Source organism: Rheinheimera sp., from assembly GCF_036782235.1.
Taxonomy (GTDB): domain Bacteria; phylum Pseudomonadota; class Gammaproteobacteria; order Enterobacterales; family Alteromonadaceae; genus Pararheinheimera.
Genome location: NZ_DAIPZL010000003.1, coordinates 173,015 through 230,685, shown reverse-complemented (window position 1 = coordinate 230,685; position 57,671 = coordinate 173,015). Strand labels below are relative to the sequence as shown.

General features: G+C 48.5%; 51 protein-coding genes (2 of these 51 running past the window's edge). 23 read left to right on the top strand and 28 right to left on the bottom strand.

The window, feature by feature from the left end; translation table 11 throughout:
* On the top strand, positions 1–666 hold the 3' portion of the coding sequence (locus V7P87_RS05110; protein WP_333796463.1) for a CvfB family protein. The gene continues 162 nt to the left of window position 1, outside the view; the window shows 666 of its 828 coding nt (coding positions 163–828); its start codon lies beyond the left edge, outside the window; the stop codon is at positions 664–666.
* A 92-nt stretch (positions 667–758) separates the two neighbouring features.
* Here the strand turns inward: V7P87_RS05110 and V7P87_RS05105 are convergent, their stop codons facing one another.
* The 15 genes from V7P87_RS05105 to dapA all read right to left on the bottom strand — a co-directional run bounded on the left by V7P87_RS05105 (position 759) and on the right by dapA (position 18,491).
* Positions 759–3,209 (bottom strand): bifunctional diguanylate cyclase/phosphodiesterase, encoded by a 2,451-nt coding sequence (locus tag V7P87_RS05105; RefSeq protein ID WP_333796462.1) that lies wholly within the window; start codon positions 3,207–3,209, stop codon positions 759–761.
* A 111-nt stretch (positions 3,210–3,320) separates the two neighbouring features.
* Entirely contained in the window at positions 3,321–4,565 is a 1,245-nt protein-coding gene (locus V7P87_RS05100; protein ID WP_333796461.1) for a cyclopropane-fatty-acyl-phospholipid synthase family protein, read from the bottom strand.
* Positions 4,562–5,311 (bottom strand): DUF1365 domain-containing protein, encoded by a 750-nt coding sequence (locus V7P87_RS05095; protein WP_333796460.1) that lies wholly within the window; start codon positions 5,309–5,311, stop codon positions 4,562–4,564. The genes V7P87_RS05100 and V7P87_RS05095 overlap by 4 nt, the downstream gene beginning before the upstream one ends.
* Entirely contained in the window at positions 5,311–6,564 is a 1,254-nt protein-coding gene (locus tag V7P87_RS05090; RefSeq protein ID WP_333796459.1) for an NAD(P)/FAD-dependent oxidoreductase, read from the bottom strand. Before V7P87_RS05090 ends, V7P87_RS05095 begins: the two co-directional genes overlap by 1 nt.
* Before the next feature lie 11 nt (positions 6,565–6,575).
* Positions 6,576–7,046 (bottom strand): nuclear transport factor 2 family protein, encoded by a 471-nt coding sequence (locus V7P87_RS05085; RefSeq protein WP_333796458.1) that lies wholly within the window; start codon positions 7,044–7,046, stop codon positions 6,576–6,578.
* On the bottom strand, positions 7,039–8,469 hold the full coding sequence (phrB, locus tag V7P87_RS05080) for a deoxyribodipyrimidine photo-lyase (RefSeq protein WP_333796457.1): 1,431 nt from the start codon (positions 8,467–8,469) through the stop codon (positions 7,039–7,041). The genes V7P87_RS05085 and phrB overlap by 8 nt, the downstream gene beginning before the upstream one ends.
* A 4-nt stretch (positions 8,470–8,473) precedes the next feature.
* Positions 8,474–9,415, bottom strand: coding sequence for a YbgA family protein (locus V7P87_RS05075; RefSeq protein ID WP_333796456.1), 942 nt, complete (start codon positions 9,413–9,415; stop codon positions 8,474–8,476).
* Positions 9,416–9,762: 347 nt separating this feature from the next.
* A complete protein-coding gene (ihfA, locus tag V7P87_RS05070; RefSeq protein WP_068063602.1) occupies positions 9,763–10,059 on the bottom strand; it encodes an integration host factor subunit alpha in 297 nt (98 codons plus the stop codon).
* A gap of 2 nt (positions 10,060–10,061) precedes the next feature.
* Positions 10,062–12,449 (bottom strand): phenylalanine--tRNA ligase subunit beta, encoded by a 2,388-nt coding sequence (pheT, locus tag V7P87_RS05065; RefSeq protein ID WP_333796455.1) that lies wholly within the window; start codon positions 12,447–12,449, stop codon positions 10,062–10,064.
* Between the two features lie 15 nt (positions 12,450–12,464).
* Positions 12,465–13,445, bottom strand: coding sequence for a phenylalanine--tRNA ligase subunit alpha (gene pheS / locus V7P87_RS05060; protein ID WP_260656720.1), 981 nt, complete (start codon positions 13,443–13,445; stop codon positions 12,465–12,467).
* Positions 13,446–13,653: 208 nt separating this feature from the next.
* Positions 13,654–14,361, bottom strand: coding sequence for a DnaA inactivator Hda (gene hda / locus V7P87_RS05055; RefSeq protein WP_333796454.1), 708 nt, complete (start codon positions 14,359–14,361; stop codon positions 13,654–13,656).
* Positions 14,361–15,614 carry a DUF2066 domain-containing protein gene (locus tag V7P87_RS05050; protein WP_333796453.1) on the bottom strand — a complete coding sequence of 418 codons (1,254 nt, stop codon included), beginning with the start codon at positions 15,612–15,614 and terminating at the stop codon, positions 14,361–14,363. The genes hda and V7P87_RS05050 overlap by 1 nt, the downstream gene beginning before the upstream one ends.
* A 10-nt stretch (positions 15,615–15,624) precedes the next feature.
* Complete coding sequence (locus tag V7P87_RS05045; protein WP_296299446.1) at positions 15,625–16,260, bottom strand: YchE family NAAT transporter; 636 nt, start codon at positions 16,258–16,260, stop codon at positions 15,625–15,627.
* Positions 16,261–16,537: 277 nt separating this feature from the next.
* Complete coding sequence (gene bamC, locus V7P87_RS05040) at positions 16,538–17,599, bottom strand: outer membrane protein assembly factor BamC (protein ID WP_333796452.1); 1,062 nt, start codon at positions 17,597–17,599, stop codon at positions 16,538–16,540.
* A 10-nt stretch (positions 17,600–17,609) separates the two neighbouring features.
* Positions 17,610–18,491 (bottom strand): 4-hydroxy-tetrahydrodipicolinate synthase, encoded by an 882-nt coding sequence (gene dapA / locus V7P87_RS05035; RefSeq protein WP_333796451.1) that lies wholly within the window; start codon positions 18,489–18,491, stop codon positions 17,610–17,612.
* A gap of 141 nt (positions 18,492–18,632) precedes the next feature.
* Here dapA and V7P87_RS05030 point away from each other — a divergent pair, with 141 nt between their 5' ends.
* From V7P87_RS05030 to V7P87_RS04985, 10 genes are all read left to right on the top strand, one after another.
* A complete protein-coding gene (locus V7P87_RS05030; RefSeq protein ID WP_333796450.1) occupies positions 18,633–19,154 on the top strand; it encodes a glycine cleavage system protein R in 522 nt (173 codons plus the stop codon).
* Positions 19,155–19,316: 162 nt separating this feature from the next.
* A complete protein-coding gene (gene bcp / locus V7P87_RS05025; protein ID WP_333796449.1) occupies positions 19,317–19,781 on the top strand; it encodes a thioredoxin-dependent thiol peroxidase in 465 nt (154 codons plus the stop codon).
* 36 nt (positions 19,782–19,817) lie between these two features.
* The gene (gene gstA / locus V7P87_RS05020) at positions 19,818–20,435 is read left to right on the top strand and encodes a glutathione transferase GstA (RefSeq protein WP_333796448.1); all 618 of its coding nucleotides are present in this window, start codon (positions 19,818–19,820) and stop codon (positions 20,433–20,435) included.
* A 3-nt stretch (positions 20,436–20,438) separates the two neighbouring features.
* Positions 20,439–21,551, top strand: coding sequence for a PQQ-dependent sugar dehydrogenase (locus tag V7P87_RS05015; RefSeq protein WP_333796447.1), 1,113 nt, complete (start codon positions 20,439–20,441; stop codon positions 21,549–21,551).
* A gap of 226 nt (positions 21,552–21,777) precedes the next feature.
* Positions 21,778–23,871 (top strand): TonB-dependent receptor family protein, encoded by a 2,094-nt coding sequence (locus V7P87_RS05010; RefSeq protein ID WP_333796446.1) that lies wholly within the window; start codon positions 21,778–21,780, stop codon positions 23,869–23,871.
* 143 nt (positions 23,872–24,014) lie between these two features.
* On the top strand, positions 24,015–24,830 hold the full coding sequence (locus V7P87_RS05005) for a transporter substrate-binding domain-containing protein (protein WP_333796445.1): 816 nt from the start codon (positions 24,015–24,017) through the stop codon (positions 24,828–24,830).
* 365 nt (positions 24,831–25,195) lie between these two features.
* Positions 25,196–26,650, top strand: coding sequence for a M48 family metalloprotease (locus V7P87_RS05000; protein ID WP_333796444.1), 1,455 nt, complete (start codon positions 25,196–25,198; stop codon positions 26,648–26,650).
* Between the two features lie 10 nt (positions 26,651–26,660).
* A complete protein-coding gene (gene arsC, locus V7P87_RS04995; RefSeq protein ID WP_333796443.1) occupies positions 26,661–27,005 on the top strand; it encodes an arsenate reductase (glutaredoxin) in 345 nt (114 codons plus the stop codon).
* Positions 27,005–27,598: an NAD(P)H:quinone oxidoreductase gene (gene wrbA / locus V7P87_RS04990; RefSeq protein WP_333796442.1), complete on the top strand. Its 594-nt coding sequence runs from the start codon at positions 27,005–27,007 to the stop codon at positions 27,596–27,598. Before arsC ends, wrbA begins: the two co-directional genes overlap by 1 nt.
* Positions 27,595–28,023 (top strand): DUF2069 domain-containing protein, encoded by a 429-nt coding sequence (locus tag V7P87_RS04985; RefSeq protein ID WP_333796441.1) that lies wholly within the window; start codon positions 27,595–27,597, stop codon positions 28,021–28,023. The genes wrbA and V7P87_RS04985 overlap by 4 nt, the downstream gene beginning before the upstream one ends.
* 166 nt (positions 28,024–28,189) lie before the next feature.
* On the opposite strand, the gene V7P87_RS04980 is transcribed toward V7P87_RS04985, so the two are convergent.
* Positions 28,190–28,963, bottom strand: a complete 774-nt coding sequence (locus tag V7P87_RS04980) for a substrate-binding periplasmic protein (protein WP_333796440.1) — start codon at positions 28,961–28,963, stop codon at positions 28,190–28,192.
* A 160-nt stretch (positions 28,964–29,123) separates the two neighbouring features.
* Here V7P87_RS04980 and V7P87_RS04975 point away from each other — a divergent pair, with 160 nt between their 5' ends.
* Positions 29,124–29,759 carry an LON peptidase substrate-binding domain-containing protein gene (locus V7P87_RS04975; RefSeq protein WP_333796439.1) on the top strand — a complete coding sequence of 212 codons (636 nt, stop codon included), beginning with the start codon at positions 29,124–29,126 and terminating at the stop codon, positions 29,757–29,759.
* Here V7P87_RS04975 and queE read toward each other — a convergent pair.
* Entirely contained in the window at positions 29,756–30,421 is a 666-nt protein-coding gene (gene queE / locus V7P87_RS04970) for a 7-carboxy-7-deazaguanine synthase QueE (RefSeq protein WP_333796438.1), read from the bottom strand. The genes V7P87_RS04975 and queE overlap by 4 nt on opposite strands.
* A gap of 86 nt (positions 30,422–30,507) precedes the next feature.
* On the opposite strand from queE, the gene queC reads away from it, so the two are divergent.
* The gene (gene queC, locus V7P87_RS04965; RefSeq protein ID WP_333796437.1) at positions 30,508–31,164 is read left to right on the top strand and encodes a 7-cyano-7-deazaguanine synthase QueC; all 657 of its coding nucleotides are present in this window, start codon (positions 30,508–30,510) and stop codon (positions 31,162–31,164) included.
* A gap of 90 nt (positions 31,165–31,254) precedes the next feature.
* On the opposite strand, the gene V7P87_RS04960 is transcribed toward queC, so the two are convergent.
* A complete protein-coding gene (locus V7P87_RS04960; RefSeq protein ID WP_333796436.1) occupies positions 31,255–32,157 on the bottom strand; it encodes a LysR substrate-binding domain-containing protein in 903 nt (300 codons plus the stop codon).
* Between the two features lie 107 nt (positions 32,158–32,264).
* On the opposite strand from V7P87_RS04960, the gene metE reads away from it, so the two are divergent.
* Positions 32,265–34,535, top strand: coding sequence for a 5-methyltetrahydropteroyltriglutamate--homocysteine S-methyltransferase (gene metE, locus V7P87_RS04955; protein WP_333796435.1), 2,271 nt, complete (start codon positions 32,265–32,267; stop codon positions 34,533–34,535).
* Between the two features lie 85 nt (positions 34,536–34,620).
* Here metE and cysB read toward each other — a convergent pair whose 3' ends face one another.
* On the bottom strand, positions 34,621–35,598 hold the full coding sequence (gene cysB, locus V7P87_RS04950) for an HTH-type transcriptional regulator CysB (RefSeq protein ID WP_260656698.1): 978 nt from the start codon (positions 35,596–35,598) through the stop codon (positions 34,621–34,623).
* A gap of 174 nt (positions 35,599–35,772) precedes the next feature.
* On the opposite strand from cysB, the gene V7P87_RS04945 reads away from it, so the two are divergent.
* On the top strand, positions 35,773–36,459 hold the full coding sequence (locus V7P87_RS04945; protein WP_333796434.1) for a sensor histidine kinase: 687 nt from the start codon (positions 35,773–35,775) through the stop codon (positions 36,457–36,459).
* 85 nt (positions 36,460–36,544) lie between these two features.
* Positions 36,545–37,297, top strand: coding sequence for a hypothetical protein (locus tag V7P87_RS04940; protein ID WP_296299426.1), 753 nt, complete (start codon positions 36,545–36,547; stop codon positions 37,295–37,297).
* A gap of 291 nt (positions 37,298–37,588) precedes the next feature.
* Here the strand turns inward: V7P87_RS04940 and topA are convergent, their stop codons facing one another.
* Positions 37,589–40,186 (bottom strand): type I DNA topoisomerase, encoded by a 2,598-nt coding sequence (topA, locus tag V7P87_RS04935; RefSeq protein ID WP_296299425.1) that lies wholly within the window; start codon positions 40,184–40,186, stop codon positions 37,589–37,591.
* A gap of 229 nt (positions 40,187–40,415) precedes the next feature.
* Here topA and astB point away from each other — a divergent pair, with 229 nt between their 5' ends.
* Positions 40,416–41,756, top strand: a complete 1,341-nt coding sequence (astB, locus tag V7P87_RS04930) for an N-succinylarginine dihydrolase (RefSeq protein ID WP_333796433.1) — start codon at positions 40,416–40,418, stop codon at positions 41,754–41,756.
* Positions 41,757–41,936: 180 nt separating this feature from the next.
* Here astB and V7P87_RS04925 read toward each other — a convergent pair whose 3' ends face one another.
* Positions 41,937–43,790: an Ig-like domain-containing protein gene (locus tag V7P87_RS04925; protein ID WP_333796432.1), complete on the bottom strand. Its 1,854-nt coding sequence runs from the start codon at positions 43,788–43,790 to the stop codon at positions 41,937–41,939.
* Positions 43,791–44,386: 596 nt separating this feature from the next.
* Here V7P87_RS04925 and V7P87_RS04920 point away from each other — a divergent pair.
* A complete protein-coding gene (locus V7P87_RS04920) occupies positions 44,387–45,700 on the top strand; it encodes a dicarboxylate/amino acid:cation symporter (RefSeq protein WP_333796431.1) in 1,314 nt (437 codons plus the stop codon).
* Between the two features lie 172 nt (positions 45,701–45,872).
* Here V7P87_RS04920 and V7P87_RS04915 read toward each other — a convergent pair whose 3' ends face one another.
* The 3 genes from V7P87_RS04915 to V7P87_RS04905 all read right to left on the bottom strand — a co-directional run bounded on the left by V7P87_RS04915 (position 45,873) and on the right by V7P87_RS04905 (position 50,091).
* Positions 45,873–46,511, bottom strand: a complete 639-nt coding sequence (locus V7P87_RS04915; RefSeq protein WP_333796430.1) for a thiopurine S-methyltransferase — start codon at positions 46,509–46,511, stop codon at positions 45,873–45,875.
* A complete protein-coding gene (gene sohB, locus V7P87_RS04910) occupies positions 46,512–47,504 on the bottom strand; it encodes a protease SohB (protein WP_333796429.1) in 993 nt (330 codons plus the stop codon).
* A gap of 178 nt (positions 47,505–47,682) precedes the next feature.
* Positions 47,683–50,091: a VolA/Pla-1 family phospholipase gene (locus V7P87_RS04905; RefSeq protein ID WP_333796428.1), complete on the bottom strand. Its 2,409-nt coding sequence runs from the start codon at positions 50,089–50,091 to the stop codon at positions 47,683–47,685.
* A 224-nt stretch (positions 50,092–50,315) separates the two neighbouring features.
* Here V7P87_RS04905 and V7P87_RS04900 point away from each other — a divergent pair, with 224 nt between their 5' ends.
* Entirely contained in the window at positions 50,316–51,059 is a 744-nt protein-coding gene (locus tag V7P87_RS04900) for a YciK family oxidoreductase (RefSeq protein ID WP_442967932.1), read from the top strand.
* A 62-nt stretch (positions 51,060–51,121) separates the two neighbouring features.
* On the opposite strand, the gene V7P87_RS04895 is transcribed toward V7P87_RS04900, so the two are convergent.
* Positions 51,122–51,658: an H-NS family histone-like protein gene (locus tag V7P87_RS04895; protein ID WP_333796427.1), complete on the bottom strand. Its 537-nt coding sequence runs from the start codon at positions 51,656–51,658 to the stop codon at positions 51,122–51,124.
* Positions 51,659–51,865: 207 nt separating this feature from the next.
* Between V7P87_RS04895 and can the strand changes: the two genes are divergently transcribed.
* Complete coding sequence (gene can / locus V7P87_RS04890) at positions 51,866–52,522, top strand: carbonate dehydratase (RefSeq protein ID WP_260656686.1); 657 nt, start codon at positions 51,866–51,868, stop codon at positions 52,520–52,522.
* Positions 52,523–52,599: 77 nt separating this feature from the next.
* Here the strand turns inward: can and V7P87_RS04885 are convergent, their stop codons facing one another.
* From V7P87_RS04885 to purU, 3 genes are read right to left on the bottom strand one after another with little or no spacing between them, the layout of a single operon-like run.
* A complete protein-coding gene (locus V7P87_RS04885) occupies positions 52,600–53,139 on the bottom strand; it encodes a hypothetical protein (RefSeq protein ID WP_333796426.1) in 540 nt (179 codons plus the stop codon).
* Positions 53,136–53,645: an acyl-CoA thioesterase gene (locus V7P87_RS04880; RefSeq protein ID WP_333796425.1), complete on the bottom strand. Its 510-nt coding sequence runs from the start codon at positions 53,643–53,645 to the stop codon at positions 53,136–53,138. The genes V7P87_RS04885 and V7P87_RS04880 overlap by 4 nt, the downstream gene beginning before the upstream one ends.
* A 17-nt stretch (positions 53,646–53,662) precedes the next feature.
* Complete coding sequence (gene purU, locus V7P87_RS04875) at positions 53,663–54,496, bottom strand: formyltetrahydrofolate deformylase (protein WP_333796424.1); 834 nt, start codon at positions 54,494–54,496, stop codon at positions 53,663–53,665.
* A 192-nt stretch (positions 54,497–54,688) separates the two neighbouring features.
* Between purU and tsaA the strand changes: the two genes are divergently transcribed.
* The 3 genes in view from tsaA to V7P87_RS04860 are tightly spaced (at most 48 nt apart) and all read left to right on the top strand, a layout consistent with a single transcriptional unit that may run on beyond the window.
* Positions 54,689–55,399 carry a tRNA (N6-threonylcarbamoyladenosine(37)-N6)-methyltransferase TrmO gene (gene tsaA / locus V7P87_RS04870; protein ID WP_333796423.1) on the top strand — a complete coding sequence of 237 codons (711 nt, stop codon included), beginning with the start codon at positions 54,689–54,691 and terminating at the stop codon, positions 55,397–55,399.
* A gap of 43 nt (positions 55,400–55,442) precedes the next feature.
* A complete protein-coding gene (locus V7P87_RS04865) occupies positions 55,443–56,480 on the top strand; it encodes a Kelch repeat-containing protein (protein ID WP_333796422.1) in 1,038 nt (345 codons plus the stop codon).
* Positions 56,481–56,528: 48 nt separating this feature from the next.
* Positions 56,529–57,671, top strand: partial view of a proline--tRNA ligase gene (locus V7P87_RS04860; RefSeq protein WP_333796421.1) — the 5' portion only. Its footprint extends 582 nt past the window's final position; only the first 1,143 of its 1,725 coding nucleotides appear in the window; its start codon is at positions 56,529–56,531; the stop codon falls past the right edge of the window.

The following is a 57,671-nucleotide window of genomic DNA, read 5'->3' as shown; positions in this document are numbered from 1 at the left end:
GAAGATCAGCTGATTGCCACCACCGAAAAGCCGCTGGTGATGGTTGGCCAGGTCGCCCAGCTGAAGGTTGTGGCCACCACCAAAGTGGGTGCTTTTTTAAACTGGGGTCTGAAAAAAGACTTACTGGTGCCTTTTTCCGAGCAGGCGGTGCCGATGCAACAGGATTACAGCTATCTGGTGTACTGTTATGTCGACCGCAGCAACCGTATTGTTGCCTCCAGCAAACTGGATAAATTTATCGGTAAAACCCAGCCGTCTTATCAGCGCGGCGATGAAGTTGAGATTGTGGTGACTGAACCCACAGATCTGGGCTACAAAGCTGTGGTAGATAACGCACACTGGGGGGTGTTGTATAAAGATCAGGTGTTTAAGCCACTGCGTCGTGGTTATCGTTGCAAAGCTTATATTGGCAAGGTGCGGGACGATGGCAAAATTGATTTGTTGCTCGACAAACCCGGTTATGCCAAAACCACAAGTTTTGCCGAACAAATCATCGAAAAACTGACCAGCGCCGGTGGTGAATTACCTTTGTCCGACAAAAGTGAACCCGAGGCCATTTATGCCGCTTTTGGCGTCAGTAAAAAAGTGTTTAAACAAGCCATTGGCGGCCTGATGAAAGAAGGCAAAATTGATATTGAGCCCAACCTGATCAGGTTAAAAAAATAAGTGTTTAACGCTGTTTTGCGCAGCATCTAAAAAAGGGCTGAGTTCAACTCAGCCCTTTTTTATGGATGGAAATACTTCACTGCAACAACTCATTAGCGCAGCCAGCTGCTGGCTTCTTTAGCCGTCAGTGCTTTGGCAAACCAATACCCCTGACCGGCATCACAACCGAGCTCTGATAACAATTTGCGTTGTAAGCTGGTTTCAATACCTTCAGCAATGACGGTCAGTGACAAAGTTTTTGCCAGGGTGATGATGGTATTAACCACCGGATTTTCCTGAATTCTCGGGCGAATGCCGGCGATAAAACTGCGGTCAATTTTTAATACATCCAGCTGAAATTCATGTAGATAACTTAAGCTGGAATAACCGGTGCCAAAATCATCCAGCAATACTTTTACACCGGCCGCTCTTAAACAATCAATGCTGATTTTGGCCTGCGCCATTTTATCAATCAGTGCACTTTCGGTAATTTCAATCGCCAGATAATGCGGCTGCACACCGGCCTGCGCCAGCAAATCCAGCACCTTATGCGAAAAATCAGCATCGGAAAAACTGCGGCCCGACACATTCACGCTGACATAAAAGGGGTTGGCAAAATCAAGCCGCCAAGCGTTCAGCTGCTTCACCGCAGCCTGCACTACACACAGATCAATCTGCGCTAACAGACCAAGCTCTTCGGCCAGCGGCACAAAGTCCGCAGGTGACAATAAACCACGTTCCGGATGTTGCCAGCGGATCAGCGCTTCAAAACCTAAAGTTTCTTCGCTGGATAAATCGATAATGGGCTGATAATAAAGTACAAACTGGTTTGATTGCAGCGCAGCTTTAAGTTCAGTTTCCAGCTGATAATGGGCTGTGGTGGCAAAATCCATTTCACTGCAAAATTGCCGCCAAATGCCCCGGCCATCCTGTTTGGCCTGATACATGGCAATATCAGCACGGCGGATAAGCTCGTCCGTGTCCATCTGCTCTGTACTGACATCCGCCAGCGCAATGCCAATACTGGTAGAGGTTTGCAACTGATGCTGTTTTAAGGCAAAAGGCTGCTGCAACTTTGCCGCTATGCGCTCTGCTACTTCAATCACATCAGGCAGAGCTTTTGCGTCTTCCAGCAAAATAGCAAACTCGTCACCGCCAAGGCGCGCCAGGGTGTCATTTTGCCGCAAACAACTTTTCAAAGCCCCACTGACCGCTTTTAAAAACTCGTCTCCCACCTGATGGCCAAGAGTGTCGTTGACCATTTTAAATCTGTCTAAATCCAGATAAAGCACTGCCACCAGTTTGTCCGGGTAACGAAAACGGCGTTTAAATGCGTGGTTTACTCTGTCGATAAATAACAGCCGGTTTGGCAGATTGGTCAGTGCGTCATGCAGCGCCTGATGGCGCAGCCTTTGTTGTACAAAAGCCCGCTCCAGCGCGCCGGAAATATGCTGGGACACAAAGGTCAGCAGTTCTAAATCTTTTTGATCATAACTGATGCTAGGATCATAACTTTGCACCACCACGACCCCACGCACAGCATCACCGGAGCGAAATGGCACACCAAGCCAGCTTTCAGGGGCTGAGCCATAAGCAGTCACCACCTTGGTGCGGTCAAACTCTTCCAGCAGCGCCCTGTCTGCCAACAGCGGCTCATCGGTGCGAAACACATAACCGGTCAGGCTATTGGCCAGAATTTCTTTGGGATAAATGGTGGTTGGGCTGATATGTTCAGTGGTATCAACAAAATAGGGAAAATGCAGTACTTCGTCTTTATCATCATACAAAGCGATATAAAAATTGGGGGCGTAAATTAACGAACTGACGTTCTGGTGGATATGCTGGTAAAAAGCGTTAAAGTCATCAGCGTCATAACTCAGTGACGCAATATTAAATAAGGCTTTTTGCACCAGCTCGGCATATTCAAGTTTTTTGATCGACAACTCAAGTGCAGCTAAATCCTGTAATTTGCGCAGTCGGCTGCTGAGAATAGAAGCGACATGCTCCAGGATCTGCTGATGCTGTTCATTAAAAAAATGTGCGTCCCACTGCTCACAGTCAATAACAGCGAATAATTCCCCCTGCTCCAGCACAGGTACGGCAAGCTCAGACAACCGCTCTGACACATCTTTCAGGTAATGCTGACATTGCCGGGTGTCGGCCACTAAAATACTCTGTTGCTGCTCCGCACATTGCCCCACTATGCCCTGACCATAAGACAACACGCCTAACCCCTGATGATGGGGTAAATCTCTGGAGCCCACAGCGGCTACCCTGGTCAGAGTGCGGCTTTTGGCATCGGCGGCAAAAATGGCACAATCTTCAAAACCAAGGGCTGCGGCCACCTGCTGTGCCACAAAAGGATAAATATCGGCGGGCGTCATCAGCTCGTTAAGCTGTAACGCCAGTTTGTTGATCAGATGCAGAATAGAGGTTTCACGTTGTAGCTGCAGGTTTTGCTGCAGCAATTCATGGCGTTGCTGCAACAAGGCTTTGTTTTGTTGTTGCAGCTGGGCTACATCGGCAGGCTGGGCTGCAGACCACTCATCCATAGCGCGGGTCATAGTACAGGATCCATAATACAGAACCACCTGTAACGGTCCCACCGGACCGAACTAATTGTTTAGCTTAAGAAAGTTATAACATAGTTCAGCGCCGGCGGTAAATCAGCGCTTTCAGACCGGCTGACGGTGCCCCGGCTTGGTCAATACCAGATGCACGGCACTGGTGGCACGCTCTAAAAAACCACCTTCACAATAACAAAGGTAAAAATGCCACAGCCTTACAAAACGATCGTCATAACCCAGCTGATGCACTGCATCTCTGGCGGCCATAAAGTTATTACACCAATCGGCTAAAGTACGGGCGTAATCCAGACCAATATCCTGCACATGACGGATCACCAGATCGGTATGTTGTGCCGCAGCCTGCGCCATACGCAGCATCGAGGGTAAACATCCGCCCGGAAACACAAACTTTTTAATAAAGTCGACTTCACGACGATAAAATTCATAACGTTGATCGGCAATGGTAATGGCCTGCAGCAGCATCAACCCGTCCGGTTTGAGTAAAGACGCACACTTGGCAAAATAGCCGTCCAGGTATTCGTGACCCACGGCTTCAATCATTTCCACCGACACCAGCTTGTCATATTGACCGCTGAGTTCACGGTAATCCTGAAACAACAAGGTGATTTGCCCAGCCAAACCGGCCGCTTCAATTTGGGCTTTGGCGTAGTCAAACTGCTCTCGCGAAATCGTGGTGGTGGTGACACGACAGCCATAATTGCGGGCAGCAAAAATGGCCAGGCTGCCCCAGCCGGTACCAATTTCCACCAGATGATCCGAGGCTTTGAGCTGCAGTTTGTCACAAATCAGCTTTAGTTTATGTTGCTGTGCTTCGGCCAGACTGGCTTGGGCTGATGGGTACACGGCGCTTGAGTACATCATGCTCTGGTCAAGAAACAGCTGATACATGCTGTTACCCAAATCATAATGGGCGGAAATATTCTTTTTTGACTGGGCAACGGAATTGCGGTTACGCCAGTTTAATAACTTCAGCGCAGGTTTACTCAACCGGGCCCAACCCGACTCCAGTTTATCCAGCAATGCCATATTACGGGCAAAAATCTGCACCAGCGCTGTCAGATTGTCGGTGCGCCAGTGGCCTTCAATATAGGATTCACCTGCGCCTACTGAGCCGCCCAACACCAGCTTTTGGTAAAAAGCAGGGTCAACCACAGTGAGCGTCACCCGCAAATCTGCCTGGGGATCTCCCAGCAGCTGTTTGTCGTGGCCTTCCACCAGTTCAATACAACCTTGTTGTAAACCGGCGAGATAACTCAACATCAGATTACGGCAGATTTTATCCAGCATACCCAGATTGGCCAGTACCGAGGATCCGGCAATTGATAATGTCATAACAAAGGTTCCTTAGGCTGCGGGTGGTCATACACTGGCAATCGTTTTGCAAACAGCTTCAGTGCATGCCAATAAATTCGAAACACCACTTGTACGTTCTGCCATGGTGTGCGGATCAGCTGTTGTTGCAGACTGCTGCGGCTGAGCTCGTGCCGAGTCAGATCCAGCCAGGCACTAAAAACGCGCTCGCCATTACGCCAGTTGCTGATACTGAGCTGACAGGCAGCATCAGGTGCGGCAATTTTCCACTGATATTGCATATCAAGCGGATTAAAGGGCGATACATGAAAATTTTTATCATGACAAAATTCGGTGTCCCCCATCGGATTTAACGGGATCAAATAATAATGCCGTTCGTTCCAGGGGGTGTTACTTACTTCTGCAAGTAAATACAATGGCTTAGAGTCAGCATAGCAGTAATACAAAGTCAGAGGGCTAAAAAAAACACCGAAGTTCGCCAGCGGACTTAACAAAAATACCTGCTGCACTTCCTTGTCGCCGCCCAGCGCTTTGACTTTATCTTTGACCGCCTGCGCCAAATCACTTGCACCTTGCAGGTAATCCCGGCGCCTGAAACTCCAGGCGGCAAACTTTTCCAAACCTAAATAACGCCCCAAAGTCGAAAGAGAATCCAGTTGCTGTAAATCAAGCCATAAATAACTGACGTTGTAGCCAAAACCATGTGATTTTGGCACATAACGCTGATGGCCTACCCGGCCCTGGTACCAGGCATGCCCGGATTGCATCAGAACTTCACTCCAAACATGGCCGCTACATCGACCGCACTTCGCACGCCATCTTCGTGAAAACCGTTATACCAATAAGCACCACAAAAATAACTGCGGTTCTGGCCGTTAATTTCATGGCGGCGCTGCTGTGACAGCATGGTAAAGTGGTTATACACCGGATGGGCGTAGTTAAAGGTTCTCAGTACTTTTTGTGGATCAATCTTATCGCCGGCATTGAGTGAAACAACAAAAGTGTGTTCGCTTTTAATGCCTTGCAATATGTTCATATTGTAACTGAGCGTCGCTTTTTGCTTTGAACTGTCATCAAGCAGATAATTCCATGAAGCCCAGGCGCCACGGCGTTTTGGCAAAATACTGCTGTCGGTATGCAGCACCACGGAGTTCTCCTGATAAGCGATGCCACCCAGCACCTGCTGTTCAGCCAGGCTGGCATCAGCCAGCAGCCTTAACGCCTGATCACTGTGGCAGGCAAAAATCACCTGATCAAAATACTCGGTTTCCCCTGTCATCAAAGTAATAGCCACTTTATCGTCAAAACGGCGAACTTCACGCACCGGGCTATTTAACCGGATGCCCTCAGAGCCTTGCTGCTGCAACATGGCCTGCACATAACTGCGGGAACCACCTTTGATCACCGCCCACTGTGGCCTGTCGGTGATATTCAGCAGTCCATGGTTTTTAAAAAACTGCAGGAAAAATCTCAGCGGAAATTCCGGCATTTCGGTCAGGCCAGAAGACCAGATGGCAGCGCCCATTGGTAGCAGGTAATGATCCCGCAGCTCTTTGCCAAAACCATACTTGTGCAAAAAGTCATCCATTTTTAAATCAAGATCCGGGCTATTTTCTGCCAACAACTGCTTGGAGGTATTATTAAAGCGCACTATGTGCCTGAGCATGCGCCAGAACGACGGGCGCAGCAAATTACGTTTTTGCGCAAATAAACTCCAGAAAGTATTGCCGTTGTATTCCAGATTTGCCGCTGTTTTTTTTACCGAGAAGCTCATTTCTGTTGGCTGAAACGGCACTTTCAGCTGAGCCAGAAAACGGTTAAATAGCGGGTAAGTCCAGTTATTAAATACGATAAAACCAGTGTCTACCGCGTAATTTTTACCGCCAACACTGACGTCCACTGTGGCAGTGTGACCGCCCAGATAATCATTGGCTTCAAACAAGGTCACCTGATGCTCAGGTTTTAATAAGTACCAACTCATCATGCCGGCAATACCGCCGCCTATTACTGCAATTTGCATCAATTCATTCCTTAGTCTTGCGCCATTTTTTGTTTCACTTTTGCTGTCAGCCAGCCAAGTAGCGGAATATGCCGGTACACCATATCGGTTAAATCGTAATAATCGCGATGGTAGATAATGCGGCCATCCTGATGCCAGCGCAGTTCAGAGCAGCCCTCCACCTCCACTTGCTCCCCTTTATTGATGGCCGGATGACTTAAACGCATACGCCAGCTGACAAAACCTTGCAGCTCTGTGGCAGCCTGTTGTACCGGCGTAAAGTGGCAGCTGTTGAGTCTCTGATACGCATGTTCAAAATAACGCCCCAGCGCCGGCAACCCTTTGAGCTGATGCACAGGATCAACAAAAACCACATCCTGATGATACAGACGGCTTAAATCGGTCAGATTATTGGCAGATAACCCATTATAAAAATCGACAAACTGCTGCAAACGTAACGAACTTTGCGCGTTTTGTTGGTTATGTTCGGCAAATTTAGTCACTGCTTAACACTCCTGCCGGCTTTTTTACCGCATTAAAGATCTCAAGGGTTTTAAGCCGGGCTTTGGCATGATCCACCAAAGGTTTGGCATAATTGACCGACATCGGCAAAGGATGGGGCCAGTGCACCTGCTTATTGTTGCACTTTGCCAGTTCAGGGACAAAAGCACGAATAAAATCCCCATTGGGATCAAACTTTTCGCTTTGTGTCACCGGATTAAAAATACGGAAATAAGGTGCAGCATCTGTGCCGGTAGAAGCGGCCCACTGCCAGCCACCGTTATTGGCGGCAAAATCGCCATCAATCAGCCTGGACATAAAATAAGCCTCCCCCCAGCGCCAGTCTATTTGCAAATCTTTCACCAGGAAACTGGCCACTATCATCCTGAGCCTGTTATGCATCCAGCCGGTTTGATTCAGCTGACGCATGGCTGCATCGACAATAGGGTACCCTGTTTGTCCTTCACACCAGGCCTGAAACCATTTTTCATTATTGCCCCAGGCAATAGCTGCGGTATCTTGCTGAAATGGCTGATGTTTAATCAGTTTTGGATAAGCAACGAGGATATGTTTGTAAAACTCACGCCAAATCAGCTCACTGAGCCACACTGCCGCACCTGAGCCTTCCTGATAACAGCTCTCTCCTTGCTCCAGCAACAATCTGGCGACCGCCTGACGGGGTGACAATACACCCAGTGCAAAATAAGGTGATAAACCTGAAGTTCCGGGTTTGGCCGGAAAATCGCGCAGCTTTTGATAATCCTGCACCCGCTCGGAGCAAAAACTGCGGAGCATGTCGAGCACCTGCCGCTCCTCTACCGGATAAGCTGCCGAGCTGTTATCACCTGGCAGCATAGGCGTCAGTGATGCTGGCAAAGTCAGCCCTGGCGTGGTCAACTGTTTTGGTTTTGGTAAACATATCAGAGCCGCAGTCTGCAGTTTTTGCAGCCAGGTTTTCTTAAAAGGGGTAAATACTTTATAAACTTCTGCGGTTTTACTGAGCACAGAGCCCGGGGCAAAACAACACTGGGTATCAACAAAATGACAAGGGATACCGAGCTCCGCCAGTTGAGTACTGACAGCGGCATCTCTTTGCTGTTCACGCAGTTCATAGTCAGTTTGCGCAAACAAAGCGACAGCCCCAAGCCTGGCAATAGTGGCCAGTTGTCCGGCGCACTGCTGATAGCCGGAGCCCTCCAGCGCCAGCAAAGTGATTCCACAAGCGGCCAGTTCCTGTTGCATCGCCTGCACCCGGCGGCGGATCAGATCCTGTTTTATCAGCGCCATCTGATGTTGCTGCCAGCTATCTGGTGTGGCAATAAAAACTGCAAGCACCGGCAAACCGAGCGCGACTGCATTGTGCAGCGCGGCATTATCATAACAACGTAAATCGTTACGTAACCATAAAATTGAAAAGCCAGCCATAACGTTACGCTCTTAAACCCAGCTCAGCCGGGAACGGCTGCAGATATCTTTGGGCAGCCAGATAAGGCTGTGGATGCTGACGCAAATGATGTTTTAACAATGTCAGTGGCGCCAGCAAAGGTGCATGCCCCAGCCGGTACTGATGGATAAGCTGCAATAATTCCTGCTTAGCGTCGGCTGACAACATCTGTTTAAAAAAGCCCTGCAGGTGCATCAACACATTGGCCTGCTGCTTTCGGGTGGCCTGCTGTTTCAGCGCCCGGCTAAAATCCAGTAAATAACGATTTGCCAGCTCATCCGGACTGAATAGTTTGGCATTGGCCACCAAACGGCCCAGCTCACGGTAAGCCCCAGGGTGATGCGCCATGATCAAAAATTTAAACTGGCTGTGAAAACTCACCAGCTTGCCAATGCTAAAACCATCCTGCATCTGCTGTTGCCAGGCATGAATGGCATAAACCCTGGTGATAAAGTTTTCTCTAAGCTCAGCGTCCAGCAACCGGCCATCTTCTTCGACCGGCAACCAGGGATAAGCCTGCATCAGGCGGCGGGTAAAAAGCCCTGTGGCAATTTTGCCCTGTAACTCGCCTTTTTCATTGACTAGCCGCACCCGCTCCATGCCACAGCTAGGAGATTTAGCGCAGACAATATAACCCGACAGCTGCTGCAACGACGGCAGTTTAGCGTCGCTGAAAGCGTGCATTTTTTCAGTAAAATCAATGCTGCTGTCTTTATTGTTCACCAGGCGGACTTCACCATCGGCTTTTTGCATCAGGCGGATGGCCGGCCTTGGTGTACCAAGACCAATCGCCAGCTCAGGGCACACTGGCACATAAGATACAAAGTTGGCCAGTACATCGGAGCAAAATGGCGAGTTTTTATGACCCCCGTCATAACGCACTTTTTCACCGAGCACACAGGCGCTGATGCCAATCTGAATTGTCATAATGATTCTTCAATTACTGTCGCGGATACAATGCTTTACAGTCTAACCAGCAATTTGGATCAATGAGCGGTTAAATTTATTGAAAAATACTGAATGTGAGATTTAAAGAAAAATACGGAAAATGGCAGCAGGCTGTTGCCTGATAAAATAACCGGATAAAGCCTGAGCTTAAACAGCCAATACCCGCTTTCAGCAGACGCGGCACAAAAACGAAGCCAATAAAAAAGGAGCAGTCCCTGAGGTTTGCTCCTTTGTTGTTTTTGCTGTGTTCAATAAGCCTAGTTTGACTATTGGTATCAGCACCAGCAAAACACTGCAACAGGTTGCTGCAGTGTCTCGGCTGCCATTTATTTTTTGGCAGTGCCTACTTCAACCCGGCTTTTGAGTTTCTGGCCGGGGCGGAAAGTCACCACACAACGGGCGGAAATTGGAATATCTTCACCGGTTTTCGGGTTACGGCCCGGGCGCTGATTTTTAACCCGCAGGTCAAAATTACCAAAGCCCGACAGCTTCACCTGGTCGCCCGCTTCCAAAGCCACTCGGATCTCTTCAAAAAAAGCTTCGACTATCATTTTGGCGTCGCGTTTGCTGATGCCAAATTTGGTAAATAAACGTTCTGCTAAATCGGCTTTGGTAAGCGCCATTCTCAATCCCTCAACGTTGCGTTGAACTCATCACCAAGCGCTTGCACCACTGAAGAAACTACCTGTTGGATGTCTTTCTCTTCCAGCGTCCGCGCCTTGTCCTGCATCGTCAGCGCTATTGCCAGAGACTTCATGCCCTCAGCAACGCCCTGCCCTGTGTACACATCAAACAACTTTAGGTCAACTAGTTGATTTCCGCCAACTTTTCTAATAGTAGCAAGGATATCTGAAAAACGCACATCAGATTTTACAACTATTGCCAAATCGCGGCGGTTTGCCGGATATTTTGACACTTCCTGAGCTAAAACAATGTGTTTCGGGCCAAAAGCTTCAAGTTCGAGTTCGAACAGGAAAGCTTTGCCTTTGATGCCGAGTTTACGCTCTGCTTCCGGGTGTAAGGCACCCACCAGACCGACCTGACGGCCGTTGCGGCTAATAGCGGCAGTCTGACCCGGATGTAAGGCGCTATGCTCACCTTTTTCAAAGCTGAATTCGCTGTTCGCTGAGGTCATTGCAATTAAGGCTTCAACGTCACCTTTGATGTCATAAAAATCAACGGCACGCTCGGCGATGCTCCAGTGTTCATTGCCAAAACTACCCACAATAACACCACCAATCACCGGCACCTGACAAACGCCACCTTCTGCTTTTGCATCAGGCACAAACTTCAGACCAAATTCAAATAAACGAATACGGTTTTGCTGACGGTTCTGGTTGTATTGCACAGCCTGCAATAAACCTGGCCACAGATTTAACCGCATGGCGGACATATCGGCAGAAATAGGATTTGGCAGCACTAAAGCTTCCACACCAGGGAATAACGCCTGTTGTACTTTAGGGTCAACAAAACTATAGGTAATGGCTTCCTGATAACCGCGCACCACCAGCACATCTTTCAGGCTGTGCACAGAAATGTCGGCCTCATGATGGTCACGCATTTTTAAGCTGGCCACTGGTGCCACATTCGGGATGTTGTTGTAACCATAGACCCGCGCCACTTCTTCAATTAGATCTTCGCCAATACGAATATCAAAACGGTAAGTTGGCACTGTCACCTGCCAGCTGTTGTTATCCGCAGTCACGGCAAAACCAAGACGCTGGAAAATTTCTGTCACAGTGTCAGTGGCAATGGAAATACCCAGAATACGGTCCAGTTTTTGCCGGCTCAGGCTGATATGGGCAGGTTTTGGCAGATGTTCATCAGACTTAGCTTCCACCACAGGGCCAGCTTCACCACCAACAATCTCCAGCAGCAACTGAGTTGCGCGCTCCATTGCCTTGTGTTGCAGCTCTGGGTCAACACCACGCTCATAACGATGAGAGGCGTCGGTGTGTAACCCGTATTGACGTGCTTTACCGGCCATTTCCACCGGTGAGAAGAACGCACTTTCCAGGAAGATGTCGGTGGTCGCTTTGGTCACACCACTGTGCAGGCCTCCAAAAATACCGGCCATGGCAAGTGCTTTTTTCTCATCGGCAATGACTAAAGTGTCTGGCTTTAGCGTCACTTCGCTTTCATCGAGCAGCACCAGCTTTTCTTCAGGCTTGGCCAGACGTACCACAATGCCACCTTCAATTTTACTTAAATCAAAGGCGTGCATTGGATGACCCAATTCAAGCAGCACAAAGTTGGTGACATCAACCACAGGGTCAATAGAACGGATACCACTACGACGCAGTTTTTCGACCATCCAGAGCGGCGTGTTGGCTGCCGGGTTGATGTTTTTAATGACCCGGCCTAAATAACGTGGACAAGCTTTTGGCGCTGCTAACTCTATGCTCAGTTTGTCGCTGATAGTGGCGGCAACAGGGTTCACCGCTGGTACTTTGACATCCAGCTGGTTTAATACACCCACTTCACGCGCTAAACCAATTAAACCTAAACAGTCAGCCCGGTTTGGCGTTAAATCCACTTCAATGGCGTTGTCATCGAGTTTTAAATAGTCGCGGATATTGACACCCAGAGGTGCATCCTGTGGCAGCTCAATAATGCCATCTGAACTTTCGGCCATGCCGAGCTCAGATAAAGAACAGAGCATGCCATTGGACGGCTGGCCACGTAATTTAGCAGCTTTAATTTTAAAATCGCCAGGCAGCACAGCGCCCACAGTCGCAACGGCCACTTTCAGGCCCTGACGGCAGTTGGCGGCACCACAAACGATGTCCAGTAACTCGCCCGTGCCAATGTCTATTTTGGTCACTTGTAATTTGTCGGCTTCCGGATGGCGGCCACATTCAACTACATGACCCACCACCACACCGCTGAACTCGCCGGCAATAGCGTCGATACCGTCCACTTCCAGACCGGCCATCGAAATTTGTTCAGACAGTTCCAATGTTGATAATTGTGGGTTTACCCACTCACGTAACCAGGATTCGCTGAATTTCATCAATAAACTCCCCGCTTATTTAAATTGCTTCAAGAAACGCAGGTCGTTCTCGAAAAATGATCGTAAATCTGTAACGCCGTAACGCAGCATCGTCAGGCGCTCAACACCCATACCAAAGGCAAAACCGCTGTACACTTCAGGGTCAATACCCACTGAGCGCAGCACGTTCGGGTGCACCATGCCACAACCTAATACTTCCAGCCATTTGCCATTTTTGCCCATTACATCCACTTCAGCCGAAGGTTCGGTAAAAGGGAAAAATGAAGGACGGAACCGGATTTGCAGATCTTCTTCAAAATAGTTTTTCAGGAAATCGTGCAAAATACCTTTGAGCTCAGTAAAGCTGACGTTTTTATCCACCATCAAACCTTCCACCTGATGGAACATCGGGGTGTGGGTCTGGTCGTAGTCGTTGCGGTACACCCGGCCCGGCGAAATAATACGCAGCGGTGGTTGTTGTGTTTCCATGGTACGGATTTGTACACCTGAGGTTTGGGTGCGCAGCATCAGCTTTGGATTAAAATAAAAGGTGTCGTGATCGGCACGGGCCGGATGATGCTCAGGAATGTTCAGTGCATCAAAGTTGTGGAAATCATCTTCGATTTCCGGGCCGTGTTTCACTTCAAAACCAAGTTCACCAAAAAAGCTTTCAATACGGCGGATGGTGCGGGTCACAGGGTGTAAACCACCAGCTTCCAGCGTGCGGCCTGGCAAAGAAATATCAATCTGCTCAGAGGCCAGTTTTTGCGCCAGCACCGCTTGTTGCATCGCGTCACGACGGGCGTTTAACGCATCCTGCACTTGTTGTTTTACATCGTTAATTTGCTGACCTGCCACTTTGCGGGTTTCAGCGTCCATCGCGCCTAGCGATTTTAACAGTTCAGTAATGCTGCCTTTTTTGCCGAAAAATTCAACTCGCACATCTTCCAGTGCTTGTACATCGGCCGCTGCAGCAACGGCAGCTAAGGCGTTTTCTAATATGGCAGTTAGGTTCATCGTTATCCTCAGACCAGCCTGATTATGGAGACTTGATTAAACCGGCAATAATACACCAGAAAGTGCGCAGAATGGCTGTTTCTGCTGAGGTTTTTTCTTGGTAAAGTGACTTTTTCAACAGGTTTTACAGGCTTTGGCCAGACGGCCACAAAAAATGCAGGACAAAGGGGAGCAAAAGGGGTGGCAGACTCCGCAGGACAACAATAAATTAATCGGACGCTTCCGCCAGCACATCTTTAACAAAAGGAATGGTCAGTTTGCGCTGATGCACCATCGAAGCTTTATCGAGTTTATCGAGGATCGCCACCAAAGCACGTAAATCACGTTGCTGACGGTTAAACAAATAACGCGCCACTTCATCCGGCAACTCAATGCCACGCAGCCGGGCTTTTTGTTGTAATAACTTCTGTTTATCGTCGTCGCTTAATAACCGCAGCTGGAAACTGGTGCAGGCCTGCAAACGTGAGACTAAGTCGGGCAAAGTGATGCCAAGCTGAGTCGGCGCTTCATCGGCGACGATAATAAGTTTTTTGCCCTGCTCCACCATACGGTTATACAAATCAAACAAAGCCACCTGCCAATGACTGTCCCCGGCAATGGCCTGAATATTATCAAGGCACACCAGATCCAGTTGCTCCAGACCATCAAATAATCTTGGGCTGTACTGGCGAAAATCATCCAGTGCTAACAGCTGACTGGTCAGGCCCAACTCCTGCGCCTGCACACAGGCAGCATATAACAAATGGGATTTACCACTGCCGCTGGCACCGAATAAATACAAAGGCAAAGCTGCAGCCTGGGGCTGCAGATAGTGCCGGATAAACTGCACCGCCGGACTGCTGTCAGCACCATAAAAACTCTGCAAAGTTTCATCGTCCGGCAGCGTGACCGCCAGGGTAAATTGGGTTGGCTGCATCAGGGTTTGATATAACGGTAATGGCTGCTTTTAAGCGCCAAAGTGGTGCCGCTGTTGTTCTGCACCGGCAAAGTTGCATCCGTTGACGGCACTGCGGCAGCACCGTCCTGCTGCAACAACGCCTGCTCCATCGCAAGCTCAGCAGCGCTGATACCAGAGTCGGTGGTGCCTGATGATTCTGCAGCAGATGTTGCCGCTGCAATGTCCGTTGCTGCTGACTCTGTGTTTGCCGCACCTGCATCTGCCGGCTGCTCTGGTTGCAATTGTTTTTCCAGTGCCAGCGCCCGGTAAAAGTCGTCGCTGCTGGCAGTCAGTTGCAGTGTAATCACCGCCTGTTGCTGACCAAAACTCACCAGCTGATGCTGACGGACTGTCAGCATCGAACTAAAAATTTTCTGCAGCTGCACCAGATCAGTGAGGCTTTGCAGACCGGAAATGGTCAGTTGCAAGGTGGCGTCAGCCCCTGTCGTCTGTGTTTGATTTAAATTAACCGCATATTGTGCCGACAACTCGCCCGCCAGGGTTTTGGCAAATTGCGCCATCAGTTCCGGCATCGAGGCAGCGGTAAAATCCTGTAACACCAGTTCGCCGTTTATTTGTTGCTGACGGGTCAACCGGTATTGCAACTGACCCGAACCGTCCTGTAACTGCTCGATCAGCAGGTTTTGTACCCGCTCTGCTTTGTATCTTAATGACGCACTGCCAAGTGCAGCCCAGTCGCCTGCCCAAACGCTGTTTTCATTCAGCAGCGCCAAATCGTCCACGTCATACAAAGGATAAATAAAACTTAAACCGTATTTTTTCGCCTGCTCGGCCAAAGCTGTACGCAAAGGATGTTGATGTTCCAGCACAAACTTTGGCTCTGACAGTGTTTTTTCGCTGAGCCATAACAACACATCTGGGCGGCGACTGCCCCAAACCGGCACTTGTTGTTGTGCCAATAAAGTGGTGATTTTTTGCTGATCCAGACTGACCAGCATCAGATGGCGGCCATCACGCTGTGCCATCTGATACTGCTTGATATAGTTGCCGGCTTGTTTTAGTTCTGCCTGCACCTGGCCATTGGCCATAATGGCGTCGCTGCCGGTCAGTTTCACCAGCACAGCGGCAAAAGCCGCCTGTTGCCAGGCTTGCTGGCTTTGATTTGCGTCCACTTCAGCCTGATATAAATCCGTGAGTTCAGCCGCAGCAACTAACTGCGTGCAGCTTAATAGCGTCAATAAACTCAAAACAAATGCAGGCAATAAACGCATGGTGATATCCTCATCGGGCCAGCACAGGGAACAACCCCTTCAGGCCCAGACTGATAAATTCAATTGAAATCGCGGCCAGGATCAGGCCCATCACCCGGGTAATAATATTCATCCCGGTCTGGCCAAGTTTGCCGGCTATTTTACCTGATAACCGCATCAGAATGGCCAGAATTATGCCAACAACAATAATTTCTGCTGAAACAATTAGATAATGTTGCCAGCCTTCGGCTCTGTTGCCGTATAAAATAATAGAACTGATGGCGCCAGGACCTGCCAGCATCGGCATCGCCAGCGGCACTATGGCAATAGATTCACGTTTGGTCGCTTCCAACCTTTCTGCTTCGGTATTTTTGGCGCCACTGGTTTGGGCATGTAACATCGAAATGGCCATCAATAAAATCAGAATGCCACCGCCCACCCGGAATGAATTCACCGAAATACCAAAAAAATTCAGGATCATTTCGCCAAAAAACAACGTCACCAGCAAAATAACAGTGGCGCCTTTGGCGGCCGTCAAAGCTACATATTTTTTATCGGTTTCACTGTGGTGCTGAGTCAGTGACAAGTACATCGGCAACGCCCCCAGCGGGTTTAGAATGGCGAGAATACCGATAAAGATTTTCAGATAATCCTGGATTTCTAACACTGCGTTTTCCTTGCTGTCCGTATTCTGTAAAGACCGATGACTTCACCTGAGGTTAGTGTAATAACATCGGCCCCTCCCCCGCAATCCACCACCTAAAAATAATGTTTTATTTCAATGCTTTGCTGCTATTTTTTGCAACTTCACCTTACAGAGTGCAAGTTTTTTTATTCTGGTCATTAAAATAATAAAGCCACCATCAGGTGGCTTTATTTGACCGCACTGTCATCCGATGGCTGAATGAATCAGTGAACAGCGCAGTATTCAGACAAAGGAAGCGTTAAAGCTCAACTTTTGACTTACGGATAGCAGCAATAAACACTTCGTAAATCGCATCAATAGTGGCTTGATCCAGAGTATTGCCCTCTTTGTCACGCCATTTAATGGCCGTGCCTTTGTCGGTTTTACTCAGCGCCAGCTGATATTCGCCTTCGGCAATAGGCAACACCGCCTGCTCTTCACCACCCCAGAGTGCGTCCCAGAAACCCGCTTCTGGCTTACGATAACTGACGTAATACAGATAGTCGGTACGGTTTAAATCCGTCACTTCCAAAGACAAGTGTTCAAACAATAATTCAAGTTGTGCCCAGGCCACTTCCAGAGGTTGTGTGGTTAACAACACAGCTTCATTTTTATCGTTGGTGGCGCGGGTTAACAACACATCAGGCTGCTTGGCTTTGGCCTCCTGAATACGCGCCAGCTCCACAGTGGCCACTTTATCAATCAGCCGGTTTAAAAAGTGCACTTCTTCACGACGCTGGGCAATGGGTGTAATACGCGCGTCAGAATCGGCATATTTATGTTCAGTCAGCTGCACCTTCACTGCCACAGTGCGGCCATGGATACGGGGTTCAAACTCAACCTTAAAACGGCTTTGCTGGGTCAGGCTTTCACCTTTCCACCACCACCAGCCGGTTTCTTCGTATTCACTCACCCAACCAGACTGCCAGCTGGTTGCTGACGTTTTATTCAGTTCAATCTGCTGCTCGGTAAAAAAGTCGGTGATATTGCTGGTTAAAAATGGCAATAAATCACCGGTAAATTCGTTGCGCTCAAAAAACACCCGCACTTCTTTATCGTCTTCTTCAACCCGGGCATTGGTGGCAACTGCCAACACCTGCATAGGTGCGCGCAGCTCAACGGCTTCGCCGCGAACACCACTTGCCACTTTGGCAGGAATATCATATTGCGCCGGTGTTCTTGGCGCTTTTAAACCGGTAGGAACAGCCAGTTCTTTGACTGTTGGCGCTGCTGGCGCCTTGGTGGTTTCGGGTGCGGTCCATAACGAACAGCCAGATAACAGCAGGGTGGCAAATACAGTGCCGGGGATCCAATAATGCACCTAAAAACTCCTAAAGATTAATTTTGGCTTGTTGTAGCGCTTGTTCGATTACAACCTGATGAATTGGTTCCAGCCGGGTTAACGGCAAACGGGCAAAATCAGAAGCGATCAGCTTCATCCGTTTGAGTGCCCACTTGGTTGGAATTGGATTACTTTCAATAAATAAATCACGATGCAACGCCTGCAGGCTGTCATCAATGTCAGAGGCTTGCTGACGATTCACCTGACGGGCCGCCGCTATCATCGCCGTCATGGCAGCTGGCGCCACATTGGTGGTGACCGAAATCACGCCATGGCCGCCTTGCAGAATAAATTCTTTGGCACTGGCATCATCGCCACTGAGTAAATCAAAATCAGCGCCACAGCTTGCTTTAAGCTGCGACAGCCGCTCCATTGAACCCGTGGCTTCTTTAATACCCACAATATTGTTTACCTTGCTCAGTTCAGCCACTGTCGCGGCTTGCAAGTCAACACCGGTACGACCTGGGACGTTGTACAGCAACACTGGTTTGTTTGTGGCTGCAGCAACGGCCTGAAAATGTGCCAGCATGCCTTTTTGCGTGGGTTTGTTGTAATAAGGCGTGACTGTTAAAAAACCGTCGATGGCATAAGCATTCAGTGCCTCAGTTTTGGCAACAGCTTCGGCCGTTGAGTTTGAACCATTACCCGCCAAAATCTGACAACGCCCGGCCACTTGCTCAATCACCGCCTGTAATACGGTCAGCTGCTCGCTAAAAGGAATAGTGGCCGCTTCGCCAGTGGTGCCCATAATAACCAGACCATCGGTGCCGTTTTGCAACTGGTAATCCACCAAAGTGTGCAGGCTGGCGTAATCCACCTCACCTGTTTCTGTCATCGGGGTAATAAGGGCGACGTAACTTCCTCTGAACATGGCTACTGCTCCGTAATTTTCAGGCTGCCTATGGTAATGACGCCGTCATACAAACACAAGCAACAGCTGACTATGCTGATGAATTTTCGGCGAACTGTGCTAAACTCGGCGCCCCTTTTCTGTTCAAGGTCGCTTGTAAAGATGGCTCAACAACTGGTGGTGACTGCAATAGGCGCCGACCGTACCGGTATCGTCAGTCAACTGTCCCGGCTGGTCAGTGACTGCAACTGTAATATCGTCGACAGCAGAATGGCGATTTTTGGCAATGAATTTACTTTTATTATGTTGTTGTCCGGCGATGCGGCAGCCATCAGCAAAATTGAATATCTGCTGCCAAGTTCCGGTGTTGAACTTGATCTGCTGACCATGACCAAACGTACATCTGCCCACAAGCCGCCACCGTTGTCGGCCCCTTACCTGCTTTGTTACACAGGGCCGGATAAAGTGGGCACACTGGGGGCTATTTCCAGTTTGTTGGCTGACCATCAGATTTATATTGGCGCTTTACGCTCTGAAACCCATCAGCTGGATGGGGTGGCTCACACCCACACCCAGATGACAGTGCAGTTGCCGGCTTCTATTGATGCGGCCACTGTGCGCAGTCTGGTGCTGGAGAAGCTTGCACAAATGTCGTTAACAGGTAGTTTTGAATTGCAGAGTTAATTGCAGAGTTAACTGATAACCAGGCGATGCCGGCACTATACGCTCCCCCTGCGTCATGGCTGTGCAGCGCCCCGACACACTGGTTCAATCCAGTAAAAACCGGCCACAACCTTGTTTTGCGCCGGTTTTTTTATAAAACGGTTTTGATAAAAAGGAATCATGATGAATATGCTGACTGCAGGCCAAAAGGCCCCTGAATTTTCACTGCTGGATCAACATGGCAACACTGTGGTGCTGTCTGACTTATTAAAATCCGGCGCAGTGCTGGTTTATTTTTACCCTAAAGCCATGACGCCAGGCTGCACTGTGCAGGCCTGTAACCTGCGCGACCATCAGGCTGACTTTGCCGCCAAAGGAGTGCAGATTGTTGGCATCAGCACAGATCCGGTGAAAAGCCTGGCCAAATTTACCCAGCGTGATGCGCTGAATTTTACTCTGCTGTCTGATCCGGAACATCAGACTGCCGCAGCTTTTGGTGTATGGGGCGAAAAAAAGTTTATGGGTAAAGTGTACGATGGTATTCATCGCACCAGTTTTTTAATTGGGCAAGATGGCGTTATTGTGCAGGTTTATCAGGACTTTAAAACCAGCAATCATCATGAAGTGGTGCTAAAGTCTCTGCCATAACCCGGTTAACCACCGAACTGTCAGGAGCTTTATCCGATGAAATTGTATTATGCCCCGGGGGCCAGCTCACTGGCCGTTCACATTTGTCTGTTTGAAGCCGGTTTAAAATTCACACCCGTTAAAGTGGATTTAAAAAGCAAACTGTTGCCCGATGGTAGCAGTTTTACCCAGATCAACCCGCTGGGTTATGTACCGGCGCTGCAGTTAAAAAATGGCGAAGTGTTGACCGAATGCCCGGCTATTTTGCAATACATTGCCGATCAATCTCCTGCCAGCAACCTGGCACCGGCCAACGGCAGTTTTGCCCGTTACAAACAGCAAAGTTTGTTGAACTTTATTGCCACTGAGCTGCACAAAAACTTTTCACCTTTATTTGACCCCACAGCGGCCGAGCCCACCAAACAAGCGGCTGTGCAAAAACTGCAACTGCGGTTTGGCCAACTGGAACAGACACTGGTGCAGCCGCAGTTTCTGACCGGTGAGCAATTTACTCTGGCCGATGCCTATTTGTTTAACGTGTCGCTCTGGGCGCGGCTGGTCAAATTTGATTTAACCCCTTACCCGCAACTTCAGGCGTATCTGGAGCGGATTGCCAAACGTCCGGCGGTGCGTCAGGCACTGCAGGAAGAAGGCCTGTTAAGGCATGGAGAATAACCAATGAAAATAACTCAAACTTTACCTTGGGCTCTGTTACTGAGCACAACGGCCGCTGTTGCCGCTGAACCGGCATTTTTAGCAACAGAGCAGCACAAGCTGAAAATTGAAACTGTGGCTGAAGGTTTATCCCACCCCTGGGGCATGGCGTTTTTACCGGACGGCCGCATCTTAGTGACAGAACGTGATGGCAAACTTCGGATAGTATCAGAGGGTAAATTAGGCGAGCCTGTCACAGGTTTGCCGGCACTGGCAGTGGGTGGTCAGGGTGGTTTACTGGATGTGATGCTGGATAAAAATTTTGCCAGCAACCAGACACTGTATTTAAGTTTTTCTGAACCAGGTAAAGATGACACCAATAGCACAGCAGTGCTCAGTGCCAAACTGGTGGGCAACAGCCTGACCAACAGCAAAGTGCTGTTTAGCCAGCAACCTAAATTTAACAGTAAATATCACTTTGGTGGCCGGCTGGTACAGGACAGCAGTGGTGCACTTTTTATCACTTTAGGTGACAGAGGCAGCCGCCGTGAAGACGTGCAACCGCTGTCCACTCATATCGGCAAAGTGGTGCGGGTGATGCCGGATGGCAGCGCCGCGCCTGGCAATCCGTTTTTGGCCGATAAAAATGCCAAAGCTGAAGTCTGGTCAAACGGCCACCGTAACATTCAGGGCGCCACTTTAGACAACCAGGGCCGGCTCTGGACCCATGAACATGGCCCACAGGGTGGCGACGAAATTAATATCACCCAGGCTGCTAAAAACTATGGCTGGCCGCTGATCACCTATGGCGAAGAATATGGCGGTGGTGTGATTGGTAAAACCAAAGCCGATGGCCTGGAGCAGCCACTGCATTATTGGGTGCCGTCCATTGCACCAAGCGGCATGACCTTTTATCACCAGCCGATGTTTAGCAAGTGGCAACAAAACCTGTTGGTAGGTTCGTTAAAGTTTGGCCAGTTGGTGCGGCTTGAAGTTAAAAACGACAAAGTGGTACACGAAGAGCGTATCCGCATTGGCAGCAGGGTGCGTGATGTGGAAGTTGCCCCGGATGGCAGTGTGTATTTATTAACGGATGAAGATAACGGCGCCATTTTACGGCTGACACCTCAGCCATAACAGCACGCTGCTTTAAAAAAGCCGGTGTTTGCACCGGCTTTTTCATGTAAAGCTGAGCTGAAAACCAGAGGGAAAGTGGTTCTGGCAGATGGCAACAACCCTGCTTTGCTAAAAAGGCCGCCTGAAAATCAGGCCAACCAAGGGCGCCGCCATCCAGCCATCACAAATACAACCCCAGACTTCTGGCCTGAAACATCATAAAAATACCTGACTGAGGACGGATCTGATGTACCTTGCCCGCCAAACCCCGTTATCCAGAGCTTTGTTTCCTGGCACCAAGCGCTGCCCTACTTTGCTCGCGTTGTTGCCTGTGCTCGCGCTAAGTTGCAGTTTCGCGCTCAATGCTCAGCAGCAAGCGCCTGCCAGCGCTGACAAAACCCCAACCGCAAGCGAAGAGGAGCAATTGGAACGGCTGGTAGTCAGTGTGCAGCAACAGCCCAAGCCATGGTTAAGTTCGGTCGCTGCAGTGAGCCGGCTTGAGCTGAACGCCAGTCCGGCGCTGGATATTGCCGCTTTACTCAAACAAATGCCGGGGCTGCAAGCCGATCAGCGCGCCAACTTTGCGCAGGACAGCCGCATTAGTCTGCGCGGTTTTGGCAGTCGCAGCAGTTTTGGTGTACGCGGTATTGAAGTGATGTTTGACGGCATCCCCTGGTCAACCAGCGATGGTCAAAGCCAACCGTCCAGTATTCCCTTTGAGCAACTAAGCGCTGTTGAAGTGTTGCGTGGCCCTTTTGCGGCGCTGTATGGCAACGCCGCCGGGGGGGTGTTAACACTGCAGAGCAAAGCAGCAATGGACGGAGCTTCATTGCAGAGCCAACAAAGCAGTGATTACCGCCAGCACAGCCTGCAGGCCGGTGATGGTCAGACTGAACTTTATCTGAAAAGCCTGGATCACGACGGCTATCGCGCGCACAACAGCGCCGAAAAACGTCAGGCCGCCCTTCGCAGCAATTATCAGTTTGACAGCCTGGTGCTGAACTGGCGTTACGACTGGAGCGACGATCCACTGCTCGAGGACCCGCTTGGCCTGACCAAAGCCGAGTTCGACCGCGACTCAGGCCAAACGGCCTCTGTGGCCACTTTATTTAACAGCCGAAAAAGCAGCGCACAGCGTCAGCTCAGCATGACGCTCAGCCCGGATGATGACAACTGGCAAGTGTCGGCCTGGCAGGGCGAGCGGGATATCACCCAGTTTCTAGCCTTTAGCGGTGATGGCCCAACTGCGGCTGGTGGTGTGGTGGCGCTGACCCGGCACTATCGTGGCCTCAAGGCCCAGCAGCTGCTGCAATGGAATAACTGGCAACATCAATTTGTTGCCCAGCTGGAAGAGAATACCGACCAGCGCCAGGGTTATGTGAATCTGCGGGGTGTTGCCGGAGATTTACGCCGCGACGAAAGTGGTCAGGTGCAAAACAGCGAAATTGCCTGGCAAAGTGAATACCAGACCGACTTGTTATGGGCACTGCATCTTGGCGCGAGGCTCAGCCGCATCAAGTTTAAAGTCGAAGATTATTTTATCAGACCTGGCAACCCGGACGATGGCGGCCAAAGTAGCGAGCAACTGGCGGCTTTTGCGTTGGGTGCATCTTATCCATTAACTGAGCAGCTGCATTTTTACTTCAGTAGCGGCCGGGGTTTTGAAACACCAACCCTGACCGAGATGGCTTATCAGCCCAATGGCAGTGGTTTAAATCTGGCGTTAAAACCGGCGCATAACCGCCAGCTGGATCTGGGACTGAAATGGCTACAGCAACACACTCAGGCCTCAATCGACTGGTTTTATATTCAAAGTCGTGACGAGCTGGTGGTAGCACAATCGCTGGGTGGGCGCACCAGTTACCGCAATGCCGCAAAAACCCAAAGAACGGGGGCGGAAATCTGGCTGTTACATAACTTTAGTGAAAAGCTTGAACTGCGATGGAGCAGCACCCTGCTTGATGCCAGTTTCAAAGCCGACAGCAGCGCAGGCAATCATTTGCCCGGTGTAGCCCGGGTACAACATCAGCTTGGCCTGAATTATGCCCCTTTTGCCAGCTCCTTCTGGCAGCTCAGTAGTCAACTCAGTTACCGCGGTAAACTCTGGATTGATGACAACAACAGTATGGCGGCTGACAGTGCCACACTTATGGATCTCAAAAGCAGCTGGCAAACCGAGTGGCTAAACAGCAACTGGAGCTGGTGGCTGGCCATTGATAACCTGACCAACCAGGATTATGCCGGCGCTGTAGTGGTCAATCAGGCCAATGGTCGTAGTTATGAACCTGGCACGCCAAGACAATTTCAGCTTGGTTTTCGGGTACAACTGCTATTAAACTAGGTTAGATTAGCTGTACCCGTTATACTAGGACAGATGTTGTGGTGCCGCCTGTTGTTGTCGCTATGCACTGATGGCTGTGAAAGCCAAATCCGTCAGATGCTAAGCAGACAGCAGCAAGGGCAGCTTCTGGCCGGAGCTTTGTAATGCAGTTCAGACAAAGTTTGTTTTTGTTGTACGCTGTTTTGTTGTTTCTGTGCGCTTTTTGTAGCGTGATGGCACCCGCTTATGCAGCAAACCGCAGCACACCGTTGCAGCCCACTGATCAGCGGGTGTTGAAACTTGGCATGTACCACTCCCCGCCTTATTACCACACTGAAGATGTTATAAAGCCAAGCGGTTTATCGCTGGATATTTTAACACCGGTGGCGGCAGCCCTGGGTTACCGGCTTGAAGTGGTACCCTGTCCTTTTCCGCGTTGCCTGAAAATGGCAGCACAGGGCGAACTGGACATAGTGGCAGGTTTAATCAACAACCCGCAGCGGCAAAAGTTTTTATATTTTTTATCTCCGCCGATGATGCAGTTTCACTCAGCATTTGTGTTTTACGGTCGGCCACAAGCACCATCTCCGCTGACGCAACTTGCTGATTTAAAAGGTCGTACTGTGGCTGTGATGCGTGACGCTGTGTATTTCCCTGATTTTGATAACAGCCAGATTTTTTCCAGGGTAAAAGTCCCCTCTGAAAGTGTGGCACTGCACATGGTGGCGATGGGACGGGTGGATTATGCCATTACCGTCGAAAAAACCGCTTTGGGCTCCTTTCATGACGCTGGCTTGCAATTGACTGATCTCAAACGTCAGCCTTATTTTCAACAACAGAATATTGACGGTTACCTGGCCTTTTCCAGATTATCGCCGCATTTTGCCATAGCCGAGCAGCTCGAAGCTGAGCTGCAATTACAGGCCAAACAAGGCTTACTGGATAAACTCTGGGTGAAATACGGCCTGAATCACCCTTGAACAATCAAATTGTTTTTTGCTGATCTCTGTTCCTTCAATGGAACTTCGCAGCCACAACCCTGCCAAAGAAAACACCTTGCCGCACAAAATGGATGCTGTAACTTGCGGCAGTTAAGTGGCAATAACAAGGTTGTGCTTGATATTCAGGCCAGATCCAAGGCAACATTTAGCCTGCCATGGTCTATCCGAGACTGACCACAAAACCTTGAGTTGTGCGCAACTTCAGTTTGAAGTCGCAAACCCAACTGTAACGGGCAAGGTAAATGGCGTATCCATCCGGTTGTAGATGCAGCAACAGATCGCATATCCGGATACAGATGCAGTAAAAATGGCTGAAAAAGCCGTACGATCAGAGCAGAGTATTAATGAAGTTTATGCTTGTAAACTGCAACTGGCTGAAGGCTCTGGGCCTGTCAGCCCTGTTAACTTTTCCGGCCCTGGCCAATAACAATCAGCTGCCTGATCTTGGCAGCAACGCATTTTCAACTTTAACACCGGAAAAAGAAAAACAAATTGGCGATGTGATGATGCGCCAAACCCGTGCCAGATTGCCGATTGTCAACGATCCCTTATTGGATGAATACCTGAATAACCTTGGGCAGAGTCTGATTGCCAAAGCCGAAGGTGTACGTTTTCCGTTTCATTTCTACTGGGTTAACGACCCGGACATTAACGCCTTTGCGACTTTAGGTGGCCATATAGTGGCCAATACCGGCACCCTGGCCGTGGCGGAAACCGAAAGTGAATTTGCTTCTGTCATGTCTCACGAAATTGTGCACGTGACACAACGTCATATTGCACGTTCTGTTGAAGCACGCTCGCAGTCAGCGCCGCTGACTATGGCCTCTATACTGGGTTCAATTTTACTGGCGGCAGTGAATCCGGAAGCCGGTATGGCAGGTTTAATGGCGTCACAGGGGGTGGCACAACAATCAGCTATCAACTTTACCCGCAGTAATGAACAGGAAGCCGATCGTATTGGTATTCAGCTGTTGGCAAGTGCAGGTTTTGACCCTTATGCCATGCCGGAGTTTTTTAATAAACTCAGTGAAAAAACCCGGTTTGCCAACACCCAGCTGGCGTTTTTATATACCCACCCTTTATCCAGAGCTCGGATCAGCGACTCCAGAGTCAGAGCACAGCAGTTTGAGCAGAAATTTGTCCCCGACAGTGCCGACTTTGCCCATATCAGAGCAAGGATCTGGGCCAGATACCAACTGGACAACGCCGCAGCTATTGCCCATTTTCAGAAAAAACTGGCACAACCTGGGGGCAATACCAAAGCCAATCAGTATGGTTTGGCATTGGCTTTGTTCGATAGCAAAGATTATCAGGGTGCCGAACAGCTGCTGAGCAAACTCAGAGCCAGCGACGATAAAAACCTGTTTTATTTGGACGCCATGACCGATGTTTATCTGAGTACCAACAGGGTCAAACAGGCGCTGGAAATGCTGGAACAACAATATCTGCTAAGACCCAATAATCAGGTGATCACCCTCAATTACGCTAATGCGGCTATGCAGGGCAATTCACACCGCCTGGCACTACATCTGTTAAAAAACCTGTTGTATTACAAAAACGACAATTTCCTGGCGTACGACATGCTAACCCAGGCTTACAAAGGTTTGGGTGATATGGCGCGGTATTACGAAGCCCGCTCCGATCTGTATTACCAGATGGCCAATTATCAAAAAGCCATCGACGATATTAATATGGCGCTCAATGAGCTGGGGACGGAAGAACAACTGGAAAACCGCCGGCTTGAAGCCAAGAAAAAAGCCTTGCAGACAGAATTTAGCCGACTGAAAAAACTAAACTGAGGACGCGCCCATGCTGACCATTTATCATAACAACCGCTGCTCCAAAAGCCGCGAAGTCTTGTCACTGCTGGAACAGCTGGGCCGCCCATTTCAGGTGGTCAACTACCTGAATGAACCGCTGGACGAAAGTGCACTGCGTACTTTATTAAAACAGCTGCAATTGTCCCCACGTGAGCTGCTGAGAAATAAAGAAGACGAATACAAAAGCATGGGTCTGGATAACGAGTCTTTATCAGACGATATCATTATTCAGGCAATGCTGCGCCAGCCAAAACTAATTGAACGCCCTGTAGTGGTGCATGGCAATAAAGCGGTGATCGCCCGCCCCGCCAGCCGCTTACTGGAATTATTTTAATGCCGGTGACTGTGTTGGTGCTTTATCACTCCCGCCATGGCTCTGTGGCAGCTTTGGCAGAAAAAATTGCCGTTGGTATAGAAGCAACCGGCGCTACAGCGCTACTTCGTACTGTGCCGGCGCTGCATTTTACGGCAATGGAAGGTGCTGCGCCTGCGCCGCATTTAGCGCACCATCCTGTGGTCAGCCCAGAAGAATTGGCACAGGCGGATGCGCTGGCCATAGGTAGTCCGGTGCGGTTTGGCCTGATGAGCGCCGAAATGAAAGCGTTTTGGGACAACACCAGCGCTTTTTGGTTAAAAGGCACACTGATCGACAAACCCGCCGGTGTTTTTACCTCTTCTTCATCAATGCATGGTGGTAATGAAGCCACCTTACTGGGTATGATGCTGCCGCTGTTACACCATGGCATGGTGCTGCTCGGCACGCCTTATGATCAACCTGCATTACATCAGACCCAAAGCGGCGGTACGCCTTACGGCCCCAGTCATGTAACAGGCCCAGAGCACAGCTCTGCCCTCACAGCCCACGAACAGCAGATGGCTGTTCAGTTTGGTAAACGTTTAGCTCTAGTTGCCGGAAAATTACAATGACCTGGTTAATTGCGTCTCACATTCCGCTTGCTACCCGCACCCTCCGTTATTTGCGGTTAGGCCAAGTGGGTTTTTTAGCATTATTTTTGTTGATGCCCGCCTGGGTGTTATGGCTAGATCCGCCAGAACTTGGCAGTAGCAGAGTGCTGTTAGCACTGCTGTGGGGGCCCCTATGGTTACCCATCTTGGGTATTTTACGAGGTAAGGCTTATACCTTCGCCTGGGCCAATTTTATTGTGATGATTTATTTTGTGCATAGTCTGACTCATCTGTGGATCAGCAGTGGCACCACTTTTTATCTGGCCCTGGCTGAACTTGCGGCGGCTTGCCTGATGTTTGCCGGCTGTACTTATTATGCCAAATATCGTGGCCAGGAGCTGGGGCTGAAGATCCCAAAACTAAAAGACGATCCAGTGCGACAATAATCAGCCTGTGCAGTCCTTTGCCAACGACAGCATCAATATTGTGCTCTGCCATTGCAGTAGAATGCTGGCCTGATATTCTGCTTAAAGCAGTGTGAATTGATTTTTATTGGCGGTTTTATTTGACAGATAAGGCCGCATTGTTCTGCAATATCTGCCTTTTTTCGTTTCACGATGCGTCTATTGGTGTGTTTGCCGGTAAATAAGGCCGGATAATATTTTCAATAAACTGCTGCTGTTGCAGTTTATCAAAAGCTTGTTTGATAGCCGCCAGATGGCTTGATTTTGGGCTGAGCGCACAATAAAGAGCCGGAGCTTTGGTCCAGAGTGGATCGTAACTCAGGCTCACGCCAAACTGCTGTCGCGCCATCACATAACCATAAGATAAATCGACAGTCATCACCGCATCCAGCCGACCCTGCGCCAGCCGGGTTAAATTACTTTCCAGCGAATGGGCGTCATCCCGCACTAACAACTCTTCGGCAAAAGCCTGCTCCAGCTCGGGATACACAAAACCGCGGATGGTTCCCACTCTTTTGTGAAATAAGTCGCTCAGTTGCCGGTTGGGTTTGCTGTCGCTACGCCGCACTATATATTGCGCCGAATAAAATAAAGGCCCGACCCACTCCAGATCTTTTGGTTTACTCACCCAATCCGGACTGAGAAAACAACCCAGATCGGCTTTGCCCGACGCTATCCATTGCTCCACTCTGGCACGGGTTAAGGGTAGATACAGCACTGGCAAAGAGGTTATTTTGCCAACTTCGTCAATCAGTTGTTTGCTGATGCCACCACTGAGTTTTCCATCCTGCGAAAACATGGCGTAAGGCACTGGGTTGGTATCACTGACCACAGCCTTAATTTCATTGGCCTGCACCAGTGGATAGAGTGCGAATGCAGCAACGCACAGCAGCGCTGTTTTAACCCGGATTGCTTTTATCAACTGCATATACCTCTGACTACAGACCATCACAACAGAGCCCACAGCGGCGGCTGTTGCAAAAGCCAAACCTGTGGTTAACCATAGCAAAAATCGCCTTATCTGACAGTAGTTTTCAATCCGAAATGCAAGCTGCCACGTAAACAGTTACAGCAATGAAAAAGTGCACAATCAACGTGGTCTGAAAATGTGGTCTGAAATAGCCTTATTTCCGTTAAGTCAGGTGGTGTTGCCGCAAGGGCAAATGCAACTTCGGGTATTTGAACCCAGATATATCCGGTTGGTTAAAGAAGCCTGTGCCGGCAAAAGGCCCTTTGCCAGTGCTTTATTAAACCCTTATGTGGCCCAGCAACATCCGGATCGGATCTTTAAAGTTGCCACCCTGGTGCAGGTGACAGACTTTCAACAGCTGGACGATGGTTTATTGGGCATCACTATCGCAGGTACTGAACGGGTACTTATTCATCAGCGTTTTCAGGAGCCTGACGGCCTGCATGTCGCCAAAGTCAGCCCTTTGCCAGCTTGGCCTGAGTTGCCTTTCCAGCAAAGGGATGCATTAATTGCGGCCGAACTTCAGACCGTGTTCCGGCAGAACCCCCAGCTGGATGCTTTGTATCCTGAGCCGGCCTGGCATTGCAGCAACTGGCTGGCTCAGCGCTGGCTGGAAATTTTAAATATGCAACCACCGCTCAAGTATCAGCTGATGGCCGCAGCTGATGCCAGCCCGACGCTGGAAGCATTACACCAATGGCTGCAACCTGGCGCTGACCATCACACCAGCAGCAACAAAGGCGCTTAATTAATACCCAGGTATTTATGGACCTGCACGCTTAACCGCCAGTTATTGGCCATACAGGCTTCAATAGCCAGTTTAGTGGCCTTGGCTTTTTGACTGATAGGCTGCAGGTAAATATATTTGCCTGAGGTATTGATGCTCTGCAGCAGCTCTTTGAGCTCTTCCACATGTTTTTCCATCGCCACCGGATGTTTAATTTCGTTGGCACGCTCCAGGCAGCTGGTTAACACCGGATAACCCCCTTTCATATTCACCTTGGGTGACACTGTGACCCAGGTGGTGTCAGGCGCCAGAATTTCAAAAGTGCCCGAAGTTTCAATCTGAGTGCTAAAACCCTGCTGATGTAACAGTTCACAAAGCGGGTTTAAGTCATACATACAAGGCTCGCCGCCTGTGATCACCACATGGCGTGCACGGTAACCGCGCTCACGAAACAGCTCACAAATGCCCTTTGCGTCGGTATTTGCCCAATGATCAGAATCGGCTTTTTTTTGCGTGGTATCGCCCAGCTGTATTAACAAATCAGGATGGATGTCCCAGGTATGTTTGGTATCACACCAGGAGCAACCAACAGGACAACCCTGCAACCGCAGAAAAATGGACGGTGTACCGGTGTAATTGCCTTCACCCTGAATAGTTTCAAAAATTTCGTTAACTTTATACACGCTGAGTTGATTTCCTTTAGCCCTTGGCGATTATGCAGTACAATGCGCGCCCCAAATTGCTGACCATTATAACGGGAGCTGCAAGAATGCCGCAAAAAGTTGTTGTGATTTATTCCGGTGGCATGGATTCCTTTACCGTGCTGCACAATGCCATTCGTGCCGGCCATCAAGTGTATGCCCTGTCCTTTAACTATGGTCAGCGCCATGTCAAAGAGCTGATTTGTGCACAAAATGTTTGCCAGGAGCTTGGCATTCATCACAAAATTGTTGATATATCAGCAATTAATCAGTTAATTGGTGGTTCGTCTTTAACCGACGATATTGAAGTACCTGAAGGCCATTACGCCGCCGACAATATGAAATCAACTGTAGTGCCTAACCGCAATATGATTTTATTAAGTCTGGCGGTGGGCTATGCGGTATCGCTGGATGCGCAAGCGGTCTATTACGGCGCGCATTCGGGTGATCACTTTATTTATCCGGACTGCCGGCCTGAATTTGTGCAAAAAATGCATGACGTCTGCCAAATCGCCAACTACGAACCGGTGGATATTATCAGCCCTTATCTGCATCAGACCAAAATTGAAATCCTCAAAGATGGCCTGGCCATGGGTCTTGATTACAGTAAAACCTGGACCTGTTATAACGGCCGTGAAAAAGCCTGTGGTAAATGTGGCTCCTGTCAGGAGCGGCTGGAAGCTTTTGCATTAAATCAGGTGACAGACCCACTCCCTTACGAATAACACCACAGCGGCCCCCCCTTAAACAGCGCCTGCAATCTGGGATACTCAGGCACAGCAACTCTGTGCCTTTAATTACCGGCACAGGCGCCGTTAAACCATAGCCTGTAGTTGGCTATTGGGTGAATAACGGCGCAGCAGCTGATAAAAAGCCGTTAAAGCCGCACTTTGTTTTTCGCGCTGATAAGCCAGATACATCTGACGGCTAAAACCCTGTTCGCCCAGCTTTTTAACCACAATCAGTCCTTGGCTGACAAAAGGCTCTGCCAGCCAGCCTGGCAGCACCGCAATGCCCTCGCCTGCTGCCACCAGCTGCAGCATCTGGCTGGCCTGCGAAACTTGTCTGAGCTCACCGCGAAACGCGGTTTTTTGTAAAAACAGCCGGAATAAATCCTGTCGCTCTGGCGGAATAGGATAAACCAGCAACTTTTCCGGCGCTAAATCTGCCGCTGTTACAAATTCAGCCCCTGCCAGCGGATGCTCAGGCGCAATAAAAGCAAAAAGCTCCAGCTCAAATAACGGCAGATAACTGACGTGCTGCTCCAGCCGTCTGTCTGTGGTTAACACCAGATCCAACTCATCATTGAGCATGGCTTCTATCGCATGGTGCTGAATGTCGGTTTCAAAGCTCAGTTGCAGCTGTGGCCATTGCTGGCGAAATGCTTTTAATGCCGGCAATAACCAATGCACACAGGCATGACACTCCACAGTTAAACGCAGTTGTTGTGCCGGTAACTGACCACTTTTGAGCTGCTGCCAGGCCACATCAAGTTGCGGTAATACAGTAGCGGCCAAATCGAGCAATAATTTGCCCTGAGCGCTAAATTGCACTGGTTGTGACTTACGTACAAACAAACTGGCGCCCAGCATTTGCTCAGCATCTTTAAGTTGATGTGACAAGGCCGACTGGGTGACAAAAAGCCTGCTGGCTGCGCCCTGTAAGGAGCCGGTTTGTTGTAATGCCTGTAAAGTGCGCAGTAGTTTCAGCTCAATCATAATGAATTTTTCTCATCTAACAGAGGGCCGTTATTCAGTTGTGGCGCCACAGCATAACCGGCAAGAATAGACATATCAACATCCAGACGTCTAAATAAGGAAAAGATATGTCAACAACACACAGCCTTGGTTTTCCGCGTATTGGCACTAAACGCCAGTTAAAACGTGCTTTAGAACAATATTGGCAACAAGAGATCAGCCAGGCAGAGCTGGAACAGATCGGCAAAAAACTCAGAGCGCAGCACTGGCAGTTGCAACAGCAGGCCGGTATTGATTTAGTGCCTGTGGGTGACTTTGCTTTTTACGATCACATCCTCAATACCTCGTTATTGTTGGGTGTGGTGCCTAAGCGGCATCAAAGTGCTGATGGCCAGATTGATTTTGACTGTCAGTTTCGTATTGGCCGCGGCCGCGCTCCCACTGGCCCTGCCGCTGCTGCCAGCGATATGACCAAATGGTTTAACACCAATTATCACTATCTGGTGCCGGAATTTGACGCCAAGCAGCAATTTCAGCTGTCGGATCTGAGCCTGTTCCGGCAGATTGAGGAAGCCAAAGCGCTGGGACTTCATTTTAAACTGGTGCTGCCAGGCCCTGTCACTTACCTCTATTGTGGCAAAGTGGCTGATGGCATCGATAAACTTAGCCTGCTGCCGGCATTATTAAAGGGTTATCAGCAGCTACTGGATGCGCTTAATGCTGCAGGTGTAGAGTGGCTACAACTTGACGAGCCCGTGCTGGCGCTGGAACTGTCGGCAGCATGGCTCAATGCAATTCAAACCAGTTACCAGAGCCTGCAAAAAGGCAAGCTGAAGTTGCTGCTTGCCAGCTATTTTGGCGATATTTCCGCGTATTTACCGCAGCTGGTGGATTTACCCCTCGATGGTATTCATCTGGACTTATCTGCTCAAAGCTGCGATCTGCAACAAGCAGATGTGTTGATCCCAACCCACTGGGTGTTCTCGGCCGGCATTATTAATGGCCGTAATATCTGGCGTGCCGATTTAACCAAAGCCTATCAACAACTTAAACCTTTATTTGAGCGCAGAGGCGATAAACTCTGGCTTGGCACCTCCTGCTCTTTATTACATTGCCCGGTAGATTTAACGCTGGAAAAACAGCTGCAACCAGAAGTAAAAAGCTGGTTTGCTTTTGCCCGGCAAAAGTGTGAGGAGCTGAAGTTATTACAACAAGCACTACAAAGTGGTGATACCGGCGTTATTCGCAGTTACAGCTTGCCGCTGACAGCACGCCAGAATTCGTCGCTGGTGCATAACCCGGCAGTGCAACAAGCCTGCAAGCGCGCCAAGGCCGAAAGTTCAGACCGGGCTTTGCCTTTTGCCGCACGTATCAAACTGCAACAGCAACAGCTGCAACTCCCCCTGTTGCCCACCACCACTATTGGCTCATTCCCGCAAAGCAGCGACATCCGCAAGTTACGGCTGGACCTCAAAGCTGGCCGCATCAGCGAGCAGCAGTATCAGCGGCAGATCGAGCAGCAAATTGCCAAAGCCATCACACTGCAGGAACAATTAGGACTGGATGTGCTGGTGCATGGTGAAGCAGAGCGCAACGACATGGTGGAATATTTTGGCGAGCAACTGCAAGGTTATGTGTTCAGTCAGTTTGGCTGGGTGCAAAGCTACGGCAGCCGCTGTGTCAAACCGCCCATTATTATCGGGGATATCAGCCGCAGCGCGGATATGACTGTCAGCTGGACAAGCTACGCACAGTCGCTGACCCAAAAGCCGGTCAAAGGCATGCTGACCGGTCCTGTCACAATGCTGGCCTGGTCTTTCCCACGAGAAGATCTCAGCCGGGCTGATATTGCACTACAGCTTAGTCTGGCACTGGCGGATGAAGTAAAAGCGCTGGAGCAGGCCGGTATTCAGATCATTCAGATTGACGAACCGGCTTTTCGGGAAGGATTACCACTGAAACAAAGCCAGTGGCAGCAGTATCTCGACTGGGCAGTGGATGCCTTTAAAAGATGCAGCAGCAAAGTGCAGCACAGTACACAAATTCACACCCATATGTGTTATTCCGAGTTTAACGACATTATTGCTGCTATTGCCGCTATGGATGCTGATGTGATCACCATTGAAACTTCGCGCTCGAACATGGAGCTACTGGGGGCCTTTGAAGATTTTGCCTATCCAAACCAGATAGGCCCCGGTGTTTATGATATTCACTCACCCAATGTGCCGCAGCTTGATTGGATCAAACAGTTGATTAATAAAGCGGCCGGCAAACTGCCACTACAACAGCTGTGGGTGAATCCGGATTGTGGCCTGAAAACCCGCAGCTGGCCGGAAGCGGAAGCGGCTCTTGCCCAAATGGTGCAGGCTTGCCGCGAGTTAAGGCAGGAACTGGCTTAAGCTGTTGCTGGCAAGGGCTATGACTGTTGCTATATGTGCCCAAAAAAAGACCGCAACAGCGGTCTTTTTTTATCAGCAAAACAGCTTAACGAACCGGCAATTCAATTTTGGCAAACATCCGGTCAATCTCTTCCTGATTTCGCAGCATATTAGCTTTTTCCACCACTTCCTTGGTCAGATGAGGTGCAAAACGCTCAATAAAATCATACATATAAGTACGCAGGAACGAACCTTTGCGAAAACCGATTTTAGTGGTGGACGCAGCAAATAAATGGCTGGCATCTATCGACACCAAATCTTTATCCAGCTCTTTATCCATGGCCATTGAGGCTATGACACCCACACCTAACCCCAGACGCACATAAGTTTTAATTACGTCGGCATCGGTAGCGGTAAAGACAATTTTTGGCTCCAGGCCTTTTTCACCAAAAGCTCGGTCCAGCTCAGAACGACCGGTAAAACCAAACACATAAGTCACTATCGGATGTTTGGCCACATCTTCAATTTCAATGCGATGATCCAGCTGCGCCAGCGGATGATCATGGCGCACTATCACACTGCGGTTCCAGTGATAACAAGGCAACATCACTAAATCAGAAAACAAATGCATGGCTTCAGTGGCGATGGCAAAATCGGCATCGCCACGGGACGCTGCTTCTGAAATTTGTTGCGGTGTACCCTGATGCATATGCAACGACACTTTCGGAAACTTCTTGATAAAACCACCAATCACGTCCGGCAGCGCATAACGGGCCTGGGTATGAGTGGTGGCAATATTCAGTTTGCCCTGATCCGGCAGGGTGTGTTCTTTGGCAACCGCTTTGATACTTTCCACTTTTGCCAGAATTTGTTGTGCTATTTCAATGACATCGCGCCCGGCAGGCGTCACGTGGGTTAAATGTTTGCCACTGCGGCCAAACACCTGAATGCCCAGTTCATCTTCCAGCATCCGCACTTGTTTACTGATGCCAGGTTGTGAGGTGTACAAACTTTCCGCTGTCGCGGATACGTTAAGATTGTGATTTAACACTTCGACAATATAACGTAACTGTTGTAATTTCATGTGTCAGGCTTCCGTTATTGACATATGATTAGCCATATGCGCGGATGATGTGATTATTCCAGCCAATTCATATTTTGGCGTTTAGTATAACCAATAGTAGCTAAAAACCTGCCCAAGCAGTAGTTCTTTTTACTGACCATGGTGACAAAGCAGCGGTGAAGGATTTTAAATAACGTGGAACAACCGGACATTGATTTTGCCACTGTGCTGGCTTCAGCCGTACATGACATGAAAAACTCACTCTGTATGCTGATCCAGTCGATGGATTTATTACAGCAGGATCTCGCCCCTCATTCGGAAACAGCCAGTCAGGAACTGGCACGCATTCACTACGAAGCCTCGCGGTTAAACAGCAACCTGATGCAGTTATTGTCGTTATATCGTATTGAAAAAGAACAACTTCCGCTGCATCTGGACGAATATTTTGTTGAAGATTTACTGGAAGAAGTACTGATCAAAAATGAGATGTACAGCCAACAAAAACAAATCGCGGTGCAGCTGGAATCCAGCCACAATCTGTGTTGGTTTTTTGACAACGATTTGGTCGGTAATCTGATTAATGATATGTTTGTCAATGCGTTGCGTTACAGCACGACCCAGCTGTTACTAAAAGCCAGCATAACCGACGATTATCTGTGTATCGAATTACATGATGATGGCGAAGGTTTTCCACAATATATGCTGGAAAATAGCGACAATAGTATGATGCATTTTAATTTATCGGCCGGGCGCACAGGTTTAGGCCTGTTTTTTGCACATCTAATCGCCAAAGCACACCGCAATCAGGGCCGGATTGGCCGGATTGAATTAGCCAACGGTGGTCAGTTTGGTGGTGGGGTTTTCCGGTTGTATCTGCCCTGACGGGCAGCGGAACATTGGTAATTTTGCCAATTTCTGTTTAAGATGCGGATGATAAACCAAGTCAGAGGTTCAGATGGTTTTGACCATGATCATTGTTCTGGTAATAGCATTGGTGGTTTTTGCTGTTATCTCGAACGCCATACAACAACATAAAGAGCGGTTGGCTACGTTAAAACGGGCCGAGTTCTCAAAGTTGCGTGGCATGCTGGAAGATACCGAAGAAATTTTGTTAAACGCGGCAAACGTTCCTCTGACCCCTGCCACCTCACAAATGCTGCTTAAACGTATTGCTTACACACTCAAAGCCATGGTGGAGCTGGAACCTGGTTCCCGCGATTTAAAAAGCCGTCTGGCCGACACCGAAAAAAAGCTTGAGGATATGGGTAGCAATATGCAAGCGCCGAGCGAACATATCACGCTGCCTGATAACGACAAACAAATCATCGGCATGATCCAGGGCATTAAAAAGCTCAGAACTATTTTGCGGGCTGAGCATGCCCGCGGCAATATTGACACTCAGGTCGTGGTACAGGAAGACAGACGACTGGAAAACCTGCAACTGCGGATTAATGTTGAAAGCCAGATCAAAAGAGGCAATCAGGCCCGCGCCAGTGAAATGCTCGGTTCTGCCCGTCAATGTTATGAAAAAGCACTGATCACTTTATCCAACGCCAGTCATGTTGATGAATATGTCACAGCAAGGCGTAATGAAATGACCTCGTTATTAGCAGAAATTGCCGAAGAGCTGAAAGAAGGTAATTTGCGTGACCGGCAAAAACGTGCCGAAGCGGAAAATAACGACCTCGATGTGTTATTTGCGCCCAAACGCAAATGGTAACAAGCACAGTGCAGTTTTAATCAAAGCTTGCCCTATTATTCTCTGTCCCCTCAGCTCCCCCCTGCTCATTTTAATTAGCACGGCGTTTTTATATTAACCCAGCACTTTCGCAAATATTGCAACCTGATTTTCCGCAGGCAGCTTTCTACTTTTAATAATCTGCAATTTGGGCAAAAAATCGCCATGGGTGTTCTTCACAAACACACGGATAAAACGCTGCTCAAATAAAAAAACCACCTGTTGTGGAGGTGGTTTTTTTGTTGCTATGTCGTAGTTATGCGCTTTGTCAGCTTAAGCTTCGGCTTTACTTTCCTGCCATTTACCGTCTTTAAACCATAAAGACCAGCCTGTTGCTTTGCCGTCTTTTTCCGACATCACATACTGCTGTTTGGTCTTGCGACTCCAGCGCACTATGCTTGGGTTGCCGGCAGGATCTGTGGCCGGTGCCTGGGTCAGATATAAAAACTTCGGCACTAATCTGTCTTTAAAGCGTTGTAATTCAGCCACTAACGGCGCTCTGGTCTCGCGTGAGCGCGGGAAAGTAGAGGCAGCCAGGAACAGACCGGCAGCACCATCACGCAGCACAAAATAGGCGTCTGACTTTTCACAAAGCAGTTCAGGTAAGTGCACCGGATCTTCTTTTGGCGGCGCTGCTTCCCCGTTTTTCAGCAGTTTGCGGGTATTTTTACAGTCGCTGTTGGTACAACCAAAATATTTACCAAAACGCCCCGACTTTAATTGCATGTCTGAGCCGCATTTTTCACATTCGATCAGCGGGCCATCGTACCCTTTAATTTTAAAGGCACCACTTTCCACCAGATAACCATCACAGCCTGGGTTATTACCACACACATACAGCTTGCGATGCTCGTCCAGCAGATAAGAATCCATAGCGGTACCACATTTGGCACAACGTTTTTTATGGCGCAGTACCTCAGTTTCCAGCTCATCTTCGTCCGCTACTAACACTGCTTCATCACCAGGGGTTAAATTCATGGTGGTGGTGCAACGTTCTTTGGGCGGCAGGTTATAACCGGAGCAGCCTAAAAACACGCCGGTACTGGCGGTGCGGATCCCCATTTTCCGGCCACAACTCGGGCAGTCAATGTCCGTTAACACAAACTGATTGGTACGCATGCCGCCATGTTCAACATCGGCTTCGGCGGTTTTTAACTTGGTGGAAAAGTCGCCATAAAACTGGTCCAGCACCTGGCGCCAGGACAATTCGCCATGGGCAATATCATCCAATTTTAATTCCATATTGGCGGTGAAGTCATAGTTCATCAAATCGCTGAAGTTTTCCACCAGCCGGTCTGTCACTATTTCACCCATTTTTTCGGCGTAGAACCTTTTGTTCTCAACCTTGACATAACCACGTTCCTGAATAGTGGAGATAATGGCCGCATAAGTAGAAGGACGGCCAATACCACGTTTTTCCAGCTCTTTGACCAGACTGGCCTCACTAAAACGAGCCGGTGGTTTGGTAAAGTGCTGCGCCGGTAACAGCTGTTCCAGCACCAGCTTTTCACCCACTGTTAAATCAGGTAATTCTCTTTCTTCTTCATCTTTGCGTTTTTGCGCCGGTTGTACCCGGGTCCAACCATCAAAACGCAATACACGGCCTTTGGCTTTGAGCTCAAAGTCGCCGGCCTGGACTGTAATATTGGTCACGTCATACAGCGCATTTGGCATCTGGCAAGCCACAAATTGCCGCCAAATCAGCTCGTAGAGTTTTTTGGCGTCAGCTTCCATATCCCCCAGCATGCTGGCCTGAATGTTCACATCTGAAGGACGAATAGCTTCGTGCGCTTCCTGGGCATTGGCTTTACTGCCGTAGCTTAAAGGCTCAGGAGGAAGATATTTTTTGCCAAATTGCTGTTCAATAAATTCGCGCGCGGCAGTAACAGCTTCGGTCGACAGATTCGTCGAGTCGGTACGCATATAAGTGATGTAACCGGCTTCGTACAAACGCTGCGCCAGCATCATGGTTTTTTTCACACCATAACCCAGCCTGGTACTGGCGGCTTGCTGCAAGGTGGACGTAATAAAAGGGGCCTGAGGTTTACTGCTGGACGGTTTGTCTTCGCGCTCTGTCACCTGATAACTGGCGCGTTGCAGAAGCGCTACCGCAGCATCAGTTTGCGCTTTATTTTCCGGTCGGAAGGTTTTACCGTTTTGCCGCACCACTTCAAGGTTTAACGCAGCTTTGGCCGCCGACAGCGTTTGTGCATCTACTGTCCAGTATTCTTCAGGCACAAAAGCTTTAATTTCACGTTCACGCTCAACCACTAACCGTACTGCAACAGATTGCACCCGGCCTGCTGATAAACCGCGGGCAACTTTTTTCCACAGCAGCGGGGATACCATAAAACCCACCACCCGGTCTAAAAACCGGCGGGCTTGCTGGGCGTTTACCCGGTCTACATTCACCTGACCAGGTTCAACAAAAGCATTTTTAATGGCATTTTGCGTGATCTCGTTAAAGACCACCCTTTTAAATTTTTGCTCTTCACCGCCGATGATCTGTTGCAAATGCCATGCAATAGCTTCTCCTTCGCGGTCCAAGTCCGTTGCCAGATAAACAGTGTCGGCTTTTTCGGCTAAGGCTTTGAGTTCTTTCACAACCTTTTCTTTACCCGGCAGAATTTCATAACGGGCTTTCCAGCCATTCTCCGGATCTATGCCCATACGGTCAACCAGCGCTAAATACTCTTTTTGCGCCTTTTCCAGCTTCTTGTCGGTTTTACTTTTTTCTTTGTCTTTATTGCTGCTGGTAGGCAAATCGCGGATATGGCCCACACTACTTTTTACAATAAAATCATTACCTAAATATTTATTAATTGTTTTAGCTTTTGCCGGTGATTCGACTATTACCAGTGATTTCGCCATCGTTGTTCCGAGATCCCTAAACTTTGGTGGGCATTCTACATGTCTTTTTAACGTATATCCGCAAACTCAAGTTGTGACAAGTGAATAAACTCATTATTATTCGGTTGACTCTGTCTTTACAGGGTCATTTTGCTGGTTAAATCAGCAAAATAAAAAATGAAGCAATCCAATAACGGCCGCAAAAACAATAAAAACAGTGCCCCTTCCCAACTGAAGGAATAAAGCAAAAATGAAGTACTTTGAAGCAAACTTTGATGGCTTAGTTGGGCCAACGCATAACTATGCCGGTTTATCAGTCGGCAACGTGGCGTCACTCAACAACGCAAAAAATACCTCAAGCCCAAAACAAGCCGCATTACAGGGCCTGCAAAAAATGAAAGCGCTGGCCGACTTAGGTATGGTGCAGGGTGTATTGGCGCCACAAGAGCGGCCCGATGTTTATACGCTGCGCCGGCTTGGTTTTAGCGGTACAGATGCACAGGTTATTGCTAAAGCCGCCAAACAGGCACCGGCAGTGTTTCGTGCCGTCTGTTCAGCATCCAGCATGTGGACAGCCAATGCAGCCACTATTTCGCCCAGTAAAGACACCGCTGATGGCAAAATTCATTTTACACCTGCCAATCTGACCAACAAATTTCACCGTTCATTAGAACCTGAAACTACGGGTCGAATTCTAAAGGCAATGTTCTCGGATGAACGCCATTTTAACCACCATCAGCACCTGCCGGATAACGACCACTTCGGTGACGAAGGCGCGGCTAACCATACCCGCTTATGCAGTGAATATGGTGAAAGCGGTGTGGAGCTGTTTGTGTTTGGCCGTTATGCCTTTGATTACAACAAACCTGCCCCGCGTAACTTCCCGGCCCGTCATACTTTTGAAGCCTGCGAAGCCGTTGCCCGCTTGCACGGTTTGTCCGATGACAAAGTGGTCTATATCCAGCAAAGCCCGGAAGTGATTGACCAGGGTGTTTTTCATAATGACGTTATTGCCGTTGGTAACCAAAACGTGCTGTTTTATCATCAGCAGGCTTTTGTCGACAGCACGCAGAAACTAGATGAAGTAAAACGCAAATTTGGCGACAAATCAGAACTTTATCTGATTGAAGTGATGGATCATGAAGTGACAGTGCAACAGGCCATCCAAACCTATTTATTTAACACCCAGGTGATTACGCTGCCTTCAGGTGAAATGGCTATTATTGCGCCTACTGAATGTCGTGACCATCCACAGGTATCGGCTTATCTCGAGCAACTGACAGGCCGCGGCACCCCTATCCGTCAGGTACATTATTACGATGTAAAACAAAGTATGAGAAACGGCGGTGGCCCTGCCTGCCTGCGTTTACGTGTCGCCATGAGCGAATCGGAAAAACAAGCAGTTAACCCCAATGTGCTGCTGAATGATGCTTTGTTTAACCGGCTGAATCTATGGGTCAATACCCATTACCGCGATCAAATTTCTGAAGCTGATTTAGCAGATCCGTTGCTGCTGAATGAGTCACGCACTGCTTTGGATGAACTAACACAAATTCTGCAACTGGGGTCGGTATATCAGTTCCAGCGTTAAGTTTAATTAGTGATAAGTGCAAAAGACAAAGGCTACCTTAGGTAGCCTTTTTAATTTGATGACTGCTGAATATGTGTCCCGGTTGCCACTAACATTTACGTCCGATAGTGCAGTGAGCTAAATTTAAGGGCCAGAGGGAATAAAAAAGCCAGCTATTTAGCTGGCTTTTTATATTTAACTTTATTTCAGGTCTGAACAAATAGCATCTTCTGGGTTTCCATAAAACCCGAGATATCCGGATATTACAGGCCTGCCTGTACCAAATGGACTCACCATTGGTGGATTGGTTTCGTTACTATAGTCGGCTGCCAGGATACCCAGCGTTATAGGTCGACTAGTGACGTTTTCTGTGCCCTGTGCAGTTGACGTCACCTGCATATTCACATCAACCCAATAACCATATTCACGGGGATAAATCAGGTTCACCTGCGCAATACCATTGACATCGGCCACTACAGTTCTGGCTACTGTGGCAATATTACCCGGAGTAATTAGCTTATCGAAGTTGGTGTCTTCACCATCATCTAAAATACCATTTCGGTTTGCATCTTCAGAGGCACAAGTTACTGTATCAAATGGAACCCAACGAATAAATGAACCTTGTAACGGGAAGCGCTGTGGTGCACCTTTGCGGTAGCGAAATGAGGTAACAGCCACATTTAATTCCTGATTCGGCACCGGATTACCTGATGCATCTGTAACAACAATTGCATAAGGTACGGACAGCAAATTGGTGTTTATAATCTGAACCGGACCACCAGTACCAAAACGGAAAAATAAGGTTCTGCGGCCCACGGAAATACCGGTATCCCCTTTTACTGCCGTATTTGACACCACTACAGCGTTAATCCGTAAACCTGAAGGATCTTGTGGTGTGCCAGAGCCAGCCGTATTACTGTCTGCAGTAAATTCGGTTGTCGCAACACCTTGTGAGTTAGTAGTGCTGGTCGCCGGGCTTAACTGACCACCGGCGGACTGGGCCAGTGAAAACGCAATCACCTGATTTTTCACCGGGTTATTTTTGGCATCCCGTACTATGGCTTGTACTGTTGCTTTTTCACCAGGACCAATTTGCGCAGGGAAAGCCTGCACTTCAATTTTATTGGATTCAGTTGCAACAAACTCTACCAGTTTATTGGCAGAAATTTTGCTGCCATTAGTTGTTGAGCTCGCTGAGATATTCGTCAGGCCCGCATAGTCTGAGCGCACAGCAACCCGGGACTTCCCTGCATCATCCGTTTTATTGGCCACAGCAACCTTACCTTCAAATACTGCAGGAGTGACGTCGTCAGGCACAGCCGCAATTTCACCACGAGTTGTCGTAAAAGAAACATCGTTGCCCACTAAAGGTGAATTGTTCCGCGTCCATTTTATACCTTGTAACGCGGCTGTATTTAACGGAATCTCCACCACATTATTGCTGGCGGGTTCAAACGCAAATGCATCCGGGTCAATAAAAATGCTTGATGTATTTGTTACACCTAAAGCACTTACGGTAATGATATCACTACCACCGTTGGTTGCCTGATAGTCAACTACAACACGGCCTGTTGCTGCATCTGTCACTGGTGTGGTGTTGCTAAAACTGTTCCCCAGACTAGAGCTGATTTCAAGCTGGGTATTCTTAATGCCTTTTCCTGTTGCATCTAATAAAGCGATGGTCAGTTTAGTAGAGCCACCTAACACCACAGCGGCAGGGGCAAGCACATCAATCGAAGTACCTACCACATTAATCGTTGCTTTTGACGATACCTGGTTAGCACCTGCTGTTGCAGTTACATTAATGCTACGTTTGGAAAAGTCTGTTTTTGAAGATAAATAAGCTTTGGCAATACCATCAGCACCAGTAACGCTGGAGACAATTTCTAAATCTGCATTACCGTCTGCTGAAAATTGCACCGGCACATTTTTCATCAGAATATTGTTATCATCTTTAACAATGGCAAAAAGCTCAACCCGGTCAGTACCGCCTGTGCCCAGTTCAAGTTTGTCTGCAGATAACAATACGGAACGTACCGGGGTGGTATCAACCACACCACCATCCCCTTTTGACCTGAAGCTGACTGTACCTACAGTGGCAGAGCTGGATGCTGAACCGCTGTCAAAAGTTGCGGTAATAATACCGGCGCCGCTTTTGGTGCCTACTTTTAAACCAATGGTTGCTTTGCCGTTTGCGTCTGTGACTGAGGTAGCAGCACCATTGTCAAAACTTGCCAGAGCGCTGTCATCAAGTGAAAAGCGAATCAGCTTGCCTGATACCACGGCATTGTTGCTTGATTTAAGTTCAGCAGTAACCACCAGATCGGCGCCTTTGGCCACTTCAGCACCAGACAATACAACGGACATACTGTAAGCTGGAACTACGGTCGTTGTGTCATCGCCACCGATGGTTCCGCCTCCACCACAAGCGACTACTGCACTCATCAAAAACGCAACGAGAAGTTGCCGGATGTTTCGCATGAAAACTCTCCCTAGCTGTTTCTTATATTTAGATTTTGTTAATTCTGCATCTTAGCCGATTAATTTAAAAACCGGCAGCGCTAATTCTCGGATTTTCAGTAAATTTTTCTTTTATGGCAGAAACTGTTAGGCTAACCGCCATTTTCAACAGTTATAACTCAACTCCCCTGATGACTACAAATACAAAATTTAATCTGACCAGCCGGATTTTAATTGCAATGGCGCTGGGTATTTTAGTGGGTTCTTTCTTCCAGTGGATCCTCGGCGGCGCAGCAGAAAAAGAAGTTTCGTTAGCCGGATTTAGTATTGGCATCAAAGCTTTGTTTGTTGACGGTATTTTTCACGTTGGTGGTCAAATATTTGTTGCCAGCCTAAAAATGCTGGTGGTGCCACTGGTATTAGTTTCTCTGGTCTGCGGCACCAGCTCGTTAAAGGATATCAGCACCCTTGGCCGTATAGGTTCAAAATCCATGGGCTTATATATTCTGACAACTGCCATCGCCATCACCATCGCCATCTTTTTTGCATTGCTTTTTAGCCCTGGTGTTGGCGTTAATATGCCATTGGCACAAAGTTACCAGGTGGCAGATACGCCTTCAGTCGCTCAGGTATTTATTAACATGTTTCCGAGTAACCCGGTTGAAGCCATGGCCAAAGGTGAAATGTTGCAAATTATTATTTTTGCAGTGTTATTTGGTATTGCAATCGCATTAAGCGGTGAAGCAGGCCAGCGCGTGCGGCAAATATTTGAAGACTTAAACACTGTAGTTATGCATCTGGTTAATATTGTGATGCATTTATCACCTTACGGTGTGTTTTTCCTGATGGCAAAACTCTTTACTACCCTTGAACTAAATGACATGGGTAATCTTGGCATCTACTTCCTTGTTGTACTTTTTGTATTGCTTTTCCACGGTTTACTGGTCTACGGCACTCTAGTGAAACTGGTTGGTGGTTTAAATCCTTTGATGTTCTTTCGCAAAATGAAAGAAACAGCTTTATTTGCTTTTAGCACCTCCAGCAGTAACGCCACTATCGCCAGCAATATGGCAACGACCACCGGCAAACTTGGTGTAGATAATAAAGTAGCTTCTTTTACCATTCCGCTTGGCGCCACTATTAATATGGATGGCACCGCCATTATGCAGGGTGTTGCCACAGTCTTTATTGCCCAGGTTTACAATATTGATCTGACTGCCGCCGACTATTTATTGGTGGTACTAACCGCAACTCTGGCTTCCATAGGCACTGCTGGTGTTCCGGGCGTTGGTTTAGTGATGCTGGCCATGGTATTGCAACAGGTTGGTTTACCTGTTGAAGGTATTGCACTGATTATTGGTGTAGACCGTCTGCTGGACATGACCCGTACTGCGGTCAATATCACCGGCGATGCCATGGTGTCTTGCCTGGTAGGCAAAAGCGAAAAATGCCTGGACCTGGCCGTATTTAACGACCCGGACGCAGGTAAAAACGACAAGTTATAACAAAGCAGCAATTGAGCTTTGTGCAGCATAAAAAAACCGGCATTGCCGGTTTTTTTATGCTCAGATGGGTTGCTGAACACCGTTACTTCAGCCGTTAGCATAACAACACACTGTTCACTATCATCTGACTGCGTTGCTTGCGATTATTTGACTGCCAATAAAGCGTTGCGTATTACCAACAAATCCACCAGCTTTTTTCCACCAGCTGACTGGTCGCAAACTTACGTCTGGCAAAGCCCTGCCCTGTCAGATTACGAATACCGGCCAGTTGAATACAGGCCTTTGGAAACAATAACGGCAGCTCATTGGCAAAAACCGCAAAGGGTGGCCCTTGTTTTTCACCTTCCGGGTATTCAAGCGTGATCAATAACATATGCGCATTAGGGATCAGTTGCTGCAATTTAGCGGCATACTGCAACCGCATCTGCGGTGGTAATGCAATTAACGCCGCTCTGTCATAAATCAACGCTGTGCCAGCTACAGCCACTGCAGGCAAAGTAAAAAAATCGCCCTGCCATAACTGATAAACACCACTTTGCCAGATCCGATGTTCGCCAGATGAAGTCGTGGTTGCAGTCATTCCTGCTTCAGTAAAAAAATCCCGGCAGGCAATTTCAGCCAGTTCAGCACCTATCACCTGATAACGACCAGCCAGCGCATGCATATCCGGACTTTTGCCACAAAGCGGCACAAACACCTTAGGCACATTGGGCATTGCCGCCAGCTGAGCGCTTAACAAAGGATGCGCCGCATCAAGCTGAAAGCCAAGCTCATTGAGCGCCCAGCGCTGCTGCCAGAATTGGGGTTCCATTTAACGCCACACCATCAAACGATTGGCCTGCTGCCACACACTGTTTAGCGTCGCTGCAGCCGCCAGTCCAACCCGCTCCGACAAGCGTTTTTTCAGCTGATATTTCACCTTAAACACCTGACGTTGCTGCATTTGCTTTAATACATAGTCATCACTGGTTAAAAGTTCATCGACCAGCTTCAGCTCAAAAGCCTGATATCCAAACCAGTGTTCACCCGTTGCCACCTGCTGAATATCCAGCACAGGCCGGTGTTTTTGTACAAAATCTTTAAACAGCAGATGGGTTTCTTCCAGCTCATGTTGAAACTTGGCGCGGCCTTTATCGGTATTCTCGCCAAAAACTGTGACAGTGCGTTTGTATTCGCCGGCGGTGAACATTTCCACATCAACATGATTTTTCTTTAACAACTTATGAAAGTTCGGCAGCTGCGCGACTACACCGATAGAGCCAACAATGGCAAAAGGTGCGGCGATAATTTTATTGGCAATACAAGCCATCATATAACCACCACTGGCCGCCACTTTGTCGACAGCCACAGTTAACGGGATCTCCTGCTGACGCAAACGGTCAAGCTGCGAAGCGGCCAGACCATAACCATGTACCACGCCACCGCCACTTTCGAGCCGCAGCAACACTTCATCATCTTTGGTCGCCATCGCCAGCACAGCGGTCACTTCTTCACGCAAAGCTTCTACTTCATGCGCGTCCATACTGCCGTGAAAATCCACCACAAAAAGCCGGTTCTGACTGCTGTGGTCAACGGTTTTTTGTTGTTTTTGCCATTTTTTATAAGCTTTTTTATCCAGCATGCCCTGATGTAAATCTTCCACCAGCGCCTGATACTCTTCGGATAAACTCTCAAAAGTGAGCTCTCCTTTACGGCTTCCAGGCTTCACCGCGGCCATCACCCCCATCAGAAGCACAGCTCCGATTGCCAGAACTATGGTCAGCGCTTTTAAAAAAAACATGCTGTATTCAAGCAGAAAATCCACAATATCATCCTTCTTTAAACTCATTGCCTGCATTGTATCGGCAAAAACAGTAGAGTACAGCTTTGTCATCCGGCAACATCATCTAACATCGTCCCTCAGCGCCGTAATTTCAGTTAGTTAAAAAAACAGGCAATAAAAAACCCGGCGAACCGGGTTTCTTTATTGGGTTAAAACCAACTTAACCTTTAATCACTGCCGCATTAGTGACCTGCACCGCCGCACCACGAGTCACCATAAATGATGCTGTTTGTGTCTGCATTTCGGTGGTGGCAGCACGGCTGGTAGCCGGGCTTAAAATGGCACTGTGATCACCTTCCAGGAAACGGCTGATAGCAGAGCCTGTGACCTGATAAACACCGGCTTTGGCTGGCAATGTCTGCGCACCTAATAACCGGGCTAAAGGTTCAGTACCACCCAGTGGCATGTTCACCGCCTGATTCGGGATCACCTGATCCGGTTTAAAGTTAGCACCATTGCCCACAACTTCAATGATATGAACCGGCGTTTTACCTGCCACTAAAGTGGCTGCATAGTTATTCGGATCACCAGCATCAGTCACAGTTTGGGCCGCAAAAGCAAATTGCGTCAGCGTTGCATTGATAGCAGTTAAAGCAGCAACCTGACCTTTTGCCGTTAAATCAGCCAGATACTCAGTAACAAAAGCAGCTGAACAACCCGCATAAGTGGCAGCATCAGTACACACTTGTTTACTGTCAACAAAAGCTTTAAAGCCTGGTGCCAAGCTTGCTGAACTCAGCATAATGCTGGCTTTAATGGTATTACCAAAAGCAGGAGACTCAAGCAAGAAGTTAGCAACAGCACCACCTGGCATTGCCAGTGAGGCCGCTTTTAACTTATACAGTGAATCTGCCACTGCATTACCCGTTGGGGCGTTTGCCAATGCCACCATGGAAGTACCGGTAATGGCACCTAAAGAGTGACCTAAGAACTGCACATCAGAACCATCTAACAGGCCAGGCTGAGACGCAAAGTTCAAGCCCAGACGCAGACCCAGCATGTCAGCAATACTCTGACGCAGGTTATCACGAGTCACCAGCAGGTCAGCCAGGTTCATGTACACAGTAGCGTCACCGCTCTTGCCACAACCAGCGCCTGATGCGTTAATCTCATCTTTACCGTCGCCATTTAAGTCAAAACCACGGCTGCCATGTAATGGATGGTCAATAGCAACAGTGGCAAAACCCTGCGCCGATAAAGCGGCAGTTAATGCCAGCATGTTTTCTTTACAGGAGGTGATACCGTGCTGCAGGATGACAACAGGCCAGCCTTTTTCCGGCTTGGCTTTGCCAATCAGCGCGCTGTTTGGCACTGTCATCTGAACCTTCAGCTGTTGTACTGAGTTTACTTTAGGCACCAGGTTAAACTTGGTCAGGTGACGTTGTTTATCTACACCTAAATCCATTAAAGAGCCGCCACTGACAGCTTTACAGACCGCATTGTTCTGCATTTGTGCAGGGCTGGTAATAGCACCTTCTAACGCAGCTTTTTGTGCTGCAGATAAACCGGCCAGCATAGCACCGCTGTCACAACGGCCAACCCAGCGGGTGGATAACGCTGCTTTTGGCGCGTCAGCGGTAGAAACCCCCAGGTAATAAGGCAGGTTAATGGTGCCGCTGTATAACCTGGCCGCATTAAACATAAAATATGGGTTGCTTGGGTCTGTTGGAATGGTCTTGTCCGGGTTTAACACCTGAGACACCAGTAAACCTGTGTCAGCAACTTGCAGCGCTGGCGCTGTGTTGTTATTTAATGCGCTTGGCAACATCAGCTGTTTGACTGTACCCAGCACATTGCTGGTGGATTGGGTGGTGATAGCTGCGGTGTAAATAATGCTGTCTTTGGCAATTGACATACTGGCCGCTGCATTTTCGAAACTGTTAATTAGTCCCTGTAACGCACGCTGTGAATCTGTGCCCAGTGGCAGCGTTGCTAAATCCTGTTTCACCAGCTCGTAAGTGGTGGAAGGTGCTACAGCGTTACCTGCACTGTCCTTCAAATTGTTGGTTAACACCAATAAATAAGTGGTGGCGGGTTTTAATGGTTTTAACGGAATCACAGCGACGTTATTACCAACGGCCTTGGTGACAAAATCCTGGCCATAAGTCAGCTGGGCTACAGCTTTACAGGCCACGCCACGCGGCACTGTGCGGCAACTGGCGTCAGTTGAAGCCGGGTCGCCCATCAACACTTCAACCAGACGCACGGCGTCCGGACGCGCTGCGCTGGTGGCATCTAAAGACACACCACCGGCAAAAGCCAGCTCTACGCTAAATGGGTTTTGTGTTGACCAGCCATCCAGTGCACCTAATGCAGTTTGTGGATCAGCATAGTTTGGTGTAGCAACAGCTTCACCTGGCATCACCAGAGTGCCATCTGTTGTGCCCTGAAACAACAAATCGTTTGGTACCGATACCTTGCCGGCTGAAGGGTCAAACACCACTCGGCTTACCGGCACAACGACAGCACCGTTATCCACCGCGTCCTGTTTTAACTCACTGAGTGAATCGCCGCATCCGGTCAGCCCGAGCGCGCTGGTCACCGCCAGGCTTATTAACAGCTTCTTCATATATTCTCCCCTGTCCTGATTTTTTATTATTTTGCTAAAGCTTTCTTTAAGCTCTAGTTTTTGAATTCCTGTCTCGTAAACTAGCAACAGCTACGACCAGTTAAAGTTAACCTAACCAAAAAAATTTCGCTAGGGTTAAACTAAATATCTGTGAAGAAAGGTGCAAAATCGCGGCAGAACGAGTATGCTGCGCCGATTTTTCAACAGGTTACAGGTTGATTTATATGCAAGATTTTCAGCCCGGTCCACAAGCGCTGGCCAACAAAACAATTCTGGTGACAGGTGCCGGTGATGGTATAGGCAAAGAAGCGGCCATCACCTTCGCCCGTTATGGTGCCACAGTGATCCTGCTGGGTAAAACTACCGCCAAGCTGGAAGCTGTGTACGACAGCATAGTGGCGGCAGGTTACCCGGAGCCGGCCATAGTGCCACTGGATTTAAACGGCGCCAGCAAAAAAAATTATCAGGATATGGCCAGCACCATTAAAGCCGAATTTGGCAAACTGGATGGGTTGTTACACAACGCCGGTATGCTGGGCGTGCTGACACCTTTTGAGCATATAGATTTAGAAACCTGGCAAAAAATACTGCAGGTCAATCTGACCTCCACCATGCTGATGACTCAGGCACTGTTACCTGTGATGGCGCTGGCACCTCAGGCCTCTTTAGTCTTTACCTCGTCAGGTGTTGGCCGCAAAGGCCGTGCTTATTGGGGCGCATACAGTGTATCCAAATTTGGCACTGAAGGTTTAATGCAGCTGATTGCCGACGAATATGAAGGCTCGACCATCAGAACCAACTGTATTAACCCGGGCGCAACCCGCACTAAAATGCGTACTGCCGCTTACCCGGGCGAAAATCAGCTGAGTTTAAAAACACCGGCCGACTTAATGCCACTGTATGTATATCTGATGTCGGACGCCAGTATAGGTGTCAACGGCCAGTCGCTGGATGCCCAGCCAAAATAACAGCACCTTTGATGGGAGCAATAAAAAACCGGCCTGAGCCGGTTTTTTTATTGGGAGCCAACTTAACGTTTGGCCAGAATTTCTTCATTGTGCTGTGCAGCCCATTCGTTCCACACATCAACTTTGCTGTTAAAGTTGGTCAGCGCTTGTTTGCTGGCTTCTTCCAACAGCGCATCAACCTGTTTAATATATTTTTTCTCTACTTTAGAAAAAGGCACTACATTAATGCCGCGCTCTTGTAAGCCCTTTTTCATTGTGTGGGTTTTTAATAATTGCAAAGTACCGTTTTCAACATAAAAAAACTGACTTTCTTTATTAATGGTTTTGAATTTTGGTTTTATCGGACGTTTCAGATCGCTTTCTGCCAACTCTTCAGCTTCGACCGCTACTGCAACACCATCAGCATTTAATTTGTAACCCAGCTGCTCCAGCGTAAAACCCTGGGCTTTGGCAAATTCACGAACTTTAGCCAATACTTCAGATTCTTTCTGGCGTTCATCCAGCACTGAAGTCAGTACGTCAATCACTTCCTGTAATTTTAAAACAGTCAATTCTTTTGCTGCTTTTTTTAATTCACGTTTATCAAGTAATAATGACATCGTTCGCTCCTTTATCGGGATCCTAATAATTATCGAGATATGATAGCGGCAAAACAAAATGAAAGAAACAATTTTCCCTGTTAATTATATAAAGCATAATTAAATGTGAACCACCTGCTTCACTGTGCGCCTTAGTTATCAGCTGGTCGGTGCTGAGTTTGTCACACATTTAGGGTATCTTAGCGCGAGCCAATTTCCGGAGTCGGTATGAGTTCTATTAAACATTTGTTTCAAAACAACAAAGCATGGGCAGACAGAATTGAGCTGGAAGCACCGGGCTTTTTTAAAAAATTATCAGAACAACAGGCCCCCGAATATTTATGGATAGGCTGCTCCGACAGCAGGGTTCCGGCCAATGACATTGTCGGTTTATTGCCCGGTGAACTTTTTGTGCATCGTAATGTGGCCAATCTGGTGCTGCATTCAGACATTAACTGCTTGTCGGTACTGCAATACGCCATTGATGTGCTGAAAGTAAAACATATTATTGTCTGTGGCCATTATGGTTGTGGTGGTATTAATGCGGCCATGAATAAACAAAAAGTGGGTTTTGTTGATAACTGGCTGCGCAATATCAAAGACGTGTATGCCATTCATCGCGACGAAATCGAAAGTATCAGCGATGAACAGGACAGACTGAACCGACTGTGTGAACTGAATGTGATTGAGCAGGTGCAAAACGTCTGTCATACCAGTTTTGTGCAGGAAGCCTGGGACAGAGGACAGTCGCTGACCGTCCATGGCTGGGTGTACAGTCTGCGAAATGGCCGGGTGAAAGACCTGCGGGTGAGCCACTCCAGCACTGCCACTATCGACAATATTTATACCCTTGATTTAACTGACGACATGCCAAGCGAAAAATAAAGGCGATATATCAGGCAGCAGTCTTTGTTGTTCAACAAACAAAGACTGCACCATTTTTTTTATTGGAAGATCACTTTTTATTGAAAAACGACCTTGCCGTCTTTGCTTTGGGTGTAAGTTGCAGCATGTCCTTTGACCCACTGCCCTTTTTGCAGGTATTCAGAACTGGTCAGCAACTGCTGCTCTTTTAGCGTACTGATGGAGCGCACCATAGTGATGCCATTGGCATTGTTTTCTACTTTTTCTTCTGCAGTCAGCCTGCCGCTTGCTGCATCATATTGCATGGTGCCATGGGTATAAAAACCGGCCGTGGTGAAATAATAATAGGCCAGGCTCTTTTTACTTTTATCCCAGAAAATAATCGATTCACCGCCATATTCACCATGATTCACCGAATGAATCACTTTGATCGCCTGACCGTTCAGCGCCCGCTGCCATAATGAATAATCAATACTTGTTTTGCCTTTTTCCTGAGTCTGCAACTCACCGCGCCAGACTTTATTTAAAAACGGTCGGAATACTTCCAGTTCAGGTGCGAGTTTGTCGTTTTGCTCTGCCGCCTGTACCTCAAATACGGCAACAGCACATAACATCAGCAATGCTGCAATAACTTTCATGCTTGCGCTCCCCGATGGTTTTGCTGATAAAAATCCAGCATTTGCTGTTCAACCTGTTGTGAAAATTGTTTCATCTGAATGGCATATTGCTCCAGAAAACGGTCTTCTGCGGTTTGTGCCTGCCAGGCTGGCACAGCTGCGGTGTTGCCCTGCTCGTCCAGCGCCACAAAAGTAATAATACAATGGTTGGTTTCCGGCAATTGTTCAGTTTGGGTGTCACCTGAGCGCACCTGAATAAAAATATGCATACTGGAATGGCCGGTGTGCACCACTTTTGCTTCAAGTTCCACCAGATGCCCCACCAGAATAGGACGGCGAAAGCGGATGGTGCCGACAGATACAGTGACACAATACAAACCACTCCAGCGTGCAGCGCATGCATAAGCGGCCTGATCAATCCATTTCATCACCATACCGCCATGCACTTTGCCACCAAAATTGACATGGGTCGGCTCAGCCAGAAACCGAAATTCAACAGTACGTTTATGCAGCATATTGTCCGTCATCAGTTTGTTCCCTTTGGTTATAACACCACGGTTTTATTACCGTGTACAAACACCCGGTCTTCAATGACCAGCTCCAGCGCTTTACTCAGGACATTTTTTTCAACATCACGCCCAGCTTTTGCCATATCTTCAGCGCTGTAATTGTGATCAACATTAGTCACCATCTGCTTAATAATAGGCCCTTCATCCAAATCATCGGTGACAAAATGTGCTGTGGCGCCAATAATTTTTACGCCACGTTTAAACGCCTGATGATAAGGATTAGCGCCAATAAAAGCTGGCAGGAAACTGTGGTGAATATTAATAATGCGGTTTGGATAAAGCGCGACAAACTCAGGGCTTAAAATACGCATAAATTTGGCCAGCACCAGATAATCCGGCTGATACTGGTCAATCTGCTGCTGCAACAGTTGTTCGTGTTCTGCCCGGCTTTTATCCTGATGACTGACAAAATGATAAGGCACAGCAAATTTGTCAGCTAAAGCGCCAAGTTCCGGATGGTTGCCGACAATGGCGGCAATATCCAGTTTGAGCGAACCGTCATACACTTTCATCAGAATATCACCAATACAGTGTGCTTCTTTGGTGACCAGGATCACCACTTTTTTATTGCGATCGCTGACCAATTGCCTTTCGCTGCCCTTTGGTAAGGCGCGGTCTAAATCCAACAATAAGGTGTGGTCGTTAAATATGCCCTCCAGCCGGGTACGCATATAAAACTGACCGGATACAGGATCCACATATTCAGTATTGCGAATAATATTCAGCTGGTGTTTGTAGCAAATATTGGTAATTTGTGCGATCAGCCCTTTTGAATCCGGGCATTCAATTAATAAAGTTTTTTGTTCCATCATTGACTCAATACGACATGATTGTTGCAGAAATTCAGCGCGAAGCCTCACTTTAGACGGCCATCCATCTGATAGCAAGTGAAAGCAAAGATGCTGTGTTGTTTTGTACTTTGCTTGTTGTTTGCATCTTTGCTCGCCATAATGCCCAAAGTTGCCGCTGTGCACAGACGAATAAATAAGCCTGAGACCTGAATGAAGCCTTTTGAATTTAATGCTGTTGGTGTAATTGAATCTCCTTATAAACAAAAATTTGCCATACCGCGCCAGCCGGGCCTGATCCCGGAGGCCAGAGGCGCCCTGGTGTTGTCGCCGCCTTATGCCGATGACGCTATAGTGCGTGGCATCGACAGTTTTAGTCATCTCTGGCTGGTGTTTGTGTTTCATGAAACAGCGGATAAAGGCTGGTCGCCTTTGGTGCGCCCGCCACGTTTGGGTGGCAACGATAAAAAAGGTGTATTTGCCACCCGCGCAACGTTCAGACCAAACCCAATTGGCTTATCTGTCGTAAAGCTGGAAGGGGTTGAACGCCGAGGCGATAAGCTGGTGCTGAATTTAAGTGGCATTGATTTACTCGATGGCACGCCGGTGCTGGATATCAAACCTTATTTACCTTATGCCGACGCGCTGCCACAGGCCAATGGCGGTTTTGCTGATGCAGCACCACAGACCGACATGACGGTGTCCTTTAGTGAACAGGCCCTTGCCTTTTGCCAGCTACAACAGCAACTACCGGATTTACAGGTTTTTATCGAAAAAGTACTGAAGCAGGACCCTCGCCCGCCTTATAAAAAGCAGCGGGAGGAACAACAAAGTTATGGTATGACTTTATATAACTTTAATATTAAATGGACTGTAGATGGCAACCACAATTATGTTAGTGAAATCAAAACCCAGCACAGTTAAAAAAGGTTTAATCACACGCCTTTTCTGTCTGCTGGCCATGACAATGCCGGCGAGTTTTCAGCTTGTAGCTGCCGATATTCCACTGTTGCCGGAGCCTGTCAGCAATCAGCTGGTGCTGCAGGCTTCAGTGCGTGGCCAGCCTTATCTGGCCAGTTTTGCAGGTTTGGGCGCGGCCAAAACTTCAGCGGCCATGCACAATAAAGTGTGGCAACTCAATATAGGCCAGTCGAACTGGCAAAGTATTGCGGCTTTGCCAAGTGCCAGCAGAGTCAATGGCCGTATTGCCGCCGCAGGCGTTGAACTGAACAAACATTTTTTTATTCTGGGCGGTTATGGTCAAAGCAGCGACGGCAAAAGTGGCACTTTAGCCGACAGTTATCGTTTTAGCCCTGTCACCCAAAGTTACAGCAAATTGCCCGATATGCCGGTGGCTGTGGATGAAAGTGTCGCAGTGGCCCATAAAGACAGGTACATCTATCTGCTGGCCGGTTTTCATAACAGCGGCGCGGTAAATCTGGTGCAGCTTTTTGACAACTTTACGCAAAAATGGAGTCAGGCCACACCTTTGCCGGGTAGCGCTGTGTTTGGCCATGCCGGTGTGCTGGTGGGCAATGAGATTTTATTTTGTGATGGCGTAAAAACCAGCACAACCGCAGATGGTTCAAGCCAGTTTGTGCCCGAGGCCGCTTGTTATCTTGGCGAAATTTCCGATAAAAATGCCAGCCAAATCAGCTGGCGTCAGATAGCGCACCACGGCGGCAAAGCCCGTACCCGCCAGGGCGCAATAGCGGTGGACGTCAATGGCGAAACCATGGCGGCTTTTGTTGGCGGCAGTGAAACCCCTTATCATTTAAATGGCGTCACAGATGAGGGGAAAACCATTAACCCCAGCAATGCGATTTATCTGTATTCATTTAAGCAGCAACAATGGCTCAAAGCGGCGCCCAGCGAAACCGCAGTGATGGATTTACGCAGTCTGGTATTAATAGACGGCGAAATTTTCAGCATTGGCGGTATGTTAGCGGGCCAGCAACTGAGTAATACCGCGATAAAACACAAGATTAAACTTCTGCCCGAGTAAAGGCCTTGTTAGAATAAGGTCAAAGGGCTCATTTTCAGTGGAACAGTTATGCGCAGCAGTCAGTATTTATTATCAACCTTAAAAGAAACACCTTCAGATGCCGAAATTATCAGCCATCAGCTGATGTTACGGGCTGGCATGATCCGCCGTGAAGCCTCCGGCATGTATACCTGGTTACCAACTGGCCTTAGGGTATTGCGCAAAGTTGAAGCCATAGTGCGCGAAGAAATGAACAAAGCAGGCGCTTTGGAAGTATTAATGCCCATGGTGCAACCAGCTGAATTGTGGCAGGAATCTGGCCGCTGGGAGCAAATGGACGCCGAGCTGTTACGGTTTAAAGACCGTCATCAACGTGATTTTGTGCTTGGCCCAACCCACGAAGAAGTGATCACAGATTTAGTGCGTAAAGAAATCAGCAGCTATAAACAGCTGCCCATCAATATGTACCAAATTCAGACGAAGTTCCGTGATGAACGCCGCCCACGTTTTGGTGTGATGCGCGCGCGCGAATTTTTAATGAAAGACGCTTATTCATTTCACTTAAGTCAGGAATGTCTGGAAAAAACTTACCAGACCATGTACCAGGCTTATAGCAATATTTTCACCCGTTTAGGGCTGGATTTCCGCCCTGTGCTTGCTGACACCGGCGCTATTGGCGGTGCGGTTTCGCACGAATTCCACGTGCTGGCCGCTTCTGGCGAAGACGCTATTGTGTTCTCTGATGAAAGTGATTACGCCGCCAATATTGAAAAAGCCGAAGCTTTGGCGCCAACCACGGCCCGCCCTGCAGCCAGTGCCGCTAAAACTGAAGTGGCGACGCCAAATGCCGGCACTATCGCTGAAGTGTCAGCTTTGTTAAAAGTTGATGCCACTCAGATTGTCAAAACCTTGCTGGTGCACGCAGCTAAAGCTGACGACAAAGCCCCACAAACTTTAGTGGCGCTGGTGCTGCGTGGCGACCATGAACTCAATGAAATTAAAGCCGATAAACATCCGTTGGTGGCCTCCCCTTTAACATTTGCCACTGAAGCAGAAATTCTGGCCGTAACAGGCGCCAACGCCGGTTCTATCGGCCCTGTTGGTCTGTCTGTTCCGGTGGTGGTGGACAGAAGCGCAGCTGTGCTTGCTGATTTTGTTTGTGGTGCCAATAAAACCGGTTTCCACCTGACCGGCGTTAACTTTGACCGTGAT

Coding starts and splice junctions, on each gene's coding strand:
- V7P87_RS04895 (WP_333796427.1), bottom strand. CDS start 51,658: ATGTCATTATTACTTGATAAACGTGAATTAAAAAAAGCAGCAAAAGAA.
- topA (WP_296299425.1), bottom strand. CDS start 40,186: ATGGCGAAATCACTGGTAATAGTCGAATCACCGGCAAAAGCTAAAACA.
- V7P87_RS05090 (WP_333796459.1), bottom strand. CDS start 6,564: ATGCAAATTGCAGTAATAGGCGGCGGTATTGCCGGCATGATGAGTTGG.
- V7P87_RS05015 (WP_333796447.1), top strand. CDS start 20,439: ATGAAAATAACTCAAACTTTACCTTGGGCTCTGTTACTGAGCACAACG.
- V7P87_RS04985 (WP_333796441.1), top strand. CDS start 27,595: ATGACCTGGTTAATTGCGTCTCACATTCCGCTTGCTACCCGCACCCTC.
- arsC (WP_333796443.1), top strand. CDS start 26,661: ATGCTGACCATTTATCATAACAACCGCTGCTCCAAAAGCCGCGAAGTC.
- phrB (WP_333796457.1), bottom strand. CDS start 8,469: ATGGCTGGCTTTTCAATTTTATGGTTACGTAACGATTTACGTTGTTAT.
- hda (WP_333796454.1), bottom strand. CDS start 14,361: ATGCAGCCAACCCAATTTACCCTGGCGGTCACGCTGCCGGACGATGAA.
- V7P87_RS05075 (WP_333796456.1), bottom strand. CDS start 9,415: ATGACAATTCAGATTGGCATCAGCGCCTGTGTGCTCGGTGAAAAAGTG.
- tsaA (WP_333796423.1), top strand. CDS start 54,689: ATGAAGCCTTTTGAATTTAATGCTGTTGGTGTAATTGAATCTCCTTAT.
- V7P87_RS05105 (WP_333796462.1), bottom strand. CDS start 3,209: ATGACCCGCGCTATGGATGAGTGGTCTGCAGCCCAGCCTGCCGATGTA.
- ihfA (WP_068063602.1), bottom strand. CDS start 10,059: ATGGCGCTTACCAAAGCCGATTTAGCAGAACGTTTATTTACCAAATTT.
- dapA (WP_333796451.1), bottom strand. CDS start 18,491: ATGTTCAGAGGAAGTTACGTCGCCCTTATTACCCCGATGACAGAAACA.
- astB (WP_333796433.1), top strand. CDS start 40,416: ATGAAGTACTTTGAAGCAAACTTTGATGGCTTAGTTGGGCCAACGCAT.
- can (WP_260656686.1), top strand. CDS start 51,866: ATGAGTTCTATTAAACATTTGTTTCAAAACAACAAAGCATGGGCAGAC.
- V7P87_RS05030 (WP_333796450.1), top strand. CDS start 18,633: ATGGCTCAACAACTGGTGGTGACTGCAATAGGCGCCGACCGTACCGGT.
- V7P87_RS04900 (WP_442967932.1), top strand. CDS start 50,316: ATGCAAGATTTTCAGCCCGGTCCACAAGCGCTGGCCAACAAAACAATT.
- queC (WP_333796437.1), top strand. CDS start 30,508: ATGCCGCAAAAAGTTGTTGTGATTTATTCCGGTGGCATGGATTCCTTT.
- V7P87_RS04940 (WP_296299426.1), top strand. CDS start 36,545: ATGATCATTGTTCTGGTAATAGCATTGGTGGTTTTTGCTGTTATCTCG.
- V7P87_RS05100 (WP_333796461.1), bottom strand. CDS start 4,565: ATGACATTATCAATTGCCGGATCCTCGGTACTGGCCAATCTGGGTATG.
- V7P87_RS04865 (WP_333796422.1), top strand. CDS start 55,443: ATGCCGGCGAGTTTTCAGCTTGTAGCTGCCGATATTCCACTGTTGCCG.
- purU (WP_333796424.1), bottom strand. CDS start 54,496: ATGGAACAAAAAACTTTATTAATTGAATGCCCGGATTCAAAAGGGCTG.
- V7P87_RS04960 (WP_333796436.1), bottom strand. CDS start 32,157: ATGATTGAGCTGAAACTACTGCGCACTTTACAGGCATTACAACAAACC.
- metE (WP_333796435.1), top strand. CDS start 32,265: ATGTCAACAACACACAGCCTTGGTTTTCCGCGTATTGGCACTAAACGC.
- gstA (WP_333796448.1), top strand. CDS start 19,818: ATGAAATTGTATTATGCCCCGGGGGCCAGCTCACTGGCCGTTCACATT.
- V7P87_RS05095 (WP_333796460.1), bottom strand. CDS start 5,311: ATGCAATCCGGGCATGCCTGGTACCAGGGCCGGGTAGGCCATCAGCGT.
- V7P87_RS04920 (WP_333796431.1), top strand. CDS start 44,387: ATGACTACAAATACAAAATTTAATCTGACCAGCCGGATTTTAATTGCA.
- V7P87_RS05000 (WP_333796444.1), top strand. CDS start 25,196: ATGAAGTTTATGCTTGTAAACTGCAACTGGCTGAAGGCTCTGGGCCTG.
- V7P87_RS04880 (WP_333796425.1), bottom strand. CDS start 53,645: ATGACGGACAATATGCTGCATAAACGTACTGTTGAATTTCGGTTTCTG.
- V7P87_RS05050 (WP_333796453.1), bottom strand. CDS start 15,614: ATGCGTTTATTGCCTGCATTTGTTTTGAGTTTATTGACGCTATTAAGC.
- pheS (WP_260656720.1), bottom strand. CDS start 13,445: ATGAACCTAACTGCCATATTAGAAAACGCCTTAGCTGCCGTTGCTGCA.
- V7P87_RS04905 (WP_333796428.1), bottom strand. CDS start 50,091: ATGAAGAAGCTGTTAATAAGCCTGGCGGTGACCAGCGCGCTCGGGCTG.
- cysB (WP_260656698.1), bottom strand. CDS start 35,598: ATGAAATTACAACAGTTACGTTATATTGTCGAAGTGTTAAATCACAAT.
- V7P87_RS05005 (WP_333796445.1), top strand. CDS start 24,015: ATGCAGTTCAGACAAAGTTTGTTTTTGTTGTACGCTGTTTTGTTGTTT.
- wrbA (WP_333796442.1), top strand. CDS start 27,005: ATGCCGGTGACTGTGTTGGTGCTTTATCACTCCCGCCATGGCTCTGTG.
- bcp (WP_333796449.1), top strand. CDS start 19,317: ATGAATATGCTGACTGCAGGCCAAAAGGCCCCTGAATTTTCACTGCTG.
- V7P87_RS04885 (WP_333796426.1), bottom strand. CDS start 53,139: ATGAAAGTTATTGCAGCATTGCTGATGTTATGTGCTGTTGCCGTATTT.
- V7P87_RS05010 (WP_333796446.1), top strand. CDS start 21,778: ATGTACCTTGCCCGCCAAACCCCGTTATCCAGAGCTTTGTTTCCTGGC.
- V7P87_RS04915 (WP_333796430.1), bottom strand. CDS start 46,511: ATGGAACCCCAATTCTGGCAGCAGCGCTGGGCGCTCAATGAGCTTGGC.
- pheT (WP_333796455.1), bottom strand. CDS start 12,449: ATGAAATTCAGCGAATCCTGGTTACGTGAGTGGGTAAACCCACAATTA.